The organism is Rhodococcus sp. AG1013 (assembly GCF_003350365.1).
In the GTDB taxonomy this organism is placed as follows: Bacteria; Actinomycetota; Actinomycetes; order Mycobacteriales; family Mycobacteriaceae; genus Prescottella.
Window position 1 is genome coordinate 56,143 of sequence record NZ_QQAT01000002.1, and the last position, 55,808, is coordinate 111,950.

Annotated in this window: 57 protein-coding genes (2 of these 57 only partly in view); 25 read left to right on the forward strand and 32 right to left on the reverse strand. The window is 68.4% G+C overall.

The window, feature by feature from the left end:
* From uca to DEU38_RS02895, 11 genes are all read right to left on the reverse strand, one after another.
* Positions 1-2,429, reverse strand: the 5' portion of a protein-coding gene (uca, locus tag DEU38_RS02845; protein WP_114718635.1) for an urea carboxylase. The gene continues 1,159 nt to the left of window position 1, outside the view; the window shows 2,429 of its 3,588 coding nt (coding positions 1-2,429); the start codon lies at positions 2,427-2,429; its stop codon lies off the left edge, out of view.
* Between the two features lie 48 nt (positions 2,430-2,477).
* Positions 2,478-3,170: an urea ABC transporter ATP-binding subunit UrtE gene (gene urtE / locus DEU38_RS02850; protein ID WP_114718636.1), complete on the reverse strand. Its 693-nt coding sequence runs from the start codon at positions 3,168-3,170 to the stop codon at positions 2,478-2,480.
* A gap of 2 nt (positions 3,171-3,172) precedes the next feature.
* Positions 3,173-4,000 carry an urea ABC transporter ATP-binding protein UrtD gene (urtD, locus tag DEU38_RS02855; protein ID WP_114718637.1) on the reverse strand — a complete coding sequence of 276 codons (828 nt, stop codon included), beginning with the start codon at positions 3,998-4,000 and terminating at the stop codon, positions 3,173-3,175.
* Positions 3,997-5,094: an urea ABC transporter permease subunit UrtC gene (gene urtC / locus DEU38_RS02860; protein ID WP_114718638.1), complete on the reverse strand. Its 1,098-nt coding sequence runs from the start codon at positions 5,092-5,094 to the stop codon at positions 3,997-3,999. The genes urtD and urtC overlap by 4 nt, the downstream gene beginning before the upstream one ends.
* A complete protein-coding gene (urtB, locus tag DEU38_RS02865) occupies positions 5,091-5,975 on the reverse strand; it encodes an urea ABC transporter permease subunit UrtB (RefSeq protein WP_114718639.1) in 885 nt (294 codons plus the stop codon). Before urtB ends, urtC begins: the two co-directional genes overlap by 4 nt.
* A gap of 39 nt (positions 5,976-6,014) precedes the next feature.
* On the reverse strand, positions 6,015-7,283 hold the full coding sequence (gene urtA / locus DEU38_RS02870; protein WP_114718640.1) for an urea ABC transporter substrate-binding protein: 1,269 nt from the start codon (positions 7,281-7,283) through the stop codon (positions 6,015-6,017).
* A 209-nt stretch (positions 7,284-7,492) separates the two neighbouring features.
* Positions 7,493-8,902, reverse strand: a complete 1,410-nt coding sequence (ramB, locus tag DEU38_RS02875; protein ID WP_114718641.1) for an acetate metabolism transcriptional regulator RamB — start codon at positions 8,900-8,902, stop codon at positions 7,493-7,495.
* Between the two features lie 44 nt (positions 8,903-8,946).
* Positions 8,947-10,209, reverse strand: a complete 1,263-nt coding sequence (locus DEU38_RS02880; RefSeq protein ID WP_114718642.1) for an RNA polymerase sigma factor — start codon at positions 10,207-10,209, stop codon at positions 8,947-8,949.
* 8 nt (positions 10,210-10,217) lie between these two features.
* Complete coding sequence (locus DEU38_RS02885; RefSeq protein ID WP_258557627.1) at positions 10,218-10,577, reverse strand: YciI family protein; 360 nt, start codon at positions 10,575-10,577, stop codon at positions 10,218-10,220.
* Positions 10,578-10,617: 40 nt separating this feature from the next.
* Positions 10,618-11,067 carry a hypothetical protein gene (locus DEU38_RS02890; protein ID WP_114718643.1) on the reverse strand — a complete coding sequence of 150 codons (450 nt, stop codon included), beginning with the start codon at positions 11,065-11,067 and terminating at the stop codon, positions 10,618-10,620.
* A 53-nt stretch (positions 11,068-11,120) separates the two neighbouring features.
* Positions 11,121-11,795, reverse strand: a complete 675-nt coding sequence (locus DEU38_RS02895) for a DUF998 domain-containing protein (protein WP_114718644.1) — start codon at positions 11,793-11,795, stop codon at positions 11,121-11,123.
* A 109-nt stretch (positions 11,796-11,904) separates the two neighbouring features.
* Between DEU38_RS02895 and DEU38_RS28810 the strand changes: the two genes are divergently transcribed.
* The 5 genes from DEU38_RS28810 to metE all read left to right on the forward strand — a co-directional run bounded on the left by DEU38_RS28810 (position 11,905) and on the right by metE (position 18,453).
* Positions 11,905-12,189, forward strand: coding sequence for a hypothetical protein (locus DEU38_RS28810; RefSeq protein WP_147283448.1), 285 nt, complete (start codon positions 11,905-11,907; stop codon positions 12,187-12,189).
* Positions 12,190-12,463: 274 nt separating this feature from the next.
* Positions 12,464-13,303, forward strand: a complete 840-nt coding sequence (locus DEU38_RS02900) for a hypothetical protein (protein ID WP_114718645.1) — start codon at positions 12,464-12,466, stop codon at positions 13,301-13,303.
* A 469-nt stretch (positions 13,304-13,772) separates the two neighbouring features.
* Positions 13,773-15,062, forward strand: a complete 1,290-nt coding sequence (gene aceA, locus DEU38_RS02910) for an isocitrate lyase (protein ID WP_114718956.1) — start codon at positions 13,773-13,775, stop codon at positions 15,060-15,062.
* 90 nt (positions 15,063-15,152) lie between these two features.
* Complete coding sequence (locus DEU38_RS02915; RefSeq protein WP_114718647.1) at positions 15,153-16,049, forward strand: 3-hydroxybutyryl-CoA dehydrogenase; 897 nt, start codon at positions 15,153-15,155, stop codon at positions 16,047-16,049.
* A gap of 115 nt (positions 16,050-16,164) precedes the next feature.
* Positions 16,165-18,453 (forward strand): 5-methyltetrahydropteroyltriglutamate--homocysteine S-methyltransferase, encoded by a 2,289-nt coding sequence (gene metE, locus DEU38_RS02920; protein WP_114718648.1) that lies wholly within the window; start codon positions 16,165-16,167, stop codon positions 18,451-18,453.
* 84 nt (positions 18,454-18,537) lie between these two features.
* Here the strand turns inward: metE and DEU38_RS02925 are convergent, their stop codons facing one another.
* Positions 18,538-20,070, reverse strand: a complete 1,533-nt coding sequence (locus DEU38_RS02925; protein ID WP_114718649.1) for a cellulase family glycosylhydrolase — start codon at positions 20,068-20,070, stop codon at positions 18,538-18,540.
* A gap of 197 nt (positions 20,071-20,267) precedes the next feature.
* Between DEU38_RS02925 and DEU38_RS02930 the strand changes: the two genes are divergently transcribed.
* Together DEU38_RS02930 and DEU38_RS02935 are read left to right on the forward strand one after the other, a co-directional pair.
* Positions 20,268-21,308: an NAD(P)-dependent alcohol dehydrogenase gene (locus tag DEU38_RS02930; RefSeq protein ID WP_114718650.1), complete on the forward strand. Its 1,041-nt coding sequence runs from the start codon at positions 20,268-20,270 to the stop codon at positions 21,306-21,308.
* A gap of 86 nt (positions 21,309-21,394) precedes the next feature.
* Positions 21,395-21,616 carry a hypothetical protein gene (locus DEU38_RS02935; protein WP_114718651.1) on the forward strand — a complete coding sequence of 74 codons (222 nt, stop codon included), beginning with the start codon at positions 21,395-21,397 and terminating at the stop codon, positions 21,614-21,616.
* 7 nt (positions 21,617-21,623) lie between these two features.
* On the opposite strand, the gene DEU38_RS02940 is transcribed toward DEU38_RS02935, so the two are convergent.
* The 10 genes from DEU38_RS02940 to DEU38_RS02985 form a co-directional block, all read right to left on the reverse strand.
* Positions 21,624-22,487 (reverse strand): polyphosphate kinase 2 family protein, encoded by an 864-nt coding sequence (locus tag DEU38_RS02940; RefSeq protein WP_114718957.1) that lies wholly within the window; start codon positions 22,485-22,487, stop codon positions 21,624-21,626.
* 35 nt (positions 22,488-22,522) lie between these two features.
* Positions 22,523-23,083, reverse strand: coding sequence for a histidine phosphatase family protein (locus DEU38_RS02945; RefSeq protein WP_114718652.1), 561 nt, complete (start codon positions 23,081-23,083; stop codon positions 22,523-22,525).
* Complete coding sequence (locus tag DEU38_RS02950) at positions 23,080-24,186, reverse strand: ABC transporter ATP-binding protein (RefSeq protein ID WP_114718653.1); 1,107 nt, start codon at positions 24,184-24,186, stop codon at positions 23,080-23,082. The genes DEU38_RS02945 and DEU38_RS02950 overlap by 4 nt, the downstream gene beginning before the upstream one ends.
* Before the next feature lie 32 nt (positions 24,187-24,218).
* Positions 24,219-25,883 carry an iron ABC transporter permease gene (locus DEU38_RS02955; RefSeq protein WP_114718654.1) on the reverse strand — a complete coding sequence of 555 codons (1,665 nt, stop codon included), beginning with the start codon at positions 25,881-25,883 and terminating at the stop codon, positions 24,219-24,221.
* A complete protein-coding gene (locus tag DEU38_RS02960; protein WP_114718655.1) occupies positions 25,867-26,895 on the reverse strand; it encodes an ABC transporter substrate-binding protein in 1,029 nt (342 codons plus the stop codon). Before DEU38_RS02960 ends, DEU38_RS02955 begins: the two co-directional genes overlap by 17 nt.
* Positions 26,892-28,439, reverse strand: a complete 1,548-nt coding sequence (locus DEU38_RS29650; protein ID WP_302675463.1) for a tyrosine-protein phosphatase — start codon at positions 28,437-28,439, stop codon at positions 26,892-26,894. Before DEU38_RS29650 ends, DEU38_RS02960 begins: the two co-directional genes overlap by 4 nt.
* A gap of 143 nt (positions 28,440-28,582) precedes the next feature.
* A complete protein-coding gene (locus DEU38_RS02970; RefSeq protein ID WP_217487154.1) occupies positions 28,583-29,443 on the reverse strand; it encodes a MurR/RpiR family transcriptional regulator in 861 nt (286 codons plus the stop codon).
* A 131-nt stretch (positions 29,444-29,574) separates the two neighbouring features.
* Positions 29,575-30,948, reverse strand: a complete 1,374-nt coding sequence (locus DEU38_RS02975; RefSeq protein WP_114718657.1) for an AarF/ABC1/UbiB kinase family protein — start codon at positions 30,946-30,948, stop codon at positions 29,575-29,577.
* A 77-nt stretch (positions 30,949-31,025) separates the two neighbouring features.
* The gene (locus tag DEU38_RS02980) at positions 31,026-31,379 is read right to left on the reverse strand and encodes a DUF4873 domain-containing protein (protein ID WP_114718658.1); all 354 of its coding nucleotides are present in this window, start codon (positions 31,377-31,379) and stop codon (positions 31,026-31,028) included.
* A 41-nt stretch (positions 31,380-31,420) separates the two neighbouring features.
* Positions 31,421-32,167 carry a TetR/AcrR family transcriptional regulator gene (locus tag DEU38_RS02985; protein WP_114718659.1) on the reverse strand — a complete coding sequence of 249 codons (747 nt, stop codon included), beginning with the start codon at positions 32,165-32,167 and terminating at the stop codon, positions 31,421-31,423.
* Between the two features lie 243 nt (positions 32,168-32,410).
* Here DEU38_RS02985 and DEU38_RS02990 point away from each other — a divergent pair, with 243 nt between their 5' ends.
* From DEU38_RS02990 to DEU38_RS03000, 3 genes are all read left to right on the forward strand, one after another.
* Complete coding sequence (locus DEU38_RS02990; RefSeq protein ID WP_174914948.1) at positions 32,411-33,622, forward strand: DUF445 domain-containing protein; 1,212 nt, start codon at positions 32,411-32,413, stop codon at positions 33,620-33,622.
* Between the two features lie 105 nt (positions 33,623-33,727).
* Positions 33,728-34,210: a helix-turn-helix domain-containing protein gene (locus tag DEU38_RS02995; RefSeq protein WP_254622631.1), complete on the forward strand. Its 483-nt coding sequence runs from the start codon at positions 33,728-33,730 to the stop codon at positions 34,208-34,210.
* Positions 34,203-35,081 carry a heparin-binding hemagglutinin gene (locus DEU38_RS03000; RefSeq protein WP_114718660.1) on the forward strand — a complete coding sequence of 293 codons (879 nt, stop codon included), beginning with the start codon at positions 34,203-34,205 and terminating at the stop codon, positions 35,079-35,081. The genes DEU38_RS02995 and DEU38_RS03000 overlap by 8 nt, the downstream gene beginning before the upstream one ends.
* A gap of 81 nt (positions 35,082-35,162) precedes the next feature.
* Here DEU38_RS03000 and DEU38_RS03005 read toward each other — a convergent pair whose 3' ends face one another.
* Positions 35,163-36,560, reverse strand: coding sequence for an NAD(P)/FAD-dependent oxidoreductase (locus DEU38_RS03005; protein WP_114718661.1), 1,398 nt, complete (start codon positions 36,558-36,560; stop codon positions 35,163-35,165).
* Between the two features lie 155 nt (positions 36,561-36,715).
* Between DEU38_RS03005 and DEU38_RS03010 the strand changes: the two genes are divergently transcribed.
* The 4 genes from DEU38_RS03010 (at position 36,716) to DEU38_RS03025 (ending at position 40,023) form a co-directional block, all read left to right on the forward strand.
* Entirely contained in the window at positions 36,716-37,009 is a 294-nt protein-coding gene (locus tag DEU38_RS03010; RefSeq protein ID WP_114718662.1) for a DUF2516 family protein, read from the forward strand.
* Positions 37,010-37,189: 180 nt separating this feature from the next.
* Positions 37,190-38,125 (forward strand): diiron oxygenase, encoded by a 936-nt coding sequence (locus DEU38_RS03015; protein WP_114718663.1) that lies wholly within the window; start codon positions 37,190-37,192, stop codon positions 38,123-38,125.
* A gap of 89 nt (positions 38,126-38,214) precedes the next feature.
* Positions 38,215-38,976, forward strand: a complete 762-nt coding sequence (locus tag DEU38_RS03020; RefSeq protein ID WP_114718960.1) for a MerR family transcriptional regulator — start codon at positions 38,215-38,217, stop codon at positions 38,974-38,976.
* 12 nt (positions 38,977-38,988) lie between these two features.
* Complete coding sequence (locus DEU38_RS03025; RefSeq protein WP_114718664.1) at positions 38,989-40,023, forward strand: alpha/beta fold hydrolase; 1,035 nt, start codon at positions 38,989-38,991, stop codon at positions 40,021-40,023.
* Between the two features lie 22 nt (positions 40,024-40,045).
* On the opposite strand, the gene purU is transcribed toward DEU38_RS03025, so the two are convergent.
* Together purU and DEU38_RS03035 are read right to left on the reverse strand one after the other, a co-directional pair.
* On the reverse strand, positions 40,046-40,933 hold the full coding sequence (gene purU, locus DEU38_RS03030) for a formyltetrahydrofolate deformylase (protein ID WP_114718665.1): 888 nt from the start codon (positions 40,931-40,933) through the stop codon (positions 40,046-40,048).
* A gap of 17 nt (positions 40,934-40,950) precedes the next feature.
* The gene (locus DEU38_RS03035; RefSeq protein WP_114718666.1) at positions 40,951-41,793 is read right to left on the reverse strand and encodes a class I SAM-dependent methyltransferase; all 843 of its coding nucleotides are present in this window, start codon (positions 41,791-41,793) and stop codon (positions 40,951-40,953) included.
* Between the two features lie 37 nt (positions 41,794-41,830).
* On the opposite strand from DEU38_RS03035, the gene deoC reads away from it, so the two are divergent.
* The gene (gene deoC, locus DEU38_RS03040; RefSeq protein ID WP_114718667.1) at positions 41,831-42,511 is read left to right on the forward strand and encodes a deoxyribose-phosphate aldolase; all 681 of its coding nucleotides are present in this window, start codon (positions 41,831-41,833) and stop codon (positions 42,509-42,511) included.
* A gap of 7 nt (positions 42,512-42,518) precedes the next feature.
* Here deoC and DEU38_RS03045 read toward each other — a convergent pair whose 3' ends face one another.
* A complete protein-coding gene (locus tag DEU38_RS03045; RefSeq protein ID WP_114718961.1) occupies positions 42,519-43,262 on the reverse strand; it encodes a DUF2993 domain-containing protein in 744 nt (247 codons plus the stop codon).
* Positions 43,263-43,402: 140 nt separating this feature from the next.
* Between DEU38_RS03045 and DEU38_RS03050 the strand changes: the two genes are divergently transcribed.
* Positions 43,403-44,014: a type IV toxin-antitoxin system AbiEi family antitoxin domain-containing protein gene (locus tag DEU38_RS03050; RefSeq protein ID WP_114718668.1), complete on the forward strand. Its 612-nt coding sequence runs from the start codon at positions 43,403-43,405 to the stop codon at positions 44,012-44,014.
* Positions 44,015-44,103: 89 nt separating this feature from the next.
* On the opposite strand, the gene DEU38_RS03055 is transcribed toward DEU38_RS03050, so the two are convergent.
* From DEU38_RS03055 to DEU38_RS03065, 3 genes are read right to left on the reverse strand one after another with little or no spacing between them, the layout of a single operon-like run.
* Complete coding sequence (locus DEU38_RS03055; protein WP_114718669.1) at positions 44,104-44,883, reverse strand: class I SAM-dependent methyltransferase; 780 nt, start codon at positions 44,881-44,883, stop codon at positions 44,104-44,106.
* A gap of 5 nt (positions 44,884-44,888) precedes the next feature.
* Positions 44,889-45,395, reverse strand: a complete 507-nt coding sequence (locus DEU38_RS03060) for a DUF2505 domain-containing protein (RefSeq protein ID WP_114718670.1) — start codon at positions 45,393-45,395, stop codon at positions 44,889-44,891.
* 45 nt (positions 45,396-45,440) lie between these two features.
* Positions 45,441-45,944, reverse strand: a complete 504-nt coding sequence (locus tag DEU38_RS03065) for a DUF2505 domain-containing protein (protein ID WP_114718671.1) — start codon at positions 45,942-45,944, stop codon at positions 45,441-45,443.
* A gap of 23 nt (positions 45,945-45,967) precedes the next feature.
* Between DEU38_RS03065 and DEU38_RS03070 the strand changes: the two genes are divergently transcribed.
* From DEU38_RS03070 to DEU38_RS03105, 8 genes are all read left to right on the forward strand, one after another.
* Positions 45,968-47,071: a UDP-N-acetylmuramate dehydrogenase gene (locus DEU38_RS03070; RefSeq protein ID WP_114718672.1), complete on the forward strand. Its 1,104-nt coding sequence runs from the start codon at positions 45,968-45,970 to the stop codon at positions 47,069-47,071.
* Positions 47,072-47,123: 52 nt separating this feature from the next.
* A complete protein-coding gene (locus tag DEU38_RS03075; RefSeq protein WP_114718673.1) occupies positions 47,124-48,308 on the forward strand; it encodes an Ig-like domain-containing protein in 1,185 nt (394 codons plus the stop codon).
* 102 nt (positions 48,309-48,410) lie between these two features.
* Positions 48,411-49,223, forward strand: coding sequence for an alpha/beta fold hydrolase (locus tag DEU38_RS03080; RefSeq protein WP_114718674.1), 813 nt, complete (start codon positions 48,411-48,413; stop codon positions 49,221-49,223).
* Positions 49,224-49,389: 166 nt separating this feature from the next.
* Complete coding sequence (locus tag DEU38_RS03085) at positions 49,390-50,181, forward strand: ESX secretion-associated protein EspG (RefSeq protein ID WP_114718675.1); 792 nt, start codon at positions 49,390-49,392, stop codon at positions 50,179-50,181.
* Between the two features lie 78 nt (positions 50,182-50,259).
* Positions 50,260-50,799: a YbaB/EbfC family nucleoid-associated protein gene (locus tag DEU38_RS03090; protein ID WP_114718676.1), complete on the forward strand. Its 540-nt coding sequence runs from the start codon at positions 50,260-50,262 to the stop codon at positions 50,797-50,799.
* Positions 50,792-51,106, forward strand: coding sequence for a WXG100 family type VII secretion target (locus tag DEU38_RS03095; protein ID WP_258557614.1), 315 nt, complete (start codon positions 50,792-50,794; stop codon positions 51,104-51,106). The genes DEU38_RS03090 and DEU38_RS03095 overlap by 8 nt, the downstream gene beginning before the upstream one ends.
* Positions 51,106-51,933, forward strand: a complete 828-nt coding sequence (locus DEU38_RS03100) for a hypothetical protein (protein WP_114718677.1) — start codon at positions 51,106-51,108, stop codon at positions 51,931-51,933. Before DEU38_RS03095 ends, DEU38_RS03100 begins: the two co-directional genes overlap by 1 nt.
* Positions 51,934-51,943: 10 nt before the next feature.
* The gene (locus DEU38_RS03105) at positions 51,944-52,150 is read left to right on the forward strand and encodes a hypothetical protein (protein ID WP_114718678.1); all 207 of its coding nucleotides are present in this window, start codon (positions 51,944-51,946) and stop codon (positions 52,148-52,150) included.
* 10 nt (positions 52,151-52,160) lie between these two features.
* Here the strand turns inward: DEU38_RS03105 and DEU38_RS03110 are convergent, their stop codons facing one another.
* Together DEU38_RS03110 and DEU38_RS03115 are read right to left on the reverse strand one after the other, a co-directional pair.
* Positions 52,161-53,180: a DUF2804 domain-containing protein gene (locus DEU38_RS03110; protein ID WP_114718679.1), complete on the reverse strand. Its 1,020-nt coding sequence runs from the start codon at positions 53,178-53,180 to the stop codon at positions 52,161-52,163.
* Positions 53,181-53,198: 18 nt separating this feature from the next.
* A complete protein-coding gene (locus DEU38_RS03115; protein WP_114718680.1) occupies positions 53,199-53,948 on the reverse strand; it encodes an SDR family NAD(P)-dependent oxidoreductase in 750 nt (249 codons plus the stop codon).
* A 322-nt stretch (positions 53,949-54,270) separates the two neighbouring features.
* Here DEU38_RS03115 and DEU38_RS03120 point away from each other — a divergent pair, with 322 nt between their 5' ends.
* On the forward strand, positions 54,271-55,575 hold the full coding sequence (locus DEU38_RS03120) for an ROK family protein (protein ID WP_114718681.1): 1,305 nt from the start codon (positions 54,271-54,273) through the stop codon (positions 55,573-55,575).
* 61 nt (positions 55,576-55,636) lie between these two features.
* On the opposite strand, the gene DEU38_RS03125 is transcribed toward DEU38_RS03120, so the two are convergent.
* Positions 55,637-55,808, reverse strand: the 3' end of a protein-coding gene (locus DEU38_RS03125) for a lipase family protein (protein WP_114718682.1). Its footprint extends 1,142 nt past the window's final position; only the last 172 of its 1,314 coding nucleotides appear in the window; the start codon falls outside the window, past its right edge; it ends in the stop codon at positions 55,637-55,639.

Genomic DNA, 55,808 nt, shown 5'->3' on the forward strand with positions numbered 1-55,808 from the left:
GGGCCGTACTCGACGAGGATGTTGTCGTCGCCGCCCCGCAGATACGCCACGGCAGGGCGATCCTCGCCCTCCGGCGCGCGACCGAGGACGCCGCCGTCGCCGCGCGAGATACGCACGGCGGGAACATCCTTCGACCGATCCGCATCCGACCGCCGCAGCGCATCGGCGGCCTCGTCGGGTACCGGCACGAAGCGCACCGCGTCGCCCGGCCGGATCTGGCCCATCTTCCAGCGGTGCGCGCTCACCACGGTGAGCGGGCACGCGAACCCGCCGAGACTGGGTCCGTCCGGGCCCAGCAGGATCGGGGTGTCGCCCGAGACGTTGAGGGCGCCGACGCTGTACGGGTTGTCGTGGAGGTTCGACGGGTGCAGCCCGGCCTCGCCGCCGTCGGGGCGCGACCACGTGGGCTTGGGGCCGTCGAGACGGATACCGGTGCGGTTCGCGTGACTCGCGACGGTCCAGGTGGTCCCGTAGAACTGGGTCATGTCCGCGTCGGTGAAGTACGACGGCGACGGCTGCGGCCCCTCGGTGACCGCGAGGTGCCACGTGTGGGCGAACTCGGGGCGGGAGTCGGACGGTACCGGTGCCGGGTCGGCGAGGACATCGGTGGCATCGAGGATGCCCAGCACGTCCCCGGTCGCGACGGCCTTGCCGGTGATGCCGCCGAACCCGCCGAGCGTGAACGTCGAGGCGCTGCCGTGGAACAGCGGGGCGTCCAGGCCACCGCGCACCGCGAGGTAGGTGCGCAGGCCGGTTTCCGCGGGCGAGCCGATGTCGAGCGTCGCGCCCGCCGTGATCGTCACGGGCTCCCACATCGGCACAGCAAGCCCGTCGACGGTCACCGGGACGTCGGCGCCGGTGACACACACCGTCACCGGAGCGGAGAACACCAGACGCGGACCCTGCAGCGTGCACTCGAGGCCCGGCGCGCCGACCGGATTGCCGACCGCGGTGTTGGCGAGCCGCAGCGACAGGTCGTCCATCGGACCTGACGGCGGAATACCGACCTCCCACAGGCTGATCCGGCCCGGCAGGTCCTGCACCGTGGTCATCGTCCCGGCGCGCAGCACGTCGATGCGCGGCCCGGTCGACGGCAGGTCCGCGAGGGATGCGGTGGTGTACTCGGTGACCGGCCCCGCACAGACGTGGCGCAGTTGCGGCAGATTGGTCTGCACGCCGTACAGATGGGTCTCGGTCAACGCGGCGTCCAGGTTCGCGAAGGCGTCCTCGCGGGTGGCTCCCCGGGTGACGATCTTCGCGATCATCGGGTCGTAGTGCGCGCTCACCTCGGTGCCGGTGTCGACCCACGTCTCGATCCGCGCGGCGGCGGGGAACCGGACGGCGGTGAGCGTGCCGGCGCTCGGGCGGTAGTCGTGACCGGGATCCTCGGCGTACACGCGGGCCTCGACGGCGTGCCCGGTGACTGCGGGGCCCGAGTCGGGCAGGCCGTCGAGCATCCGGGTGTCGCCGGCCGCCAGTCGCAGCATCCACTCCACCAGGTCGATGCCGGTGACCTCCTCGGTGACCGGGTGTTCCACCTGCAGACGGGTGTTCATCTCCAGGAACGATGCCTCGCCGCGGTCCACGTCGTACACGAACTCGACGGTCCCCGCGGACCGGTAGTGCACCGACGACGCGAGCTCGCGCGACGAGCGCAGCAGGTGGTCCACCACGTGATCGGGCAGGCCCGACGCCGGCGCCTCCTCGACCACCTTCTGGTGGCGTCGCTGCAGCGAGCAGTCGCGGGTGCCGAGGCTCAGCGTGCGGCCGCCGCCGTCGCCGAACACCTGGACCTCGACGTGCCGGGCACGGGCGACGAAGCGCTCCAGGAACACTCCCGACGACGAGAAGTTCGCCGCGGCCAGGCGCTGCACCGTCTCGTACGCCCCGCGGAGTGCGGCCGGGGTGAAACACGCCTGCATTCCGATGCCGCCGCCCCCGCCGACGGCCTTGAGCATCACCGGGTATCCGATGCGGTCGGCCTCGGCCAGTGCGTCGTCCATCGTCGCGAGCAGTCCACTGCCCGGCACCAGGGGGACGCCCACGGCCCGCGCCGCCTCCCGGGCGGTGTGTTTGTTGCCGAACACCCGCAACTGCTCCGGGGTGGGGCCGACGAATGCGATTCCGGCCTGTGCGGCGGCGGCCGCGAATTCGGCGTTCTCCGAGAGGAACCCGTAGCCGGGGTGGATGGCGCCGGCGCCGCTCGCGAGCGCGGCGTCGATCACCAGATCGGTGCGCAGGTAGGACTCCGCGGCGGGTGCCGGGCCGAGTCGGACGGCGGCGTCGGCCATCTCGACGTGCATCGCGGACGCATCGGCGTCGGAGTACACGGCCACGGTCTTGAGGCCGAGCGTGCGTGCGGATCGCATTATGCGGCACGCGATCTCGCCGCGGTTGGCGACGAGAAGGGTGTCGAAGCCGTGGGACACGGGAGGGCTCCTTCGATCGGTTCGGGAGAGTGGCTCCGGGTGGGCTCGTCAGATAGCCATGGCGGTGCGCACGACGGATTCGGCGCCGGCACCGCCGACGCCGGTGGAGGTGATGCGGCCGGACTCGAGGATGTAGTAGCGCTCGGCGGACTGCAGCGCGAACCCGATGTGCTGCTCCACCAGCAGGACTCCGAGGTTGCCCCGCCGGGTGAGTTCGACGATCGCGGACTCGATCTCGGCGACCACCGACGGCTGGATGCCCTCGGTCGGCTCGTCGAGCACCAGCACCCGCGGCTCGGTGATGAGGGACCGGGCGATCGCGAGCTGCTGTCGCTGGCCGCCGGACAGCAGCCCGGCCCGGCGGCCCAGGAGCGATTCGAGCGCCGGGAACAGCGCGAGCTGCTCGTCGATCAGGGCCTTGCCCCGTTTGCGGCCGTCCGCCACCACCTGCAGGTTCTCCGCGCACGTGAGCTGTCCGAACGACTGCTGCCCCTGCGGGACGTAGGCGAGCCCGCGCGCCACCCGGGCGCTCGGACGCAGCCTCGTGATGTCCTCGCCGTCCAGCAGGACCTTGCCCGACGCGATCTTCGCGAGCCCGACGGCGGCCCGCAGCAGCGTCGTCTTGCCGGCGCCGTTGTGCCCCATCACGGCGGCCACGCCGTCGGCGGGCACCGACACCGAGGCGCCGTGGATGATCTCGGTGCGGCCGTACCCGGTGTGGATGTCGATGAGCTCCAGCATGATCAGGCCTCCTCGAGGACACTCGCGGCAGCGGACGCGGTTTGGGCTGCGGCAGCGGTGGTACCCAGGTACACCTGCTGCACCATGGGATCGGCCTGGATCTCCTCGACGCTGCCGTCGGCGATCACCTTGCCTCGGGCCAGCACCGTTACCGATGTCGCGAACGCCCGCATGAAGTCCATGTCGTGCTCGACGACCACGACGGTCCGTTCACCGCCGATGCGGCGCAGCAGATTTCCGGTCTCCTCACGCTCGTCGTGGCTCATTCCGGCGACCGGTTCGTCGAGCAGCAGCACGTCGGCGTCCTGCACCAGCAGCATGCCGATCTCGAGCCACTGCTTCTGGCCGTGCGCGAGGATCCCGGCCTTGCGGTCACGCAGCTGGGTCAGGCCGATCGTCTCGAGAGCCTCCTCGATCTGCGGCAGGACGGACTTGCGGCGGCGCAGCAGCGTCAGCGCCGAACGTCCGGCCCCGGCGGCGATGTCGAGGTTCTGCAGCACCGTGAGTTCCTCGAACACCGATGCCGTCTGGAAGGTTCGGCCCACTCCCAGCCGTGCGATCTTGTGCACCTTCTGCCCGAGCAACTCGACGCCGGACTTGGTGACCGAACCGGAGGCCGGGACCAGCCCGGTGACGGCGTCGACCAGGGTGGTCTTGCCGGCACCGTTGGGGCCGATGAGGAAGCGCAGATCACCCTGCAGGAGGGTGAGATCCACGCCGTCGACGGCGGTGAACCCGTCGAACGTGACCCGCAGGTCGCGGATCTCGAGGTACTGGCTGGACATTCCGGCGTTGCCGCCGAGTGCCGGCTGGTGGCGGGTGAGGTTCATCGCGCGGCCTCCATCTCGCGGGCGGGTTCGGATTCGGGGTCCGGTGGCGGTGTGGTGACGAGGGTGCGGCGCCGCAGCAACGTCGCGATACCGGCGATCCCGGCGGGGAAGAAGCCGATCACGACGATGAACAGCAGGCCCTGCGCGTACGTCCATGCCGACGGGAAGTTCTCGGACAGCGTCGTCTGGGCCCACGCGACGCCGATCGCGCCGAGCACCGGGCCGAGCAGCGTGGTGCGACCGCCGATCGCGACGCCGATGAGGAACGCGATCGAGGGCACGATGCCGACATCAGCGGGGGAGATGATGCCGACGATCGGCACGAACAGCGCGCCCGCGATACCTGCGAAGAACGCGGCGACCGTGTACGCGACGACCTTGATGTTGGCGGGGTCGTAGCCGAGGAACCGGACCCGCTCCTCCTGGTCGCGGACGGCGACCAGCAGTTCGCCGTAGCGCGAGTTCATCAGCTGCCGGGTGAGGGCGACCACCACCAGGAGCACGGCGGCCGCGATGAAGAACAGCATCCGCTTGTTCGCCGGATCGGCCAGATTGAAGCCGAAGAACGTGCGGAAACGGTTGAGTCCGTTGGAACCGCCGATCGACTGCTGTCCGATCAGCAGGATCGCGAACGCCGCCGCGAGGGCCTGCGACAGGATCGCGAAGTACGCGCCCTTGACCCGGCGCTTGAACACCCCGATCCCCAGCAGGAACGCGACCAGGGCGGGGACGACGAGGATCGCGGCGATGGTGGTGAGCGGCGACGTGAACGGCAGCCAGTAGCCGGGCAGTTCGCGGATGCCCGCGATCTGCATGAAGTCCGGTACCGCATCGCCGCGCAGTTCGGCGTCGGCGATCTTGAGATGCATCGCCATGATGTACGCGCCGAGGCCGAAGAACACGCCCTGTCCCAGGGTGAGCATTCCTCCACGGCCCCAAGCCAATCCGATTCCGACCGCGACGATCGCGAAGCACAGGAACTTGGCCAGCAGGTTGAGCCTGAAGTCGGAGAGCAGGGCCGGCGCGACGGCGAACAGTGCCACCGCCGCGACGGCGAACCCTACCCAGGCCCGATAACGACTGAGCACGGTCATACGAGGCTCCTAGTCTTGGCCACGAACAGCCCCTGCGGGCGGACCTGCAGGAAGATGACGATGAGCACGAACACGATCACCTTCGCGATCGACGCGGTGGTGGAGTATTCGATGAACGAGTTGAGGATGCCCAGCACGAACGCCGCGACCACCGCGCCCGCGATCCGGCCGAGCCCGCCGATCACGACCACGAGGAACGCGTCGATCAGGTACGACTGGCCGATGGTCGGGCTCGTGGAGCCGATGAGCGTCAACGCCACACCGGCGACGCCGGCCAGGCCGGAGCCGATGAAGAAGGTCGTGACATCGGTTCGGCGTGAGGAGATTCCGCTGGTCTCCGCGAGGTCGCGGTTCTGAACCACCCCGCGGATCCGCCGCCCCATCGACGTCTTCGCCAACGCGAACGACAGGACCGCGACCGCGACGATCGCGAGGACCAGGATGAAGATGCGGGTCTTGGGTACCACCGCCCCGAGGATCTCGACGCCACCGGACAGCCACGACGGCGCCACCACATTGACGGCGGGGGCGCCGAAGATGTCCCGCGCCAGTTGCTGCAACACCAGCCCGACGCCGAACGTCACCAGCAGCGTGTCCAGTGGACGGTGGTACATCCGCCGGATCAGCGTGGCCTCGAGCAGGACACCCATCAGGCCGCCCACCACGAAGCCGACCGCCAGCGAGATCAGCAGTGAGGCTCCGGCGCTCGAAATGACCTGCTGCACCACGTAAGCGGTGTAAGAGCCGGCCATGATGAACTCGCCGTGGGCCATATTGATCACGCCCATCTGGCCGAACGTCAGCGACAGCCCCAGTGCCGCCAGTAGCAGGATCGACCCGATACTCAGGCCGGTGAACAGCTGCCCGATAACGACATCCATCGGTGCCCGCCCTCCCTCGTCGTCGTTGTACGTTGCGAGCTAGCTACCGGCGCCGGACAGGCTCTTCGCCCAGTCGTAGTTCGCGAGGTACGGGTCGGGCTGGATCGGGCCGTCGGACTCCCAGACGGTGTAGATCAGACCGTCGTCGCGGATCTCGCCGATGCGGGCGGTCTTGGTGATGTGATGGTTGTCGCCGTCGATGGTGACGAGACCCTCGGGCGCCTGGAAGGTGACGCCGTCAGCGGCGGCCTGGACGTCGGCCACACCGAACGAATTCGCCTTCTCCACGGTGTTCTTCCACAGGTACACCGACGTGTAGGCCGCCTCCATCGGATCGGACGTCGGCTTGTTCGCGCCGTACTTGGCCTTGTAGGCGTCGACGAACTTCTTGTTCTCCGGCGAGTCCACCGTCTGGTAGTAGTTCCACGCCGTCAGCTGGCCCTCGACGTTCGCGACGCCGATGCCGCCCACTTCCTCTTCGGCGATGGACACCGAGACCACCGGCATGTCAGCGGCTTTCAGGCCCACATTGGAGTACTCGCGGAAGAACGCGACGTTGGAGTCGCCGTTGAGGGTGTTGAACACTGCGTCGGCGTTCGCGGTGCGGACCTTGTTGACGATGGTGGAGAAGTCGGTGGAGCCGAGCGGGGTGTAGTCCTCGCCCTTGATCTCGATGCCGTTGGCCGCGGCGTAGGCCTTGATGATGCGATTCGCGGTCTGCGGGAACACGTAGTCGCTGCCCACGAGGTAGAGGGACTTGACGCCCTTCTCCTTCAGGTAGTCCAGCGCCGGCACGATCTGCTGGTTGGTGGTGGCGCCGGTGTAGAAGATGTTGGGGGAGTCCTCGAGGCCCTCGTACTGGACGGGGTAGTAGAGCAGCGCGTTGTTGTCCTCGAACACCGGCAGCATCGCCTTGCGGCTCGACGACGTCCAACCGCCGAAAACCGCTGCGACACAGTCGCTGCTGATGAGCTTCTCGGCCTTCTCGGCGAACACGGTCGGCTCCGACGCGCCGTCCTCGGCGACGATCTGGATCTTCTTGCCCAGTACGCCGCCGGCGTTGTTGATCTCCTCCACGGCGAGGGCGATCGAGTCGCGGACAGTGACCTCGCTGATCGCCATGGTGCCCGACAGTGAATTCAGCGACCCGACCTTGACCGTGTTGCCGGAGGTGTCCACGCAGGAGGCCGCGGAGGTGCTGCCGCCGGCGGAGGTGTCCGACGCCTTGCTGCCACAGCCGGTCAGAACCAGACCGAACGCCGCGAGTGCAGCGGGGGCGGCGAGGGTGCGCTTGGAGAACGTAGGCATGAACGAGCCTTTCCGTCGATGATGTGACGCCGAGCTGTCCCGAAGAAGTGCGAATACAACGCTGTATCCGTGATCGCACACGGTATGCGGAAGTTATTGCGCCGGAATGTCTGTCGGTGACGAGTTCGTGTCGGTTGTTACACCCGCATGAACAGCTGCTCACACGGCCTGACGGAAGCGGTCGTGCTGCCGGGAAGTGCGCTGGTAGATCAGCGAATCGTGTACGGCGACACCGAGCTACGGTGCTCGTTGATGTCGAGATCCTTGCCGAGCGGAGGGAACGCCCGCTGCGGGCAGTTCATCCGCTCGCACACGCGGCAGCCCGCGCCGATCGGTGTCGCGGTTTCGCCACCGAGGTCGAGGCCGTCCGCGTAGACGACGCGCGGCGCGTGCCGCAGTTCGCAGCCGAGGCCGATCGCGAACGTCTTGCCCGGCTGGCCGTAGCGCGACGCGCGACGCTCCACCGTGCGTGCCACCCACAGGTAGTTGCGGCCGTCGGGCATCTGGGCGATCTGCGTCATGATCTTGCCGGGATACGCGAAGGTCTCGTACACGTTCCACAGCGGGCACGTGCCGCCACTGGAGGAGAAGTGGAAACCGGTGGCGGACTGGCGCTTCGACATGTTTCCGGCGCGATCCACCCGGACGAACGACCAGGGCACCCCACGCTGCTTGGGTCGCTGCAGCGTCGACAGGCGGTGGCAGATCGTCTCGTAGCTGATCGCGTAGAACGCCGACAGCCGCTCGATGTCGTAGCGGAAGTCCTCCGCGATCTCGTGGAACTGGCCGTACGGCAGTACCGTCGCGGCCGCGAAGTAGTTCGCCAGGCCCAGCATCGCGAGCGAGCGGGCCTCGTCGGAGGTGAAGTTGCCCTCGTCCACCAGCTTGCGCAGCAGGTCGCCGCACTCGAGATACGCGAGTTCGGTCGCGAACTTGAACACCTGCTGCCCGCCCGACAGGGCGGGGGAGATCTCGAGCAGCCGGGTCTCGGGGTCGTACCGGTGCAGCACGTTCTCGCCGAGATCGATGCGGCGCACGATCTGGACGTCGTGGATGTTCTCGAGCCGGCGGGCGATGCCCTCGGCGATGTCGCCGCGGTGGAACCGCATCCGGGCGGTCAGCTCCTCGGCCGCGGTGTCGAGGTCGTGGATGTAGTTCTGCCGTTGGTAGAAGTAGTCGCGCACCTCCTCGTGCGGCATCGTGATCGAGCCGCTGCCGCTACCGTCGCTGTACCGGTCCTCGGTCGCCGCGGCCAGCTGCGCGGTGGTGTTGCGGTATCGGCGGTGCATGTTGACCATCGCCTTCGCCAGACCCGGGTGCGACGAGACCATCTCCGCGATCTCCTGCGCGTCCGCGTCGATGCCCATGTCGTCATCGAGCGCCACCTCCCGCAGCTCGGCGATCAGACGGGTGTCGTCCTGCGACGAGAAGAACGTGGTGTCGACCCCGAACACCTCACTGATCCGCAGCAGCACCGGCACCGTCAGCGGGCGGACGTCGTGCTCGATCTGGTTGAGGTAGCTGGCCGAGATGTCCAGGGTCTTCGCGAGCGCGGCTTGGCTGAGCCCGCGCTCGGTCCGGAGCTGTCGCAGACGGGCGCCGACGAAGGTCTTGGACATGACGCCAGGGTACGAGCGTGCTGCTAATCGTGCAAAGGTTCGTCTTAACACATGTCCGGATCGGGCGTTTCCGCCAGTCGAGCCGCACGTGCCCGCAGGTATTCCTGCTCGGGGATGCTGGTGGTCTTGCGGGCCGCGGACCGATAGTGGACCGCGGCCCCGACGGTGTCACCCAGACGTTCCAGCAGGTGGGCGCGGACCGCGTCGGGTCGGTGCGAACGCGCGAGGCGGGCGTCGTCGGCGAGGGTGTCGAGCACGCGCAGGCCCGCTTCGGGTCCACGGACCATCGCGGTGGCAACCGCCCGATTGAGGGTTGTCGCCGGGTTGTCCGTCATCGACTCGAGTAGCACGTACAGGCCGAGGATCTGCTTCCAGTCGGTGTCCTCCGCCGTGGGTGCCTCGTCGTGCAACGCGGCGATGGCGGCCTGCAGTTGGTAGGGACCGACAGCGGTCTGCGACATCGCGGTCGTGACGATCGAGACGCCCTCGTCCACGAGTTCGCGGTCCCACCGGGATCGGTCCTGTTCGGCCATCGGGATCAGGCGACCGTTGCCACCGGTGCGTGCTGCCCGGCGTGCGTCGGTGAGCAGCATCAGCGCGAGCAACCCGGACACCTCACCGTCATCGGGTAACACACGATGCACGACGCGCGTGAGCCGGATCGCCTCGCTCGACAGCTCGACTCGCTGCAGATTCGGGCCCGAGGTACTGGTGTAGCCCTCGTTGAAGATCAGATAGAGCACGTGCAGGACGGTGCCGAGACGCGTGGTTCGCTCGTGGTCCTCGGGCATCGCGAACGGCGTACCGGAGCGCTTGATCTGTGTCTTGGCCCGGCTGATCCGTTGGCCGACGGTGGATTCCGGAGTGAGGAGCGCCGCAGCGATCTCGGCAGTGGTCAGACCGCCCACCGCCCGCAGCGTGAGCGCGATCTGCGACATGGTGCTCAGCGCGGGGTGACAACACATGAACAGCACCGTCAGCGAGTCGTCCTCGCCGGCCGATGGGCCGACGTCGGCCGGTGGCGCGAGCACGTCCTGTGCCGTCGTCTGCAGTGCCGCGGTCTCCTCCCGTCGCCGACGTGCCTGGTCGCTGCGGAGCTGGTCGATCATCCGCCGCGAGGCGACCCGGATCAACCAGGGGCGGGGATCAGTGGGTATGCCCGCGCTCGGCCACTGCAGCGCTGCGGCGAGCAACGACTCCTGCACCGCGTCCTCCGCGACGTCGAAGCGGCCGTAGCGGCGTACCAGCGCGCCGAGCACCTGCGGTGCGAGGTCACGCAGCAGGTGCTCGATGCGCGGATCGGCCATCCGGGTTCTCAGATCTCGGCCGGGTCGCCCTCCATGACCGGTCGCAGTTCGACCGTGTCACCGATGGCGTCCACGATGTGGGTCGTGATGGCGAGTGCGCGGTCGTGCGACTCGCACTCGATGATCGAGAAGCTCGCCAGCACCTCCTTGGACTCGGCGTACGGTCCGTCGGAGGCGACCGGAGTCCCGTTCACCCTGCGCACCGTCTTGGTCAGCGAAGGGTCCGAAAGGCCCTGCGTCATAACCAGTTCGCCAGTCTCGGTGAGTTCCCTCTCGAGGTTCTCGTAGAACGCGCACATCTCTTGGAACTCGGTGCTCGTGACGTCCACGGATTCCCAGTCGGCCTGGTTGGTGTAGGCCAGAAGCATGTACTTCACAATCGGCTCCCCTCCGTCGAAGCGCATCGATTCACCGTGCGATCCGGGTCATGGTCGACGGATACCCGCCCCCTCCGGGGTAGATCCACCCGCCGTCGAGGACCGAATCGTCGGCGGAGAACGTCCCACGGAAGTACGCGGGCGAACCCTTCGCCCCGCCCCAGATCGTCAGCGTGTCACCGACAAGATCGTAGACATAGTCGAGCGTGTTGCCCTGGTTGTCGTAGAAGCGGGACACCACGTCCGTACTCCGCTCCTCGCCGAAGGGGCGCAGGTTGCCGATGAGTTCGGTGCCGGTGACTGCTTCGCCGAACTGCTCGAGATCGACGTTCTGCACGAGGAAGTAGCCGCCCTCCATCCATGAATACGTGACGGTTCCTTCGGCGCCGCCGGTGACGCGCCACGTGCCCACGAGCCTGTCGAGGGCGTTCAGTTCGGCAGACGGCTGGGGCACCTGCCGGGTCATGTCCTGCTCGGTCATCGTCGTGTCCTTTCGGGTTCGGTCGATACGGAAATCGGGTGACGGGTGACCGGTCATGCGCGACCGCGGTGGTGGCCGGCGGATCGCGCCAGGTGGAGGGCAATCTCAGAGACCCACGTCCAGCCCACGACCGCGGCGGCAGCGAGGGCGACGGTGAATCCGGTGCGGCCGATGAGGACGTCCGGTGCGAGCAGTGCGAGGGCGACGCCGACGCTGTACACGGCCCAGCCGCGGCGGCCCTGGCGAAAGAACCTGCGCGCGAACACGACACACGCGGCGATGAGCACGAGGAACGCGAGGACCGGTGCGACGCTGTGCAGGATCCCGTGCATGGTGGGCGCGGCCTCGACAGACGAATTCGTCGGGAATCCGTCGGACGGATCCGGGACGAACACTCCCGCCCACACCAGGGTCAGGGCGAAGAATCCGATCAGTCGTGGTCCCCACGTCCGGCCGACACCCCCGACCATGACTCGTCGCATTCCGAGGGCACCGGCGAAGAACAAGACACCCGCCACGACGAAGTTGGCGATCTGGATCCACCCGAACGTGCCCAGGCTCAGCAAGCTCAGTGGGTGTCGGGCCGAATCGAAGCCGTCGCGGGTGAGCAGTTGGGCGGCTGTCACGGTGAGGTACAGCGGCCCCGCCACCACGCCGCACATGAGCAGGCGCCGGCTCTGTCCGGCTGTCGGATGTGCGGCAGGTGCCGCGTGATCGATCGCGGTCATCGTTCTTTCCTCTCCTCGTATCTCGTCATTCGCTGCTACCTCGGAGCACGACGCCGCCTTTCGACATCACTCGACAACTTTTCTTCGCGGAGATTCGTAGGGTGGGCGCATGGGAGCTCCGGGGGTTGTAGGTGTGGTGGCGGCGGCAGGCGTCGTAGTCGTCGTCTGGCTCGTCTTCGCCGGGTTGACGTCGACGGGCGCGCACCGACGCGGACAACGACCGATTCCGGCGGCGGGGTCCGGATTGTTCTTCCCGGTGACGTGGGTGGTCTGGTACATCCGTGACGAGCGACCTTTCGGCGCCGTGACCGGGCCGTCCGCTCGGCGTGGGGACACCCCGCTCGCGGCGCAACCGAACAAACCGGACCGGGACTCCCGAACAGACCGATTATGACGTTTCAGGAACAAGTCTTGACATCTCGGTGATCCTGGAAAATGCTGGGCGACAGCCAAATGCACGTTTTCGTAAAGCATTGGTTGCGAGGCAGTTTGGGTCGCGCGGCGAGGGCCTGCACGTCCCGAGCGGAACGATGTGGACGCCTGCCGCACGACGGGCGTCGCCGGCTCACGTTCGCCCCCGTTGAACAGGGCGTGTGCTGCTCCCTGTCCGGAGGCCGAGGTTCCACAGATGCGGGACCGCCACTCGACCAGGTTCGTCTGAGGTCACGATGATCTTTACCTCGAAGCGCCGTTCGCCGAGCGGGCTCGCCCAGCCGACGCTCCTTGCCCCGCCGTTCTGCGAGGACGACATCACGCCGACAGACTCTGCGGCGGGAGCGGGCGACGAGGCGGGGGAGCTCATCGCGGCGTCGGTGACGGCCCGCTGGCTCGTTCTGACCACTGACATCAACCGGCGTTTCGCACGGGCGCTGCTGCCCGAGCCGTTGATCGTCCCGGAGCGGCCTCGGATCGCGGTGTGGATCGTCGATCCGCTGTCCACCGATTCGAACGACGTCGAGGACCCGTTCGGTCGTCTGTTCGCCGGGCTGTCGTGCAGCTGTCTCCACCCCGGGAGCCGGGAGGGGAGCGCCTACACGTCCGACATCCTCGCCGGCACGCCGATCGAGGATCAGGCGGGCCAGGACATCTTCCGGCTGCCGAGCATTCCGCAGGCCCAACTCGAGCTCGTCAACGGTGTCGGCGGGATGGGTTTCGCGATCGCTCCGGCTGACGGCGGCGGCCGAGGAATCGTCGGCACCGTCGATCTCGCCGACTGCGGATCGCAGAGGACGCAGTTGACGCCCGATTGGCTCGCCCACCAGAGCTGGAACGAACAGTTGATTCTGCGGAACGCCGCGGCCTCCGGCGCCGACACGGCGGATACCGGCGAACTCGTCCACACCCGGTGGAAGGTGACCCGCCTGTCGCCGATCGTGTCGGGGTCGGCCGTCATCGAATGTGCCGAGTTCGGACCCCACGCCTACGAGATGACGCCGTCGGCGAGGCCGCTCGACGCCCGCTACGGCTTCGCAAGAGTTGCGATCGTCGGCGGCGAACCGGGTCGCTAGGGCCTCGAGGGCTCCCCACTGGCCCCACCGACCCCACGGACCCCCTCGGAAAGTATCTGTAACCCTCGTTTTCGATCGTTCCGACGTACGGAACATCTTCGCAACCCTGTGATTGCCCTCACAGGATCCTTCGCAACCCGGCCGGGGACGTCCGTCTGTGTCGGTGCCCACGTGTCCGATTTCACGTTCCGCTTGCCGCCGGGAATCGCCGGCGAACCCCGAGGTAGATGCCTACTTGCGGGTAACTTTCGGTACCTACTCGGCGGTAACCCAAGCAACTGCTTGGCTCTGCAAAAATTAGCAAGCTTTGCAGATTGAAATGAAAAGCTAGCGAAGATTGGCATTAGCAACAGGTAGACGGCGGTTTTCGTCTGTGCCATTGTCGGTTTGTACATCCGAACGGCCTGGCAACGATGTGAAGCAGTACATCCGTACCGGGCAAAGCAGCAGAGAAGAAGTGGAGCTTTCGATGTCGACGACCGGTACTCCGAAGACCGCCGAGCAGATCCAGCAGGACTGGGACACCAACCCGCGCTGGAAGGGCGTCACCCGCAACTACACCGCGGAGCAGGTCGTCAAGCTCCAGGGCACCGTGGTCGAAGAGGCCACCCTCGCCCGCCGCGGCTCCGAGATCCTCTGGGATCTCGTGAACAACGAGGACTACATCAACTCGCTGGGCGCCCTCACCGGCAACCAGGCGGTCCAGCAGGTCCGTGCGGGCCTCAAGGCCATCTACCTCTCCGGGTGGCAGGTCGCCGGCGACGCGAACCTCTCCGGCCACACCTACCCGGACCAGAGCCTGTACCCGGCCAACTCCGTGCCGCAGGTCGTCCGCCGCATCAACAACGCGCTGCTGCGCGCCGACGAGATCGCCAAGGTCGAGGGTGACACCTCGGTCGACAACTGGCTCGCTCCGATCGTCGCGGACGGCGAGGCCGGCTTCGGTGGCGCGCTCAACGTCTACGAGCTGCAGAAGGCCATGATCGCGGCCGGTGTCGCCGGTTCGCACTGGGAGGACCAGCTCGCGTCGGAGAAGAAGTGCGGCCACCTCGGTGGCAAGGTGCTCATCCCCACCCAGCAGCACATCCGCACCCTGACCTCGGCTCGTCTCGCGGCCGACGTCGCCGACGTCCCGACGGTCGTCATCGCCCGCACCGACGCCGAGGCCGCCACGCTGCTGACCTCCGACGTCGACGAGCGTGACCGCGAGTTCCTCGACGGCACCCGCACGGCCGAGGGCTTCTACGGCGTCAAGAACGGCATCGAGCCCTGCATCGCTCGCGCCAAGGCCTACGCCCCGTACTCCGACCTCATCTGGATGGAGACCGGTGTGCCGGACCTCGAGGTCGCGAAGAAGTTCGCCGAGGCCGTCCGCAGCGAGTTCCCGGACCAGCTGCTCGCCTACAACTGCTCGCCGTCTTTCAACTGGAAGGCGCACCTGGACGACTCGACCATCGCGAAGTTCCAGAAGGAGCTCGGCGCGATGGGCTTCAAGTTCCAGTTCATCACGCTGGCCGGCTTCCACTCGCTCAACTACGGCATGTTCGACCTGGCTCACGGCTACGCCCGCGAGGGCATGACCGCCTTCGTCGACCTGCAGGAGCGCGAGTTCAAGGCTGCCGAGGAGCGCGGCTTCACCGCCATCAAGCACCAGCGTGAGGTCGGCGCCGGCTACTTCGACAGCATCGCCACCACGGTCGACCCGAACACCTCCACGGCTGCCCTGAAGGGCTCCACCGAAGAGGGCCAGTTCCACTAGGCCCTCGCCCCGAGGGAGGGATCGGCGGGGTGTCCTCCACGCTGATCCCTCCCGAGGGACCCGACCTCCACTATCCGAAAAGGAGCTGACGTGACCAGCGAAAAGATTCAGCGCGTCGGCGTGATCGGCGCCGGCATCATGGGTTCCGGAATCGCCGAGGTGTGCGCCCGTGCACACGTCGACGTGCTGGTGTTCGAGCAGACCCGCGAACTCGCGGCGGCAGGACGCTCGCGCATCCTGCGCTCGCTCGATCGCGGAGTGAGCAGTGGCAAGATCACCGAGCGGGAGCGGGAGCAGGCCGCCTGGCGGCTGCGCTTCACCTCCGATCTCGGCGACTTCGCCGACCGGCAGCTCGTAGTGGAGGCCGTCGTCGAGGACGAGAAGATCAAGAGTGAGATCTTCACCGAACTCGACTCGATCGTGACGGACCCGGACGCGGTGCTCGCGTCGAACACGTCGTCCATCCCGATCATGAAGCTGGGTATCGCCACCAAGGCGCCGGAGCGTGTGATCGGCATGCACTTCTTCAACCCGGTGCCCGTCCTTCCGCTCGTCGAGCTGGTCACCACGCTCAAGACCAGCCCCGCGGTGTCGGAGCGAGCGGAGGCGTTCGCGAGTGAGCTGCTCGGCAAGCAGGTCGTGCGTTCGGCGGACCGTTCCGGTTTCGTCGTCAACGCCCTGCTGGTGCCGTACCTGCTCTCCGCGATCCGCATGGTGGAGTCCGGCTTCGCCACCAAGGAAGACGTCGACAAGGCGATGGTGCTCGGATGTGCGCACCCGATGGGTCCGCTCGCGCTGACCGATCTGGTGGGACTTGACACCGTCAAGTCGATCGCCGACTCGATGTACGAGGAGTTCAAGGAGCCGCTGTACTCGGCCCCGCCACTGCTGCTGCGGATGGTCGAGGCAGGGCTCGTCGGCAAGAAGTCGGGTGCCGGCTTCTACGAATACGCCGACAACGGCCGTGTCACCAAAAAGGCAAGCTAGACAGCACTTTACGGCAACACCAGCCCGCTCCTCGGCGCCCGTGCGCCTTCTCCGCACTCTCGGCAGCGGAAAAGGCGTACGGGCGCAAGGTGCTTGAAGGGAAAGGTCGATCCGCATGTCCGCCGCAAACACCGCCGGGTACGGATCCAGCGTCCTCGGATACCCCCGCATCGGGCCCCGTCGCGAGCTCAAGCGGGCCCTCGAGGCCTACTGGCACGGGACCGGCACCAAGGCCGAACTCGTCTCCGTCGCACAGGAACTGCAGGAGCAGACGTGGAGCGAGCTGGCCGCCACCGGGCTGACGCAGGTTCCCGGCAACACGTTCTCGTACTACGACCACGTGCTCGACAACGCGCTGCTGTTCGGTGCGGTCCCGGAGCGTTTCGCCCCGCTGCAGGGTGAGCTCGACCCACTCGACTTCTACTTCACGATGGCTCGCGGCCGGCCCGACTTCCCGCCGCTCGAGCTGGTGCGCTTCTTCGGCACCAACTACCACTACCGTCAGCCCGAGCTGGACGAGCGCACCACCTTCGAACTGCATTCGGAGACGCTGTTCGACGAGTTCGAGCGGGCCAAGGCGCTCGGTATCGAGCTGCGACCGGTGGTTCTCGGGCCGATCTCGCTGCTGCTGCTGTCGAAGATCGCACCCGGATCCACCCAGGAGGGGTTCACGACCCTCGATCTGCTCGATCAGCTCCTGCCGCAGTACGAGAAGCTGTTCGCGCAGCTCGCCAAGGCCGGTGCCACGTGCATCCAGCTCGACGAGCCGTGCTTCACCGAGGACCGGTCCCCCGAGGAGTTGGCAGCGCTCGGCCGCACGTACGAGACGCTCGCACACGCCCCGCTGCGTCCGCGCATCCTCGTCACCGGACCGTACGGACACCTCGGCGACGCGCTGCCGATCCTGGCTGCCACCCCCGTCGAGGCGCTCGGCCTGGACCTGATCAACGGCCGCATCACCGCCGAGGAACTCGCGAAGATCCCCGGCATCAGGCGCAAGCGGATCTACGCCGGCATCGTCGACGGCCGCAACGTGTGGCGCGTCGACCGGTTCAACACCCTGACCTACCTCAACCAGATCAAGGACGTCGTCCCGGATCTGGTCGTGTCGACGTCGTGCTCGCTGCTGCACGTCCCGTACGACGTGCTCATGGAGTACGACATGCCCGGTGACGTCGCCGACCGCCTCGCCTTCGCGAAGCAGAAGGTCGGCGAGGTGGTCTCGCTCGCGAAGGCGCTCACCGAGGGTCCGTCGGACCGTTGGCGCAAGAAGCCGACGTCGGTGCACTTCAAGCAGAAGCACGACGTCCGGGCGCGGGTCAATGCGATCACGTCCGCGCACCGCGTCCGCGCACCATACGAGGAGCGTCGCGTCGCGCAGCAGGCCCGGCTGAACCTGCCGTCGGTGCCGGCGACCACACTGGGCTCGTTCCCGCAGACCGATGCGATCCGTCAGGCCCGCTACGACCTGGGCCAGGGGCGTCTCGGCTGGGACGAGTACTACAAGCGCATCCAGGACGAGATCGCCCGCACCATCGCGTTGCAGGAGGACATCGGCCTGGACGTGTTCGTGCACGGCGAGCACGAGCGCAACGACATGATCCAGTACTTCGCGGAGTTGCTCGACGGCTACGCGTTCACCCACAACGGCTGGGTGCAGGCGTACGGTTCGCGGTGCACGCGCCCGCCGGTGCTGTACGGCGACGTCCGGCGGCCCGAGCCGATGACGGTGGAGTGGATCTCGTACGCGCAGTCGCTCACCGACAAGCCGGTCAAGGGCATGCTCACCGGTCCGGTCACGATGCTGGCGCGCTCGTTCGTGCGCCAGGACCAGCCGCTGCACGAGACCGCGGACCAGTTGGCGCTCGCGATCCGGGACGAGATCGCCGACCTCGAGGCCGCGGGCATCGCGATCATCCAGGTCGACGAGCCGGCCATCCGGGAACTGTTGCCGCTGCGGGAAACCGGGCGCAAGGAGTACCTGGACTGGGCGGTCGACGCGTTCCGTCTCGCGACGGGCGGTGCCAAGCCGGAAACGCAGATCCACACGCACCTGACGTACTCGGGCCAGCGGTCGGTGGTCGACGCGATCGAGCGACTCGACGCCGACGTCACCGCGATCGTCGCGACGCGTTCGATCGGCTGGGTACTCGACGCGATCAAGGAGAAGGCGCTCACGCACGGCGTCGGACCCGGTGTGTACGAGAGCCGTTCGGCGCGGATCCCCGACATCGACGAACTCGACGCCCTGCTCACCGAGGCCGCCGAATCGGTGGACCTCGACCGGCTGTGGGCGAACCCCGACGGCGGGCTCAAGACCCGCCACTACTGGCAGCTCGAGCCGTCGCTGCGCAACCTGGTTGCGGCGGCCCGGCGCTTGCGGCGGCGTGCCGCGCAGGGGTAGGCGCGCCGATCGAGCAGTGCACCGGGACCGGACCGTCTGCGGGTCCGGTCCCGGTGCGCTGTCTTCTCTGCGGTGACGCTGCGGCTAGGACCCGGCGCTGCTGGATGACCCGGCGCTGCCGGATGACCCGGAACTACCGAGTGACCCGGTGCTGCCCGACGATCCCGTGCTGATCGGCCCGTCCGGCACCTCGGCCCCCGGCGACCCGGGCCGGTGGACCTTCACGGTCACCGGTCCACTGCCGTCGGCGGCGACGGTGACGATGCGGGCACCGGCCGCGGACGTCACGTGTCCGCCGTCCACCTGCACCTCGTAGCCGTCGGGGTAGTGCAGGTCGGAGACGTAGATCTCGGTGGGCCGCGTCGCCACCCGCGGCGTGTACCGGTAGGCGAAGTCGCCGTTGTCGGCGTCGAAGATCATCCGACCGGGATCGCCCGCCGTGGCCTGCGGGTAGGTCCGAACGAGCTGCCGGCCGACGTCGCCGAGGAACGGGTCGGTGACGTTGTTCGACCCGAAATGCCAGTACTGCCAGCCGATGAAGCGTTCGTCGGCGCGCGCGAGGGTGTTCCGGAGGACGGTCGCGTCGCCGTCGCCGAACTCGGTGACCACGGTCGGGATGTCGGCGCGCGCAGTGATCGCGTCGATGTGGGACCACGTGAGGTCCTGTTGTGGGACGCAGAGGCTGCGCAGGGCCTCGGGCAGCCCGAGATAGATGGCAAGTTGGCTGGGGATGCAGTAGTCGTGCGGCGCGAAGACGATGTCCGGATCACTCAGGGCCGGGGTCCTGGGTGGGTTGGCGAGATTGGACGGCATCATCTGGTTCCACGTGACGTTCGGCTCCCAGTACACGGGGATCGTCGGATTCTCGGCGCGGACGGCATCCGTCAGCTTCTGCATCGCGCCCTGGTACTTGCGGTCGAAGTCGGGGCACCCGTTGGGGAAGCAGGTCAGGAACGGCGAGCCGGGCCAGGGTTCGTTCATGAGTTCTATGCCCATCACGCCCGGTTTGCCCTCCACTCGCGCGGCCAGTGCGCCGAGCGCGGTGCCGAGATAGTCGAGCGCGCCGTGCGTGTTGTTCCAGACCTCGTCCCAGCCGGCATTCATGCTCGGCATCACGTAGTACAGCGGGAAGCCGGGATTCGGTTCCCATGCCTCCGGCCGCGACTCGATCGCCCACGCGGGGAATCCGTTGCCGCCCCACGGCTTCGAGAGCCCGTCCTGATGATTGTCGAGCAGAACGTGGATGCCGCGCGCGGTGAGTGCGTCGACCACTCCGGTGATCCGGTCGAGGTAGGCCTCGTCGATCTGCCCCCGGGCGGGCATGAGCGCGTCGAATGAGGTCCCGAGCCTTACCGTGTTGAAGCCGTGCTCGACGAGCATGTCCACGTCTCGGGACGTGAGGTTCTCACCCGGCGGCAGGTACGGGGCGTCCTTGTCGACGTTGTTGACACCGTGCAGCAGCACCGTCCGGCCGTAGCCGTCGACGAGTTGCGTCCCCTCGGCGTGCAATGCGGTCGCGGGCGTGGACGGTGGTTGCGCGGCGGCCGTGCCGCCCGTGGTGAGGAAGAGCGCGGACGCCGCGATGACCGCTGCGAACGCTGAGCCAGGTTTACACATTCGATCCCTCGGTTCACGTTGGGTGAGAAACTCTCGGGCAAGATGTGGACAACTGTTCAGTTGTGGCGATGCTAGAGCGGCGGAAGTCGCGTGCGGGGCGTTTCGGTGGAATTGGTCCCGGGGTATCGGCGCAGGTCAGTGGATTTCCGGCGGCGCCCGTTGTGTGTCACTCCCCGATGACGGGTAGGCATGTACGCATGCTTACCGTCTCCGCCTACGCCGCGAACTCTGCCGACGCGCCCCTCGAGAAGACCACCATCGAACGTCGTGACGTCGGTCCGCGCGACGTCCTCATCGAGATCAAGTACGCGGGTATCTGTCACTCGGACATCCACACCGCGCGCAACGAGTGGGGTGCGACCAGCTATCCCGTCGTGCCGGGCCACGAGATCGCCGGCATCGTCACCGAGGTCGGATCCGAGGTGACCCGGCACGCCGTCGGTGACCGCGTCGGCGTCGGCTGCTTCGTCGACTCGTGCCGCGCCTGCGCCAGCTGTGAGGCCGGTGAGGAGCAGTACTGCGAGAACGGCGTCGTCGACACCTACAACACCGTCGGTCGTGACGGAAAGCGCACGGCCGGTGGATATTCCACGCACGTCGTCGTGAACGAAGAGTTCGTTCTGTCGATCCCCGACGGCCTCGCGCTCGATGTCGCGGCACCGCTGCTGTGCGCCGGCATCACGCTGTACTCGCCGCTCGCCCACTGGGGTGCCGGCCCGGGTAAGAAGGTCGCGATCGTCGGCCTGGGCGGTCTCGGCCACATCGGCGTCAAGATCGCGCACGCGATGGGCGCCGAGGTGACCGTGCTCAGTCAGTCGCTGAGCAAGAAGGACGACGGCGTGCGCTTCGGCGCCGACCACTACTACGCGACCGCGGAGAAGGAGACCTTCAAGACGCTGCGCGGCCGGTTCGACCTGATCCTCAACACCGTGTCGGTGAACCTCGACATGGACCGGTACCTGTCGATGCTCGCGGTCGACGGCACCCTCGTCGAGCTGGGGCTGCCCGAGAATCCGATCAGCGTCCGCGGATTCTCGCTGCTCAAGAACCGGCGCAGCCTCGCGGGCTCGCTCGTCGGCGGCATCCCGCAGACGCAGGAGATGCTCGACTTCTGCGCCGCGCACGGCATCGGTGCGGAGATCGAGGTGATCCCGGCCGAGAAGATCAACGAGGCCTACGACCGCGTCGTCGCCAGCGATGTGCGATACCGGTTCGTGATCGACGCGGCCACTTTCTGATATTTGCCGTACCTGTTGCCCCTCCTCGATGCGGCGTAGTTTCGTGTCACAGGCCTCGAAGCCCGACATCGAGGAGGGAGCATCAGATGACTCTGAACGACTTCGCAGGGTGGGCCGGATACGCACTGGCCCTGGTCGGCATCGCCACGCTCGGACTGTTCCTCGTTGCCGCAGGCGGCGGATTCGCGGGATGGGCCCTGATCGCCGGGCTGGTCAGCTTCCTGTGCCTGGCCGGATCGGCATTGATCTTCGGCGGGGTCACCCACCACGACCACAAGGTGCACCACAGCACGCCGCACATGCTGTAGACGGTCGTCAGGAGCGCGCCAGGCGCTCCTTCTCGACGTCGATGTCGAACTCGGCCTCGGGCCAGTCCAGGTCGAGCCGGGACAGTGCGTCGATCAACAGTTCCGTCACCGCAATTCTGCTGTACCACTTGCGATCACACGGCACGACGTACCACGGTGCGTACTCGGTGGACGTCTTGTCCAGCATCGCCTGATATGCCTGCTGGTACTGCGGCCACAGCGCACGCTCGGTGACGTCGCCCGGGTTGTACTTCCAGTACTTGTCGCGACGCTCCAGGCGCTCGGCGAGTCGCGCCTTCTGCTCGTCGAGCGAGACGAACATCGCGACCTTCACCAACGTCGTGCCGCTGTAGACCAGTTCGCGCTCGAACAGGTTGATCTCGTCGTAGCGTCCGCGCCACACCTCCGGTGGCACGAGGTCGTGGACACGAACCACCAGGACGTCCTCGTAGTGGGACCGGTCGAACACCCCCAACTGGCCGCCGCGGGGGAGGGCCTTGTTGATCCGCCACAGGTAGTGGTGGCGCTTCTCCTCCGGCGTCGGCACCCCGAACGCGGCATGGTCGACGCCCTGCGGATCGACATGGCCGATGACGTGCCGGACCATGCCGCCCTTGCCCGCGGTGTCCATGCCCTGCAGGATCAGCAGCACCGAACGCTTGTCTCCTAAGCGGCCGTTGGCGTACAGCTTCTCCTGCAGCGCCGACAGCGCCGCGCCGCGTTCCTCGAGCATCCGCTCGCCGTCGGCCTTGTTGCCGGTGAAGCCCGGGGTGGTCTTGGCGTCGATCTTCGCGACCTTCGTGTGCGGTCCGGCGCGAAGCGCCTCGGCCGCCGGTGTGGTCCACAGTGCGCTCTGCGAGTCCGCTCCCATGAATCCGAACTGTGCCACAGGCAGGGGTGTACGGCTCACGCTTCGACGAGGTTGATCTCGCGCACGGCCCATCGGCCCTCGGTGTGGGCCAGGGTGGTCACCGAACCGTTGAGGATCCGCGGTGCCGGGGCCGGCATCAGGGCGGTGAGCGTCGCACGGATGAGCGCGCCGTGCGCAACGACGATCACCGGCTCGCCCCGCTGCGTGCGCGCGATCGCGTCGAGCGCGGACAGGCCTCGGGCGGTGAGCGACTCCGTCGACTCCTGGCCGGGGAACACGCCGTCCGGCCACGCTCTCAGCGCCTGCTCCCGGGTGAGGCCCTCGGCGAGACCGTAGGTTCGCTCGACGAGGAGTTCGCTCGTTTCGGCCCGTCCCAGCCCGAGTTCGAGCCCGATGATCGCGGCGGTGTCGGCCGCCCGGCGCAGGGGCGACGCGAGTATCGCGCCCCAACCGTCGGCGCCGAGCACGCGCGCGGCGGAGCGTGCCTGCTGCCGGCCGACATCGTCGAGTGGGACATCGCTCGACCCCTGCAGTCTGTCGGTGCGGTTCCAGTCCGTGCGGCCGTGCCGCACCAGCGCGACGGCGGTGCCGCTCATCCCGAGACCTTCAGAGCGTCGGCGCACGACATGTCGGTGGGGCGCTCGCCGTCGACCTCCGACGGTGCCGGGTAGAACAACGCGCGTCGTACCGCGAGCGACACCCGATCGCCCACCGCCGGCCGGATACCCCGGACCGAGCAACGGAAGTCCTTGCCGTGCTGGGTGACGATGACATCGGAGCTGTCCCGCCCGAACAGTGAGGACATCACGATGCCCGCGCCGTCCGTGGTCGCGGGGGTGAGATCGATGTCGCCGGGTAGGACGGCAAGGGTGCCGCGCCCGGGAGTTGTGGGCCCGAGTCTGGTGAGATCCACCCGGAACGGGAACTCGTCGGCGTCGAAGCATCCGTCGCCGACCCGTCCGTCGACGAGGTTGGCGTCGGACAGGAAACGCGCGACGAACGTCGAGGCCGGCTGCGAGACCAACTCCTCAGGTGTCCCGACCTGCGCGATGGCGCCACCGTCGAGGACGACGACTCGATCGGCGAGCGCCAGGGCCTCGGCGCGGTCGTGGGTCACGTGCACGACCGTGAGCGAGGCCGCCCGGGTCAGGGTCCGCAGCTCCAGTCGGAGGCGGTCCCGCAGCGGCTCGTCCAGCGCCGACAGTGCCTCGTCGAGCAGCAGGGCGTGAGGCGCGGACGCCAGCGCCCGCGCGAGTGCCACCCGCTGCCGCTGTCCACCGGAAAGTGTTGCCGGATTACGATTCTCGTATCCGGAGAGTCCCACCATGTCCAGCACGTCCGCCACCTTCCGGGACCGGTCGGACCGCGGCACGCCGGCCATCTCGAGAGGGTAGGAGACGTTGCGGCCGACGCTGCGGTGCGGCCAGATCGCGTGCTGCTGGAAGACCATGCCCAGCCCGCGTCCTTCCGGGGGCACCGAACGACCGGCGCCGGCGACGACCTGCGAACCCAATCGGACCGTGCCTGCAGTGGGACGGAGGAATCCGGCGATCGTCCGCAACAGCGTGGTCTTTCCGGAGCCGGACGGCCCGACCAGCGCGACGAACTCGCCGTCCTCGACGTCGAGGTCGACGCCGCGCAGTCCTACGGTGCCGTTCGGGTACTCCAGTTCGACGCCCTTCAGTGAGATCGCGGACATGGTTGTGGGTCCTCCGTTTTCGTCGGTCGGGGTCAGTGGGAATGGCGGGTGGACGCCGCGATACCGAGGGCCGCGGTACCGACGGCCACCACGATCAGGGACAGCGCGGACGCGGCGTTGTAGTCGCCGGCCTGCTGCAGGTTGAAGATCGACACTCCGAGTGTCTGGGTTCCTGGCGCGACGAGCAGGACCGACATGGTGAGTTCACGGACCGCGGTCAACGCCACCAGGACGCCACCGGTCATCGCGGCCGGCACCGCCATCTTCCACGGCACGTCGTGCAGCGCCCGCACCTGGGATGCCCCCGAGATCCGGGCGGCCTCCTCCAGCGCGGTGGGGGTCGACGTCAACGGCCCCCGGACCGCCTGGACCACGATCGCGACGAACGCTGTCACGTAGGCGCACAGGATCACCCAGACGGTGTCGAAGAGGCCGGTGTAGCGGCCGATGATCAGCCAGCCGACCGCGATGACGAGTCCCGGCATCGCCTGCGGCAGCATCACGACGAGGTCGAGGCCGACGTTGCTCCGGTTGCGGGTCCGCGTCGTGAGCACTCCGACGGCCAGTCCGGCGACCGCGCACACGACACCCGCTCCCACTGCCAGCATCACCGAGTTCTGCACCCCTACCAACGTTCCCGGCGCGGTGACGGCGTTGACGAGGTTGTCGATCGTGAGGTTGTCCCAGGTCAGTGGGACTCCCGGTGCGGGCAGGAGGGCCTGGGTCGCGAGCGCCGCGATCGGCAGCAGTGTCAGGGCGAGGCCCGCCACCCACACGGCGACGGTGGTCGGGATCCGGGCGGCGCCCAACGGCAGCAACTGTCCCTCGGTCACGGGGCCGTCGAGCTGTTGCGCGCGCCGCGAGAGCAGGCGGTCGATGCAGACGGCAGCGGCGGCGAGCACGAGCAGCGCGATCCCGATGGTCGACACCACCTCGAGGGGACTGTCGACGGTGCCGGACTGGATGTAGCGGTACACCATCGTCGAGAGGGTGACATAGCGCTCGGGCAGGCCGACGAGGGCCGGGATGCCGAAATCGGCCAGGTTCGACACGGCGGTGAGGGTGAACGCCGCGAGAAGCGCGGGGCGGAGCAACGGCAGCGTCACCGTGAGCGCTGCCCGCCACGGCGAGGCGCCGGCGATGCGGGCGGCCTGCTCGAGGTCGCCCGGCACCTTGCGCAGCGCCGCGGAAATGATCAGGTAGGCCATGGGATACGAGTGCACGGTCAGCAGGAACACCACCCCGTCGCCGCCGTAGATGTTCCACAGCGGACCACCGAACGCACCGGTCCACAACTTGTTGATCGTGCCACTGGGCCCGAACAGGCCGGTCCACGCGATCGCACCCACGAAGGGAGGAATGAGCAACGGGCTCAACAGGATCAGGCGCAGCACCCGGCGGCCGGGCAGGTCCGTGCGATCCAGCGACAGTGCCATCGCCGTCGCGACCAGCACGGCGAGCACCGCAGAGAGGCCGGCGGAAACGACACTGTTGCGGGCCGCGGTGACGATGCCGCCGTCGACGAGTTCACCGACGTGGTTGCCGCCGAGACCGAGAGCGACGACAGCGACGAGCGGCGCAACGATGAGGGCGCCCGCGAACAGCCACAGGACTATCCGCGGCACCGTCGTCGAATCGAACCGTTGCCCGGGACGGGTCCGGGCAACGGCATTGGTCGAACTACTTGACGAGGGCATTGAACTTCTTGACGGCGTCGGCCTGGATCTCGGTGATCTGCTGCAGGTTCGGGGTCAGCAGCGTGAGGCTGTCCAGGCTCGGAGCGTTCGCGGGCGTGCCGACGTCACCGCGGACCGGCAGGTACTGCTGGGAGACGGCGAGTTCCTGGCCCTTCTTGCCGACCAGGAAGTCCACGAACTTTTTCGCCGCGGCCGCGTTGTCGGAGTCCTTGAAGATGCCGGCCGGCTGCGTGATGTACGGGACACCGTCGGTGGGGTAGGACACAGCGATGGGGGAGCCCTTCGCCGCGAGTTCACGCACCAGGTAGTCGACGACGACACCGATCGGTTGGGTGCCGGCCGCGACGGCCTGAGCCACCGGGCCGTTGCTCTCGGCCACCACCGGATCGTTGGCGGTGAGGCCCTCGATCCAGGCCTCGCCGAGGGAGTCGGTGCTCATCCAGACCGCGGTGTTGAACGCCGCGGCTCCCGAGACGTCCGGATTGGGGAGAGTGATCTTGCCGGCGTACTGCGGATCGGCCAGCTCCTTCCACGAGGTGGGTGGGGCGGACACCGCACCGGTGTTGTACGCGATCACCGTCGGAATGATGCGGGTACCCACGTAGAAGCCGTCGGGATCGACGACGTTCGGGTCGAGCGACGACGCGTCCGCCGGTGTGTACTGCAGCAGAAGGTCGTCCTTCTTGAACCCCTCGAAGGTGGGGGCGTCGGCGGCGAGGAGCACGTCCGCGCCGATCTTGCCGGTGGCGCGTTCGGACGAGATCCGGGCGTTCAGGTCGCCCGTCCCGGCGCGGTAGATCTGGACGTCGATGCCCGGGTTCTCCTCTTCGAACGCCGCGGCGATCGCGTCGATCTTGGCCTGAGGCTCGGAAGTGTAGACAGTGAGCGATCCACTGCCCGAACCGGACTCGGACGGCGCGGCGGCGGGCGCCTCGGGCTCCGAGCAGGCGGCGACGGAGGCGACGGTCGCACCGAGGGCGACGCCGGCGAGAACTTTACGAAGACGGGTCATTTCGAACTCCTGATCGGCTGTTTCTGGAACGGTGGGTCGTAGGGCAGTGCAGCGGGAACGGGGCGACGGCGACGCTCGGGGACGACGGTCGTTCCGGGTGCGGCCCGGAACAGCACGTCCGGGTCGGTCAGGGGAATCGGCACGCAACTCGAACCCTGGTCGTCGAGACGCAGAACCGAGAACGACGGCGAGTCCAGGCCGACCACCGTGCCTGCGCTGGCGCCGGTGTCCTGCAGGTAGGCCAGGGAACCTCCCACCCAGACCGGGATGTCGCCGAGGGCCCCGCTCATCGGGTGGTGGAAGTGCCCGGCGAGGATCACCCGGACGTCGGTGCCGCGCAGGGCGCATGCGAGTCGCTCGGGTGCGGCGAGTTCGCGGCCCACGAGCGCGGCCGCGGCGGCCCGGATCGGGGGATGGTGCATCGCGAGGACCGTCCCCGCGGCAGTGGGTTCAGCGAGAGTGGCGACGAGCCAGTCGATCTCGCTGTCCGGAAGCGACCCGGTGCTGGTGTCGAGACCCACGATTCGATATCCGCGGGCCTCGACGACGCGGTCGGCGCCGAACGTGGCTGCGAACAGATCGGGGTGATCGTGGTTTCCGGGTACCGGCAGGACCGGGCAGCCGAGTCGTGCGCGCATGTCCTCGACGGCCTCGGCCAGTCGTGGATAGGCGTCGAATTCTCCTGACTGACAGAGATCTCCGGTGATCACGACCGCGTCGGGCCGAAGAGCCGAGCCCAGGACGGTGTCCGTCACCTGCCGGAGACGGTCGGTGCCGTCGACGCGCCGGTACAGCGCACCGCTCGCGGTCGCGTGTACGTCGGAGACGTGGAGCACGGTCAGCCGTTGCCCGCCGCACAGGCGATCCCGCAGCGCCGCGAGATCGGTGTCCGTGAAGCCGTGGGCGCGCAGGTAGTCGTCCACCGAGCCGTACACGTCGCGGAGTTCGGCCAGCGCGCGTTCGAGTGCGGGGGCAGGTGACTCGAGATGCAGTTCCAGGCTCTGCTGCCGTTCGTGCTCGTCGAGTTCCCGCTGCGCCAGCAACTGCCGCGCGGCCTTCTCGCGGTGCGGACGAACCTGGTTGCCGGACAACGCGTAATCGGCGAGGACGTCCGCCTCGGGTGAGCCGACCGCGGTGAGAGCGACGGCCACCACCAGACCGGTGCGATCCTTGCCGGCCGTGCAGTGGACCAGAACTGGCCCGGGTGACTGGGCGATCGCCCGCAGCGCGTCGACGATCCGGTGACCGCGGTCGTGGAGAAGTCCGCGATACACCGAATCGATGTCCCCGTGCGACGGGGCGCCGAACGCCGGGTCGTACAACGGGATCCCGACGACGTTCCAGGACCGTGCGGTCGAGCTCGGGTTCTTCTCGGATTCGTCACGCAGATCCACGACGGTGCGGATGCCCGTCGACAGCAGGGCGTCCACGCCGGCCGGCTCGAGTCGGTCGAGCGCTGCGGAGCGGAAAAGCCTGCCGGATCCCACCGGGCCGCAAGCGGCGTCGCGCACGTTGTACGTGCCCGGCGCATCGATCGGAATCAATGTCCACCCTTCCTCTTCCATCGCTCCAACAGGTTTGGAACGACGTTTCACGGAAGGTGATGTTGGTCGGCGGGGCTGAACGCTCGACGCGCGTCGTGCGACGAGACGGAGTCGGCTCGATTAACAATGGGCCGCGGCCCCCGTCACGCCGACGGCAGATCTTCGCTCAGTGCGTCGGCGACCACCTCACGCGCCGCGGAGTCCAGTGGCCTCGACTCGGGGTGGCACAGGATCGCGCGGTGCAGCGCGTACAGGATGACGGACTGGCTGATCCGGCTGGCGAACGAATCGGCGTCGTTCTCGCGCAGACCGGCTCCGGCCCATAGGACGGGGTCGGCGAGACGTGTCAAGGGGGAATGCGCGTAGCTGGTCACCGCGATCACCGTCGCGCCGCGGTCGGCTGCCGCCGTGCAGGCCCGCAGCGTGTGCGTGTTCGCGCCGGAGTAGCTCACCGCGAGGCAGGTGTCACCGGCCGCGAGGAGTCGAGCCGAGAACTGTTGGGCCAGAATGTCGACGGGTGCCTCGACACTGCGACCCGCGGTGACGAAGCGCAGTGCCGCGTCCTGGATGGGAGGGGAGGAGAACCCGTTTCCGAGCATGAGAACCCGGTCGGCGCGAATCAGCGACGTGACGGCCCGGTCGAAGGCGTCGCCGTCGACGTTCGCGCGAGTTGCCACCAGAGCGTCGCTCGCCGCCGAGAAGGCCTCGTCCAACGGTGTCGACGGAGTCCCCGACTCGCTGGACGACACCCGCGCCAGTTCGAGGCGCAGGTGCTGGAATCCGCGGAACCCCAGACGCTGACACCCGCGGATCACCGTCGCCGGCGACGTCCCCGACAGCGCGGCCAACTCGGCTGTCGACATGTCCACCACGGCCTGCGGTCGGGACAGGATCGCCCGGGCCACGAGTTGCTCGCGCGGGCCGAGGGTCGTCAGACCTGCCCGGATCCGTGCGAGGGTGGGACTCTGCGGCGTCTCCACGCCACCCGACATGTGTTGCAGCATTGGGCCTCCCGTGTGTCCGGCTGCGAGCGACTGGTCACGCTAGTGGACGCCGTGGGGCCGCGGAGCAGCGGTGGACGGACTTCACCGGAAGGCAATCTTCCGTTCGTGCTACGTTCGTCCGCCGGGACGCGTCAGAGGGTGAGTCTCCACTGCTCCTCGGCCGCACCGAGTTCGGTGGCCGCCGGATCGTCGTACACCCACTCCCGGCCGATGCGGTGCCAGTTGGCGCTCGCGTCGAGTTGGCCCAGAACCCCGAACGTGAGGAAATCGGCCCGCCTCGAGAACAGATGCTCGGGAGGCAGGCTCTGGGTCTTCATGCCCGAGAACTCCGACGCGCGCGGGTCGATCGCCAGCAGGAAGCCCGTGCTCGCCATTTCCGGGGTGATCGCGATGTCGGCGTCCACCAGGTTCCATTCCGCAGCGGCGTAGACGTAGTCGAGGCACTCGTCCGGCGTCACCTCCGCCGCAGGAGAGATGACACCGCGCTGCACCATCAGCGCGTGCAGGTCGTCCTTGCGGCCCTCGGTCGCCGCGCGCAGGCAGCTCTTCTCGAACTCGACGTGCTCGGCGTCCATGCTGTTGAACAGTCCGAAGTCCACGAACCCCACACGGCCGTCGTCCCCGAGCAGCACGTTTCCGGGATGCGGGTCTCCGCAGAACTCGTGATAGCGGTACAGCGAACCGATGTAGAAGCGAAAGATGATCTCGCCGATCCGGTTTCGCTCCCGCTGGGGGAGTTCGCGGATGCCGGCGAAACCGGTGCCGCCGAAGAACTCGCTCACCAGCACGCGGTGGGTGCTCAGCTCCGGAACGCTGTCCGGGACCGCGATGAAGGGGTGGTTCGCGTACAACTGCGCGATCTTGCGCTGGGTGAGTGCCTCGCGCTCGTAGTCCAGCTCGCCCTCGAAATTGAGGCGCAACTCGTTCAGCAGCGCGGGCGTCGACAACGTCGGAACCGTCGACTTCCAGATCTTGAGGAACATCGTGAGGTTCTTCATGTCGGCGCGGATCGCGGCGTCGATGCCCGGGTACTGCACCTTGACCGCGACGTCGCGGCCGTCGTGCAGCCGGGCCCGGTAGACCTGACCGATCGACGCGGCGGCCACGGCCTCGGGGTCGAACTCCGCGAAGACGTCGCCGAGGGGGCGTCCGTAGTCGGCCTCGATCACATCGCGCATCGTCTCGAACGACGTCGTCGGCGCCTGATCCCGCAGTGCCGCGAGCTTGCGCTGGAACTCCTCCCGGTGCTCCTCGGGAACGAGGTCGAGATCGAGGATCGACAGCATCTGGCCCAGCTTCATCGCCACGCCCTTCATGCTCCCGAGGACCGTGACGAGCTGGTCGGCGGCGGCGATCGCGGACTTCTCCGCCAGGCGCGCGCGGACCTCCTCGGACCGGCCGACCATCGACACCCGGGTGCCGGCGCTACGGATGGCGCGACCGGCGGCGACCTGGCCTAACTTCGAGCCCCGCACGAGGCGGGACGTGGGAACCTTGTCGGCCAACGAAGACCTCCGGATGCGAGAAGCGACGGCGGAAGGGGTGCCTCGGCGGGTGCTGTGCCTGCGTGCAACAGGTCACACTAGAGCAGCCCCTCGGTGTCCTCCATGACGGGGAAAGGGGGCCGGGTCAGCCCGTCGACCATGTGGCTGCCCCACAGGTCCAGGTCGCTGACCGCGGCCACGCCGGTGCCCTCCGCGGTGCCGATCGTCAATTCCGTCCCGGCGGGCACGGCGACGTCGCCACCGAGCGCGGCCGTCAGTTCGCGGACGCGCCCGCGCCACACGAACCGACCGCTGATGGGCTCGAAGTTGCCCGAGAGTTCGACGTCGACGATGACGGGACGATGCCCGCCGACGGTGACCTGGGCGGGGCCCCGGTAGCCGGCCGGTTCGTCGTCGTGGTGCTCGTCGCGCGGGTCGGTGAAGTCGGTCACACCGCCAGAATACTTGTTACCGGCGGTAACACAAGATCTGATCAGTCGGTCTGGTCCGGCTTCTCGCGTAGCGGATGCGGCACCGACTTGAACCGCGCCGGCGACCCGTTGGACGCCGCGATGCCCGCGATGCCGCCCCACGTCATCATCACCAGGTAGTCGATGAGGTCGTCCGTCGACATCGACTTGTTCGAGATCCACCAGTGCGTCGCCAGCTGGACCGCACCCACCACGCCGTACGCCCACGGCACGGATCCGCCGGAGTCCATGTCCATGCTCCGCAGCCGCTCGCCGAGCACCGTCGCGAGCAGCTCCGCGATCATCCGCTCGGAGTCGGCGACCACATCGCGATTGGGCCCCGAGCTGTTGGCCATCACGTACAGATAGACGTCCGGGTCCGCCGCGACCGTCTCGACGTAGGCCGAGATCGCGACACGAGTGAGGTCGTACTCGTCGAGATCCTCGCCGATCGCCTCGTACATGCGCGGCGCGAGAATCGTCTCGACGTATCGCATCATGGTCGCGCTGGTGAGGTCGTTCTTGTCGGTGAAGTAGCGGTACAGCACCGTCTTGGAGACGCCGATCTCCGACGCGATGTCGTCCATGCCGATGTCGCGGCCCCGGGAGCGGATGGCCGCGATCGTGCCGTCCACGAGTTCCTCGCGGCGCGCGATCTTGTGTTCGCGCCAACGACGCTTGCGCCCGTCGGGCTTCTCGCTCTTGCCGGTCGTCTCGGACTCGGTTGTCTGTAGATCTGCGGTTTGCTTCGGCACTGGGTTTCGCCACATCCGTTCGGGGTTGATCCAGAAGGTCAGCTTAATGTGCCGACAGGTAGGAGTGACGTCTATCTCCGCGGTGTGATCACGGATTTCGGCACAATGACGAGTGTGCAGCCCATGCAGCCCGTGCAGCCCGTGCAGTCGCCCCCGGCCCCGCTTCCGTCCGAGAAGCGGCCGCGGCCGGTGCCGTCATCCGCGTCCACGTTCGCCGGCGTCTTCGACGACGACGCCAAACGTCGCGACCTCCGGAAGATGAAGGCGATCGCGACCGGATTCCTGGTGTTCGCGACCGTCGTCTACCTCTTCTGCCGATGGCAGGAGTCCCGCGGTGCGGGCGCGTGGGTCGGGTACGTCAGGGCGGCGTCCGAGGCCGGTATGGTCGGCGCGCTCGCCGACTGGTTCGCGGTGACCGCGCTGTTCCGGCATCCGCTGGGGCTGAAGATCCCGCACACCGCGATCATCAAACGGAAGAAGGATCAGCTGGGGGAGAGCCTCAGCAACTTCGTCGGCGACAACTTCCTGGCCCCCGAGGTGGTGTCGGCGAAGGTCGAGAACGCGCAGATCCCACTGCGGGTCGGCACGTGGATGGCCGAGCCCGCGCACGCACAGCGCGTCGCGGCCGAAACCGCGACCCTGCTGCGCGGCGTGGTCGAGGTCCTCAACGACGACGACGTCACCGCGATCATCGACAACACCATCGTCCGACGGATCGCCGAGCCCGACTGGGGGCCGCCGATCGGCAAGGTCCTCGCCGAGCTGCTGCGCGAGAACCGGCAGATGCCGCTGCTGGACCTGCTGGCCGAGCGCGCGCACCAGTGGGCGTTGAACAGCCAGGAGACGATCGACCGCATCATCAGCCGGGATTCGCCGTCGTGGTCGCCCAAGTTCGTCGACGCGATGCTCGGCGAGAAGATCTACCGCGAGCTCGTCGAGTTCACGTGGAAGGTCCGGTCCAACCCCGAACACGAGGTGCGGCTGGCGGCCAACCGCTTCCTGATCGACTTCGCGGACGACCTCCAGAACGACCCGGCCACGATCGCGAAGGCCGAGTCGATCAAGGCCGAGATCATGGGCCGCGAGGAGATCACCGGACTCGCCGCCGCGACATGGCGGGTCACCAAGCGGCTCATCATGGAATCCGTCGACGACCCCGACAGCACGCTGCGCCGCAAGGTCGCCGAGAACGTCGCGAGCCTGGGTGAGCGCCTCCGGGACGACGCCACGCTGCGCGCCAAGGTCGACGGCTGGTTGCTCTCCGGCACCCGGTACGTCGCCGAGAACTACACCGACGAGATCACCGCGATCATCACCGAGACCGTGCAGCGGTGGGATGCCGAGGAGGCGAGCCGCAAGATCGAGCTGCAGGTCGGTCGGGATCTGCAGTTCATCCGCATCAACGGCACCGTGGTCGGTGCCCTCGCGGGCCTGGCGATCTACACGATCTCGCAGCTCATGTTCGGCTGATCGGGGCCGCTCTCCGGCACACCTCGAGGCAAGTGCTAGCAAAGTGCTTGCAATTGTTAGCACCCTGTTCTACCGTGGGGTTTGCGCACAGAACAGGGAGTACTGATGGCCGACGAGCCCGACGACATGAGTGGTGCCGCGCGAGTCGTGAGCAACGCTGCTCAGGACATCGGCAGCTTCATCCGTTCACAGCGGGAAGCGGCGCAGGTGTCCTTACGTCAGCTCGCACAACTCGCCGGCGTCAGCAATCCCTATCTGAGTCAGATCGAACGCGGACTGCGAAAGCCGTCCGCCGACGTCCTCGCTCAGATCGCGAAGGGTTTGCGGGTGTCGTCCGAGGTCCTGTACATGCAGGCCGGATTCCTCGAACAACGCCCACACAGCCCGGTCCGGGACGCGCTACTGGCCGACGGTGCCATCACCGAGCGGCAGAAGCAGGTGCTCCTCGAGATCTACGAGTCGTTCTGTCGCGAGAACGACCCGAAACAGTCCGAATCCGCCGATCAGGCTCCGGGGGGTGTGGCCGACTCGGACGACGAAGAGCACGAGATCGCAGATCCACTCGACAGGAGATCCGAGAATGACTGATCCGAAGATCATCGAAAACGTGAAGACCCCGTTCTACGCCGCCGTCGGTACCGGTGACCTCGTGGTCCAGGCCGTCGCCGACGTCGTGTCCCAGGTGCGCTCGCGCGCCGAGAACACCAACACCGACATGTCCGAGCGCATCGAGGAGGCCCGCGAGCGCTGGGCCAACCTGCCCGGCGAGGTGTCCGAGGGCGTCGAGCAGCTGCGCGAGCGGCTCGCCGCGCTGCCGTCCGAGCTGCCCGAGGAGCTCGCCGAGCTGCGCGAGCGCTTCACCGCCGACGAGCTGCGCAAGGTCGCCGAGGCGTACCTGAAGGTGGCGTCCGACCTGTACGTCTCCCTGGCCGAGCGCGGCGAGGAGACTGTCGACCGCATCCGCAAGCAGCCGGCCGTCGAGGAGCAGCTGGGGCGCGCCGAGGCCGTCTTCGGCGACGCCGTCGAACTGACCGAGGAAGCACTCGGCACCGTGGCTCGTCAGACCCGCGAACTCGGAGAGCAGGCCGCCAAGCTCGCCGGTCGCGCGGCCGGCCGCATCAGCGACGCCGCCGACGAGGCTGCCGTGGTGCTGTCGGAGACCAGCGACAGCGTCGCGGAACGCCTGTCCGAGACCGGCGACTCGGTCGCCAGCCGCGTCGTGGGCGCCGGTGAGCGTGCGGAGGCCACGTCGGAGGCTGCCGCCGGGCGGGTCGAGGCCGCAGCACCGAAGGCCACCCCGGCCCCCGCGAAGAAGGCCACGCCCGCACCCGCGGCGAAGAAGGCTGCGCCGGCCAAGGCTGCGGCTCCCAAGCCTGCCCCTGCCAAGACCACCCCGGCTGCCGCCGCGAAGAAGGCCCCGGCCGCCAAGAAGGCTCCGACGAAGAAGACCACGGACTGATATTTCTCCGGGGGTCGTCGCGCCCTCCGGACTCTCGCAACGAACCCGGGGCGCCTCTGTCGAGGCGCCCCGGGTTCGTCGTCAACGCAGGCCGAGGAGCGGGCGGGTGAGACGTTCGACCAGCGTCGGGTTCTTCTTCCGGGACCGGGCTTCCTTCAGCGCGCGCCGATAGCGCCAGAAATCGACCTGCATCGTGTGGCGCTCGGACCGGACGTATCGGTGCGCGAGCGCGGCCTGATCGGTAGCGATCCAGTCCCGCATCTCGGCGTCGGACGGGAGCTGCGAGGCTCCCGTGATCAGATCGCCCACCCAGTCCGACTGGAGCTCTACCAGCGAAATGTTCGATCCCACCGTCTGGATGAAGCCGATGAAGAACAGGCCGGGCCGATCCGGCGTCAGCACCCGTTGATACAGCGGCATCGAGTTTCCGGCGGGGTCGTACACGTCCGGGGCGAGGAACGGCAACGACACCCGGTAACCGGTCGCGTACACGACGACGTCGACGTGCTCGCGACTGCCGTCGACGAAACGAACGCTGTCGCGGTCGAGACGGTCGACGTCGGGCTTGATCGTGATGTCGCCGTGCCCGACCCGGTCGTACAGCTCCGAGGACACCGTGGGGTGCGCGCTCAGTAGCCGGTGGTCCGGCTTCGGGAGCCCGCGGTCCTGCGGCCGGCCGGTGCTGAGCCGGATGAGCATCTCGTAGAGCTTGCGTTCCACGGGAAAGGGGATGTACGCGAAGAGCGGGGACGTGAACTGGTCGATGGGCCGACCGAAGGCGTACTTCGGGATCACATGAACCCCGTGCCGCGTCGACAGGTACACGTTGCGGGCCACCCGCGACGCCTCGCACGAGATGTCCATCCCTGAGTTGCCGACGCCGACGACGAGGACGTCCCTGCCCTCGAACATCGACGGTTCCACGTACTCGTGCGCGTGCAGGGACCGGCCCGAGAACGAGCCGGCGAACTGCGGTTGCTTGGGCACACCGTGGTGTCCGGTCGCCACCAACACGGAGCGGTAGGTGCGGGTCCGACCGCCGTCGGTCGTGACCGCCCACCCCTGACGGCCAGGGAGTCCGTCACCGGGAAGCGGTTCGATCCGCGTCACCGGCGATCGGAACGTGATGCGCTCCACGAGTCCGTTGTCCTCGGCGAACTTCTGGAAGTACTGCGCCATCAGGGTGTGGTGCGGGAAGTCGGGCCAGTGCTCGGGCATCGGGTACGACGGGTACTGGGTCAGCGGCCGCGAACTGTTGAGGTGCAGGGTCTCGTACGCCGCCGAGCCGTCGTTGTCGTTGTCGATGCGCCACAGGCCGCCGACCATCGACCCCTTCTCGAACCAGTCGAATGTGATGCCTCGGTCGGCCATCGCCTTGCCTGCGGCCAGGCCCGCGGGACCCGCCCCGACGACGCAGGCGTCCGCGTCGAAGGTCTCTGCGGAGTTGTCGGTGGCCGCGCTGCGTGGAGTGGGTGCCATGACGCCTGCCGATCCTGTTGGTCGCGCCGGTACCCATCAGTGTGTCATGTGCCACAGCATCCGGCGGGCGCCTTCGTCATCGGCCGGCCGTCTCCCGCGATTTCGTACCTCACGGTGCGGGGGACGGCGCGGCGACGGCTCCGTAGAATGGAATCGTGACTATCGCTGGCGGTCTCATCGGTCTGATCCTGTTCGCGCTGAAGCTGGTTGCCTTGGCCGGGGCTGCCTTCGCGATTTTTCATGCGGCGCGGCAGCGCAAGGACGCGTTCACTGCGGTGGACAAGTTGAGCAAGCCGATCTGGCTCGGCATCCTGGTGGCCGCCCTGCTCGTGGTGTTCCTGTTCGGCCCGGTCAACATGCTCGGACTCATCGGAGTGGTCGCCATCTGCGTGTACCTCGTCGACGTCCGCCCGCGGGTCGACGACATCCAGCGTGGACCTCGCTGGTAGCCGTCCGCTCCCGCTCCAACCATCTGTTGACGATAAGTTACAGATAAACCTTGACAATGCTCATTGTGACAGTGTTATCGTCGATTCGTGCCCGGATGCGGGCGTGTCCCGCCTCTTTTCCCAGCGTATGACCTGCGTGAACGCGACGAGTGCGAACGCCGGCCCGAGCAGGAGTTGACGATGTCGATCACTCATCACCGGGAGTCCACCGAAGCCCGGCAGTCTCGTCACATGCGGGTGGGGGATCGGCAGGACACCGCGGCGCGACTGCTCGCGTCGGCCGCGCGCAAGTCGTACGAACCGCTCGTCGAGGTCGACTGGCAAGCGCCCGTCCCCGAGGATCTCTACGGCATGACCCCCGAGTGGTGCAGCCTGTACGGCACCGAATTGTGGGAGCGGATGACCGAGGAGCAGCGGATCACCCTCACCCAGCACGAGGCGGCGAGCGTCGCCGGCACCGGGATCTGGTTCGAGATGATCCTCATGCAGATGCTGCTGCGTGACATCTACTCGCACGATCCGTCCACCCCGCACGTGCAGTTCGCGCTCAACGAGATCGCCGACGAGTGCCGCCACTCCACGATGTTCGCGCGCTCGGCGCAGCGTTTCGGTATCCCGTCGTACCGGCCGAAGCGGTGGATCCTCAACTCCGCCCGGCTGTTCAAGTCGACGGCCTCGGGATCACTCGCCTACGGCGGCACGCTGTTCGCCGAGGAGATCCTCGACATGATGCAGCGCGACTTCATGAAGGACGAGCGGGTGCAGCCGATCACGCGGACCGTGAGCAAGATTCATGTGCTCGAGGAGGCCCGGCACATCAAGTTCGCGCGCGAGGAGACCGTCCGACGAGTCAGGACGTTGTCGCGTCCCAAGCGCGCCTATCAGCGTCTGGTGCTGGGTGTCACCGCGTACTTCATCGTCACGTGCCTCGTGAACGAGCAGGTCTACGCGGCGGCCGGACTCGACGTCGACGAAGCCGAGCTGGCGGCGAGGAACAACGCGCACTACCACGAGATGATCCGCGAGGGTTCCCGCAAGACCGTCGAGTTCCTCGACGAGTGCGGGCTGATCGGCGGACCGTCGAAGGCGCTGCTGCGCCGGGCGCACGTCATCTAGTGCCCACGCTCACCGCGATAGAATTTCCCACACCGTCGACCGCGCCGGAACCGCTGACGCCGTCGCGGTCCCAGTGGGGAAGGCGGAACATGAAGGAATACCGCATCGACGACCTCGCTCGCGAGGCCGGTGTCAGCGTGCGGAATGTGCGGGTCTACCAGGATCGTGGTCTGCTGCCGCCGCCGCGCAAGGAGGGGCGCGCCGGTTGGTACAACGAGTCGCACCTGGCGCGGCTCAATCTCATCAGCCGGATGCTCGACCGTGGATACACGTTCGCCACCATCAGTGAACTGCTCACCGCCGCCCAGTACGGACTGCAGGTCCGCGACGTTCTCGAGACCGACGACCCGGGCGGACGGTGGAAGAAGTACCGTCGAGCCGCGAAACTGACGATGTCGGAACTGCGCCGGATGTTCGGCGAGCAGACCACCGAGGCCAACATCGCGCTCGGCACCCAGTTGGGTGTCCTCGCGAAGGCCGGCAAGGACTACTCCGTCGCCAACCCGCGGCTCATGGAGGCCGCCCAGGTCCTCGTCGACGCCGGGGTCCCACTCGCCGACATTCTCGAGCAGACCGAGGCGGTCCGCCGCGATCTCGGTGATGTCGCGGCCCGGTTCGTCGAACTGGTCTCCGACCGGTACCTCGCCCCCGAGGGCGGCACGCTCGACCTCGACCCGGCAACGGTCTCGGAGGTTGCGGCCCTGGTGAACCAGGTGCGCCCGCTCGCGCACGACGCGGTGCACGCGCTGTTCGCCGAGGCGATGGAGGAACAGATCTCGAAGGCGCTCGCGAAAGCCGCGAGTCAGCTCGAACAGGTTGCGCCCGAGTCGGACTCGACGCGCGCCGGCTAGAGGAACAGGGGAGTGGAAGTGGCTGCACGGAAGTCGCACAAGGCGCTGTGGACGTCGATCGGTGCCGTGGGAGCGGTAGCACTCGCGGGTGGTGCCGTGGTTGCGGCGCGGGCGCGGAACGCGTCGGCGACAGCAGATCCCGGAGACGAGGCAGCGCTGTTCGCCACTCCGGGGATCGAACCGGAGATCATCCCGGTCACCAGCGCCGACGGCACCGAGCTGCACGTGCGGGCCTACGGATCGCCCGACGCCGATCCGATCGTGCTCAGCCACGGCTGGACGTGTTCGTCCGACTTCTGGAATCCGCAGATCAACGCGCTCGCCGAGAAGTACCGCGTCATCGCCTACGACCAGCGCGGTCACGGCCGCAGTGACATCGGTCGGATTCCGCTGAGCCCCGACGTCCTCGCCGACGACCTGGCCGCCGTCCTCGCCGCCACGGTGCGCGACGGACGCAAGGCCGAGATCGTCGGGCACAGCATGGGTGGCATGAGCATTGTCGCATGGGCCGGCAAGTACCCCGAGCAGGTGGATCGGTACGCCAGTTCCGTGCTGCTGGCCAGCACCGGCACCGACAGCCTGGTCGCCGAGACCACGGTCATCCCACTGCCGCAACGCTTTCCGCGGATGCCGGTGCCCGTGGGTCGGGCGGTCCTCGGATCGGCCATGCCGATGCCGGCGTCCCCGATGACCACGCGCGCGATCAAGTACGTCGCGATGGCGCCCGGCGCGACACCCGCCGAGGTGGCGTTCTGCGAACGCATCGTCACCGGGTGTCATCCCCGCACCCGCGGTGGATGGGGCGCGGCGCTGAGCACCCTCGACATCAAGGACGGCCTGAAGAACCTGACGGTGCCGACCACGGTCATGGTCGGCACCGCGGACCGGCTCACACCGCCGTCACACGCCCGCCGCCTGGCGCAGGCCCTCGACGACGCCGAGCACCTCGACCGGCTGATCGTGCTCGAGGGCATCGGTCACATGACGTCGGTCGAGGCCGTCGCCGACTTCAACGCCGAGGTCGAGCGCCTGCGCAGCTCGAACTGACTGCGGCGTCAACCGACGTCCGTCAGCTGAAGACGACGGTCTTGCGGCCGTGCACCTGGACGCGGTCCTCCAGGTGCCACCGCAGGCCGCGGGCGAGGACCAGCTTCTCGATGTCGCGGCCCTGACGCACCATGTCCGCCACCTCGTCGGTGTGATCGACGCGGATGACGTCCTGCTCGATGATCGGGCCGGCGTCGAGCTCTGCCGTCACGTAGTGGCACGTGGCGCCGATCAGCTTGACGCCGCGCGTGAACGCCTGGTGGTACGGGCGGGCGCCGACGAACGACGGCAGGAAGCTGTGATGGATGTTGATCGCGCGGCCGGCCCAGTGCTCGCACAGTTCCGCGGGCAGCACCTGCATGAATCGGGCCAACACCACCGCGTGCGGGTCGTGCTCGTCGACCAGCTTGCGCACCTGCTCGAACGCGGGACCGCGCTCGGCCGGATCCTTCGGGAACGACACGTAGTGGAAGTCGACGCCGTGGCGCTTGGTGACCCGCTCGAGGTCCGGGTGGTTGCCGATCACAGCAGCGATCTCGCACTGCAGCTCACCGGCGGCGACGCGGCCGAGGATGTCGTGCAGGCAGTGGCCCTCCTTGCTGACCAGCAGCACGACGCGCTTGCGCTCGCCGGTGTCGGTGAGCGTCCACTCGGTCTCGGGACCCAGCTCGGCGGCCACCGCCGCGAACTTCTCGCGCATCTCCTCGAGGCTCAGGCTGATCGACGACGCACGCACCGCCTGCCGGGTGAAGAACCAACCGGTATCGGCGTCCGCGTGGTATGCGGCCTCGACGATCCAGCCGCCGATCTCGGCGAGGAACGCGGAGATGCGGGCCACGATGCCGGTGCGGTCGGGGCAACCCAGAGACAAGACGTAACGACGGTCGTCGGTCGAGGCAGCTGAACTCATGGGCCCAGTCTCTCAGGTCAGGGAAACCCGACGACCTTCGCCGTACCGACCAGCGTCGTGGCGTCCACGGTGTGCAGTTCGCGGTCGGTGATCAGGTTCATGAACTCGCGTCGCACCCGGTCGACCACGTCGGGCGCCAGGCCGGTGAGCGTTGCGCGTAACCCGCTGCCCAGCACGAAGTTCCAACAGAACTCCTCGGTCGCCGGGATCAGGTTCGACAGTGCGCGCACCTCGACCGCCTCGGTTCCGGCGTCGGTGAGCCACGCGCCCAGCTTGTCGGTGCTGTCGATCCGCTGCGCCGGCTCCATCTCGGTGGTGCGGTCGGGGAGCGGCTCGGGCAGGTGCCGTCCGAGCGCGTCGAGGAACGTCGTCGCGTACTCGCGCAGCGCGGTGTCCTGCCAGGCCGTGACGCCGACGGTGCCCCCGGGACGCACCAGACCGCACAGCCGTGCGAACGCCTGATCCATCTCGGGCAGGAAGAACACCGCGTACGAGCTGAGCAGGGCATCGTAGCCGACGTCGGGGACGGTGCTCGGCGGCTCCCACGTGGTGGCGTCGGCGCACACGAACTCGATGTTGAGCAGCGCCCGGTCCGACGCCTTCACCCGGCCGCGCTCGAGCATCTCGTCGGAGAGGTCGACCGCGTGGACCAGCCCGGTGGGGCCGACGGCGAGGGCCGCGGGCAGCGCGGAGGCACCGGTGCCGCTACCGACGTCGAGGACCGTGTCACCCGGACTCAGTCGGGCCTGGAACACCAGCGCCTGCCCCGCCGGACCCCACACATCGGGGGCCACCAGGTCGAAGTCGGCGGCGGCCGCGTCGAAAGTCGCGGCTATCTCCTCGGCGTGCGTGCCTGCCATACGACCGATGCTAACGAGCTGTGCCAAGCTTCGAGGCATGTCCGACATCGCGCTCAGCCGGTCCCGAGTTGCCGCCATGGTCGACCACACGCTGCTCAAACCGGAGGCGTCCGACGCCGATGTCCGGGCGCTGGTCGCGGAAGCCCGCGAACTGGGCGCGTACGCGGTGTGTGTGTCGCCGTCGATGCTGCCGCTGCGGACCGAGGGCGCGGGTGGACCGGCGGTCGCGACCGTCGTCGGATTCCCTTCCGGTAAGCATCATTCGCTGGTCAAGGGCGCCGAGGCGCGCCTCGCGGTCGAACAGGGCGCAGCGGAGGTCGACATGGTGATCGACATCGGGGCCGCCGTCGCCGGCGAGTACAACGCGGTCCTCGCGGACATCCTCACCGTTCGTGAGGCCATCGGCCCGGGACCCGTGCTGAAGGTGATCATCGAGTCGGCCGCCCTGTCGGACGAGGCGATCGTCGAAAGCTGCCGGGCCGCCCAGTTGGCGGGCGCCGACTTCGTAAAGACGTCCACCGGATTCCACCCCGCGGGCGGTGCGAGCGTCGAGGCGGTGCGCCTGATGGCCGAGACGGTCGGAGGTCGGCTCGGCGTAAAGGCCAGCGGCGGCATCCGCACCGCCGAGGCGGCGCTGGCCATGATCGAGGCCGGCGCCACCCGGCTGGGACTGTCCGGTACCCGCGCCGTGCTCGACGGGCTGCCGGACCAGTCCTGACCGGACGTCAGAGCAGGCTGCAGCCGCTCTGCACGTTGGGGTCCTGCGGCGGCATCACGTACTGACCGCCCTCGAGGTTCAGGTCGACGGAGTTGTCCGTGACGGTCAGCGACGTGGGGGCCATGCCCAGCGGGTACTGCTGCAGGCTGTCCGTCAGGGTCTGCACGATCCCGTCGACGAGCGCCGTGGGCAGGCCGAGTCCGAGGATCTCCGCGCCTACCGTCTCGACGACGACCTCGCCGTTCTGCACCGACGGGCGCACCGTCAGGTCTGCCAGTCCCGCCGGACCGACGGCGAACTTCAGCGTCCCCGCTGTGGGATCGGAGGTCACCGAGCTGACCAGGTTGCCCAGCGATTGCGACTGCACGGTTGCCAGGATCCCAGCCGTCGACCACGTGACGTCGGCGCTGGAACTGCCGATGGTGCCGCTGCTGTCGGGGGAGTCCGTGATCTTGATGTCGTTGGCGCGGGCGTGCACCGCCATCCCCTGAGCGGGGCCGAACGACGAGCCGGAGCTGTCGATCTTCACGTACGGAACGTCCTTGCCCACCATCTGCCACAGCACCGGCTTCCAGCTGAGGCTGACGTTCACGTCGGAGCCCAGCTGGCTCTGGAACTGCGACTCCATGCAACTGGTCGCGCGCTGCCTCAGGAACAGCTCACCGCCGACGAGTGCGACGACCAGCGCTGCGACCACGATCAGCGAGATCATGACCGCCTTGCGCCGCTTGGGCTTCGGGGGCGTGGGCATCTGGGGTGCGTTCACTGGTGCCGACATGAGAAGGATTCTCCCCGAAGACTCTGAACGGTTTCTGTGAATGGGGGATCGGTATGGACACCGGCTCCGCCAAAACTGTGATCCGCTGCATATCCGCGCAGTACTGTTGCTGCATGGCGGGCTGGACAGATCCGCGGCGAGAACCCACCCCTGAGGCGGGTGAGGATCTGCGTCGTCTTGCGCTCCGGCAAGCGGGGTATTTCACGACCGGGCAGGCGCTGCGTCTTGGTTGCACTGCCGAGGATATCGGCGGCCGCCTGGCCGAGGGGTCCTGGTTGCGGATCGAACGGGATCTGTTCCGGCTCGCCTCATTCCCGCGCACCGACCTCGAGGAGTACGCCAAGTGGTGTGCGTGGTTCGAGGGCGCCGCGGTGGTCTCGCATCAGAGCGCCGCAGAACTGCACGGCCTCGGCCATCTGCACCCCAGCTTCGTGCACCTGTCGACGACGGGCTCGGCACCCGCACCCACCCGCCGGCTTGCGCTGCACCGCCGGGAACTGCGACCCGAGGACACTGAACAGACCGGGACGTTCGGCATCACCACCCCGCTGTGCACCGCACTCGACCTCGCGACCGGCGGGATTGCGCAGGACCTGTTCGACGAGGTCGTCAGCGACGGCGTCGCGATCGGCCGCATCGACCCCGAACGCCTGCGCGCCGAATGCGACGGCCGGCCCGAACAGGTCGCCGAGCGGATCGAGCACGCGCTGGGGTCGTGCCAGTAGCGTCGCGGCATCGTGATCGGCGAGTTCCGTTGCGAGTCTGCGTAGCTCGCGATCGGTGATGCCGGCGATCGGCGGGTGAACCGTACGCGCTACCGCCCGGGCCGGACGTAGCTCCACGGCACGGTGAGGACGCAGTCCCGCAGGCGGCGGCGCTGGGGTGCGACGGGGACGCCGAGGTCGGCGAGCAGATGCAGTGTCTCCCGCCACCGCACCCGTGGGCCGAACGGCGCCAGCCCGGCGGCGGTCGCCCAGGCGCGGTCGGCGGTGACGAGCAGGTCGTGGATGCGTTCGCCCGGGACGTTGCGGTGGATCAACGCCTTGGGCAGGCGCTCGGCGATGTCGCTGGGCCGGTCCACGCCGAACGGATCCCAGGCGAGCGTCAGCGAGCGCGGGCCGTCGCGGTCGAGCAGCACCCACGCGCAGCGGCGCCCGAGTTCGTCGCACGTGCCGTCCACGATCAGACCGCCGGGCGCGAGACCGGCGCGCAACCGGCCCCACGCCTCGTCGACGGCGTCCTCGGGGTACTGGCGCAGCACGTTGAACGCGCGGATCAGGGTGGGTCGAAGGCCGGCGAGTTCGAAGCCGCCGCGCGCGAAGCTCACGCCGTCGCGGCCCTCGACCACCCGGTCCGGGTCGATCTCGAGCCCCACGACGCGGACGTCGGGGCGCACCGTCCGCAGGCGGGACGCCATCTCGTACGTGGTGACCGGCATCGCGCCGTAGCCGAGGTCGACGATCAGCGGGTCGGGGGCGTCACGCAGCATCCTCGTGACGGCGGGGCTGTGCACGAGCCAGCGGTCGCTTCGGCGCAGCCGATTGATACCTGTGGTGCCGCGGGTGATGACGCCGACGGGTTTACCTTCACGCACGCCGGTTACTGCCGGGCGAGCCAGGTGGCCGTGACTTCGGCTTCCGTGCGGAACAGGTCGACCAGGTTCACCAGCATCAGCTGCTCGAGCTTGCCGCCGACGAACGGGATGAACACCTTCGCCTCCGAAGACGTGCGCAGCGTGGACCCGGTGTCGGTGCCGAACAGTTCGATCGTGCCGGTGAGGCTGCCCGGTCCGCCCGGAATGGAGGCCTCGTAGGTGCCGGTCACGGGGTCACCGAACGGGGTGTACCGCTCCTTGCGGGTGATGATCAGGTCCTTCTTCAGCACGGTCTGCGCGATCTCCGGCAGGTCCTTGCGGGGCAGCACGTGGTGCAGCACCAGGTCGATGCCGCCGTCGTGGACCTCGTGTGAGACGAGGTTCCCTGCGTTGTCGGCGTACTTGCGCATCTCTTCCATCCGCGCTTCCCAGTAGTCCGGGTTGCCCAGCGCGGCGTACACCAGCTCGGCAGGGTGGTCGAACCTGGCGGAGTAGTCGATACGACGGGCCATGACCGGCAGATTACCGGCTGGTGCCCGGTCCGTTGGAGAAAGCGGCTACCCGGCCGAGGATGTCCACTGGCCGGTGAAGTCCTCCTCGGCGTCGAGGAGTTCGAGGACCTGACCGGCGATGACCGACTCGATCTTGCCGCCGATCAGCGGCATCTTGACCTCGACCTCACCCTCCATGACCAGCAGCGATCCACTGCCGTCCGCGGTGAGCGTCATGGTGCCGCGCAGCTGCCCGGGAGCGCCCTCGACCTCGGCGGAGAAGGTGCCCACGGCCCGGTCGCCCTGTAGTGCACCCCACGATTCGGTACGCGTGATGATCAGGTCACCGGGACGGATCTTGGTGACGACGGACGGCAGATGTTGGGCGGGGACGGCCTGCGTCATCGCCACGTCGATGGTGCCGTCACCGACGGTGACCTTGTCGAGCTTCGCGCCGGGCCCGCCCACCTGCTGCAGACGGGCATGCCAGTAGCCCTCGTCGGTGAGTGCGGCGTGCACCGTCGCGACGGGTTGGGGGTATTGCGCGGAATGCTCGATGTGTCGGGCCATGGACGGCACGCTACCGTTTCCACGTGTTGGATCCACTCATCCGGGGGCGCCTCGTCGACGCCGGCGCCCAGCTGTCCGAGCAGGTGCCGCTGTCGACCCTGACCACCCTGCGGCTCGGCGGCCCCGCCGCGGTACTGGCCGAATGCCCGTCCACCCGGACCCTCGTCGACGTCGTCCGCGCCCTCGACGACGCGCAGGTGCCGACGCTGATCCTCGGCGGCGGATCCAACCTGGTGATCGCCGACGACGGGTTCGCCGGCGTCGTGGTCCGTGTCGCCGACGCCGGGGTGGAGCTCGGTGACGAGACCGTGCTCGCGCAGGCCGGCGCCGCGTGGGACGACGTCGTCGCCAAGACCGTCGCCGCGGGCCTCGGCGGGCTCGAGTGCCTGTCCGGGATCCCCGGCTCGACCGGGGCGACCCCGGTGCAGAACGTCGGCGCGTACGGCGTCGAGGTGGGCTCGCTGCTGCGACGCGTGCAGCTGCTGGATCGCACCACCGGCGACGTGCACTGGGCGGAGCCGTCCGAGCTGGGCCTCGGGTACCGCACCAGCGTCCTCAAGCACCGCGACGACGCGCTGGTCCTGGCCGTCGAGATGACCGTCCGGCCCGACGGCTCGAGCGCACCGCTCGCGTACCGCGAACTGGCGTCGTCTCTCGGCGCCGAGGAGGGCGAGCGGCGGCCCACCGCCGAGGTGCGCGACGTGGTCCTCGGCCTGCGCCGCGGCAAGGGCATGGTGCTCGACGCCGACGACCACGACACGTGGAGCGCCGGGTCGTTCTTCACCAATCCGGTGGTCCCGGACGTGAGCCTGCCCACGATTCTCGACGCGATCCGGGCGAAGGTCGGTGCGGACGTGCGGATCCCGCAGTTCCCCGGGGAGGCCGGCACCAAGCTGACCAAGCTGTCCGCGGGTTGGCTCATCGAGCGTGCCGGGTTCGGCAAGGGCTACCCGGGTGCCGAGTCGCGGGTTCGCCTGTCCACCAAGCACACCCTGGCCCTGACGAACCGCGGGCAGGCCGTCACGGGTGACCTCGTGGACCTGGCCCGAACTGTCCGGGACGGTGTCGAGTCCGCGTTCGGGGTGCGCCTCGAACCGGAGCCCGTCACGGTGGGCGTCGTCATCTGATCGATGTCTGAGTGACGAAAGCCACTACCGTGCGGCGAGTACCGTTGAATCCGTGCATGATCAGGGGATTCGGTCAATTCGGACGCGTTTGCTGGCGGTGGTCGCCGTCCTGCTGGGTGTGACGCTGCTCGCGGGCTGCACCATCGCTACGGGTGGCGCCACGGACAGCAAGGCCGAGGCCGCCCCCGTTGCGGAGGTGGTCCAGACGCCGGCCGCCGGCGCGAAGGGCGTCAACCCCGTCGAACCGGTCTCGATCCGTGTCGACGGCGGCACGCTGCAGGGCGTCGCGCTCACCAATGCCACCGGCAAGGTGGTGCAGGGTGCGCTGAGCCCCGACGGTCAGTCGTTCACCGTGACCGAACCCCTCGGCTACGGCAGCACCTACACGTGGACTGGCACCGCAGTCGGTTCGGACGGTAAATCCGTGCCGGTCGCCGGCTCGTTCACGACCGTGGACCCGGTCACGACGACGTCGGTGCGCACCAACATCGCCGACGGTCAGGTCGTCGGCATCGGGGCCCCGATCATCCTCCAGTTCGACGGACCCATTGCGGACAAGGCCGCCGTCGAGAAGGCACTGAAGGTAACCACGAACCCGCCGACCCCCGGCGCGTGGGCGTGGCTGCCCGACGACCGTGGCGCGCGGGCGCACTGGCGGCCGGCGAACTACTGGGTACCCGGCACGACCGTCAACGTCGATGCCAATCTGTACGGCGTCGACTTCGGTGGGGGCGCCTACGGCGCGGGCGACGTGAGCCTGAACTTCTCCATCGGCCGCAGCCAGATCGTCAAGGCGAACGCCCCGAGCCATCGCATGCAGGTGGTCCGCGACGGTGTCACGATCATGGACATTCCCGTCAGTTACGGCGAGGGCAACGAGGACCGCAACGTCACCCGCAGCGGCGTCCACGTCGTCACCGAGAAGCACGAGGACTTCCTGATGTCCAACCCGCCGTACTACGAGAACGTCCGTGAGCGCTGGGCGGTGCGGATCTCCAACAACGGCGAGTTCATCCACGCGAATCCGGCCACGGTCGGGGTCCAGGGCGCATCGAACGTGACGAACGGGTGCATCAACCTGTCGCTGTCGGACGCCGAGGAGTACTTCGGCACAGCGATGTACGGCGATCCGGTGGAGGTCACCGGCACCCGCATCGACCTCTCGGCCGCGGACGGCGACGTCTACGACTGGGCGATCGACTGGCCGACGTGGCTGTCGATGTCGGCGCTCGCGTGAGTCTCGGGTGAGGCACGGCTGAGTCTCGGCTGGGCCGAACCGTCCTGACCTGTGTTGGCGGCGTGGGAAAGTCGACGGACTTCCGACGCGAGGAGATCCGCCGTGAGAATGCGCAGGATTCGGACGTTGACGGCGATGTGCGTGCTGGCACTCGCAGCGGTTCTGGCGGTGGGAGTGTCGCCGGCGACCGCCAAGCCCGTGCCGACCGTCGTGCTGGTGCACGGCGCGTTCGCGGACACCACGAGCTGGGATCCCGTCGCCGCCGAACTGCGAGGGCGCGGGTACAACGTCGTGGTGCCGTCGAATCCGCTGCGCGGACCGGCCTACGATTCGGCCGCGATCGAGAAGGCCCTCGCGGACATCCCGGGCCCGGTGCTGTTGGTCGGGCACTCGTACGGCGGTGCCGTCATCACCAACACCCATTCGCCCAACGTGGCCGGAATGGTCTACGTGGCCGGATTCATTCCGGCGCAGGGAGAACCGGCGATGGCAGCGCTCAACCCGCTCACGTTCCCCGGTAGCCAACTGGTGCCGCCGGTGCTGCAGGTGAAGGTGGTCGACGACACGACCAATCCCATCGGCAAGAACATCGACGGCTACATCGACCCGAGCCGCTTCCACGAGGCCTTCTGCCAGGATGTCTCCGACGCCACCGCAGCCGACATGATTGCCCACCAGCGGTCCATCGCACTGTCTGCGAACCTCGAGCCGACACAGGACCCGTCATGGCAGACCCTGCCGACCTGGGCGGTGATCCCCGGCCAGGACCGCGTGATCCCACCCGCGTCCGAGCGATTCATGGCCGAACGCGCGGGTGCACAGATCGCCGACATCCCCGGCGCCTCACACGCGGTGCTGGTGTCGCAGCCGGGACAGGTGTCGGACGCGATCGAGCGGGCCGCGGCGACGCTGTGAGCCTGAGCGCCCATTCCTCGGCCGATCCTGCGGATTCCCGCCCGGAACGAGAAGGAGTGGGCGCTCGTGCCGATCGCGTGGAACCGTCTCGGGTGCCGGCGCGTCTATTGTCGGTGGGCGACGTCTTCCGTGGGCGACGCTTGTGCACTCGGGGAGGGGTGACGGGGTGGGATTCGGCGAATCTGCCGGTGGTCGGACAGGGAGTGACTCGAGCTGGCGGTTCACCGGCCTCGAGTTCGAGGTCCTGTGGAGACAGTTGGGGCGGGACCGGCTGCCGTACCCGCTGCGGTTCCGGCCGACCGCGGACGACCGGGACGACCTGGATCGGCAGCGCCGCGCGGCCGCACAGTACTGGGCGCCGCGAGTCACCGAGACCCTTCACCACCACCTGACGGTGCTCGCCGAGCCCGACATCCGGCTCGAAGTGGCCGGTTTCGCCGGTGCCGGACTCGCGGCCCGGATACGCATGCACGCCGGAATTCGCGGCACCGGAGCAACACTGGCGATCCAGCTGCCGGGTGCCGACGCCGACACCGGCGGCGACGTGTTGATCCACGGGGTTCCGCCGATGCAGATCCCCCATGCCGTCGCGGCCGCCCTTCCCGCGGTCCCGGCCGGATCCCGCAGCGCACTGCGCTTCCGTCGCAGCGACCTCGATTCCGCCGGTGGTCCTCTACTCGTATCGGCCGGCGCCACCCGCCTTCGTGACGAGGCGCTGGGGCTGCTGCGGCGCCCCCGCACCGGCATCGGTGAGATCACCGCGTTTGCGGGCGTCGCATACGACGGTCGGCCCACGGCCGACGGAATCGGGCTGCACTGGCTCGACTTCGATGGCGACGGGCGCTACACGATGCGCGAAACCGGTGCCGTCGTCGTCGCACCGGCAGCCACCGTGGATCTGGCGGGAGAGATACAGCGCCTGGTGGAGGCGATCCGCACCCGCGTGCCCGTGCGCTGACGACTTCTCGGCCCGATGGAACCGATTCCCTCACGCCCGCGTCTATAGACAGCGAAGGGGAAGATCGGGAGGGACGCAATGACCGACAACGGTATTCGGGCCGACGCTCGAGACGCCGCGCGCGAGCAGTCGAGGGGTCGCAACGCCGCGCTGCAGGAGCAGATCGATGCTCTGCTCGCTGGGCTGCACGAGCAGACGGAGGCACTCGCGGTAGCGCAGGGGGCTGTCGCGAACACCACTGCCCAGGCGGAATCGCCGGACGGGCTGGTCCGGGTGACAGTCGACTCGTCCGGCGCGGTGGTGGCGGTGGACTTCGATCCGTCGACATTCACGCGAACGACGCCCGCACGGCTCGCCGATGTCGTTGCCGGCACGGCCCGGGCCGCGGTGGCCGAGGTACGCGCACGCATCGCGGAACTGATGGCGCCGGTCGCTGCACTGACCGCGAACCTCCCGGACCTGCCCGACCTGGTGGACGGGGCGCCGAGTATCCGGAACCTGGTCCCGACGGTGGCGACCGAGTTCGGCCCCGGCACCGAGCATCCGAGTACTCCGGCCCAGGACGACGACCTCCACGACTGGCGGGCACCGATCATGAGAGAGGCGCACCGTGGCTGACGAGATGCGGGTGGACCCGCAGCAGTTGCGAGGTGCCGCGCCGCACTTCGACGTCCTCGCCGACCGGCTCACCGATGCGCTGAGCGAGCTCGCCTCGACTCTCGACACGGAGGGCGCGAGCTGGGGAACGGATGCTCCCGGAACGGCATTCGCGTCCACGTACGTTCCGGGCGCCGACGGTGCCCGATCCGCGCTGCGGCACGTCGCGGAGGTGTTCGCGGGCGTCGCGGGCGGATTGCGGGACACCGCAGAGGTGTTCGAGCAGACCGATAGCGGACTCGCCGGCACGCTGGGGGGCGGTCACTGATGGGCATCGAGATCCCCGGTTCGCTGCGAACCGTCGCCTCGGTCGCGGTCGGGCAGGACTGGCCGGAGGCCGACGAGACGTCGCTGCGTCGACTGTCCGACGCGTGGGAGCTCGCCGCCGTCCGCCTCGATCGGGCCGGCGCCGACGGTGCTCGGTCCATCCAGCCGGCGTTGGACGCCCTGACCGGAGACGTGAACGACGCCGTCGCCGGTAGATGGCGCGAGGTCGGGGCCTCGGTCGAGGAACTCGCCGCCGCGTGCCGTCAACTCGCCGACTCGTGCGAGAGCACCGCCGCCGACGTCGAACACGCGAAGCTCTCGATCATCGCCGCATTGGGCCTGCTCGCGGTGGAGATCGCGTCGCTCCTCGCGGCCGCGGCCGGAACGTTCGGTGCGAGCGCGGCGGCCATCCCCGCAGCCGAGATAGCCACCCAGGTAACCGTGCGGATGATCCTGCAGGAACTCATCGGCAAACTCGGCCGCGAGATCGCGGTGGCCGTGCTCCGCGACGGGGGCCTGTCCGCCGGTATCCAGTTGATGCAGATGGCCGAGGGCAACCGGGACCGATTCGACATGGCCGCGCTCGGGAAGGACGTGTACGGAACCGTCGTGTCGACGGCGGTGTCCAGTCCGCTCGGAAGTTCGCAGGTCAACGATCTGCTCGTGGACGGGATCGCGAATGTCGCCGAGCGCAAGCTGGTCTCAGCGGGGCAGGACATGGCGGCCGGCATGATCGGTGCGCATGCCGGGGAGGATGCCAAGGCCGCACTCGGGCAGCAGCCTCCGGCCGAACCGCCCAGCGCCGCAAGCTCGTTGAATATGAACTAGGAGGTCTCGGGTGCAGACGACGCCGACGGTGGGCGTGGCTCCGGAACTGGTGATCGCGGTGTGCGTCGTCGCCGTGGTCTTCGTGGTGCTCCTCGTCCGAGAGATCCGCAGCTACACCGCGATGCAACGAAAGCATCAACGTCGGCTGTACGGCAAGGACGACGACGGCGGCCCGCAGGAGGAAGCGCCGGCCACACCGTCCTATCGGGAGTGGTGAGCGCGACCGTTCACCAGCGGTTGCGGACCTCCTCGGCGAATCCGAGGAGGTCGGTGACCTCGACCCGGCTGCCGTCGTCGAGCACGACATGCCCGGTGAACCGGCCGAACACCTGGTGCTGAATGGAGCGCAGCACCTTCAGGTCCGTCGACGCCGCCCGGTCGATGATCGGCTCGAACGTCATCTCGAAGCGCCCGTCGTTGCTGCTGAACTTCCAGGGGGCGCCGTCGAAGGTGCCCTCGGGCAGGTGGAACGTCACCCGGTCCAGCTTGTGCGCGACACCGTTCACGAACACCATGTTCTCGCTCGCCGCGGACGTGTCGCCGAACCCGTATCCGATGTTGAAGCCGAACGTGCGGTCGTCGACGACACCCGATGCGGACCCCCAGTACCAGACGTTGTCGTAGGTCCACACCCCACGACCCCAGTCGAACACACCGAAGGTGGTCTCCGGATCGAAGTCGAAAGTCTCTGTACCGACAGTGATCTCGCCACTCGCGGGCATGCAATTGATCTTCTGGTTGTAGTAGAACGCCTTGTAGTCCTTCGGGAACGGCGTCGCGATCACCATGCGGTCCATCGGCGGCTGCGTCAGATGCAGCTCGCCCCGCAGGCCGCGACCACCGTCGAAACCGGGATGGTCGATGCTGAGCACCCGTCCGCCGTCGACGTGACGGAACGCGATCCGCATCTTCCGGCGGTCCACCACGACATCGCCGTCGTCGGCGCTCGCCGGCAGGCCCATCCGGCCCATCGGGAACGGCAGCATGACGTTCTCCGTGCACTCGCATCGGCCGCGGAAGTCGAGCCACGACACGCCCAACAGGCCCATGTAGCTGTTGTCGGCGACCGTCAGCGCCAGCCCGTAATCGGGGGTGAGGACGCAGTAGTAGTCCCACTCCTTGATCCGCCACGACGGCGCCGCGACGGCATCGCGGTCGTAGCGACGGGCCTCGGCGCTCGCCCACCCCGCCTCGGCGAGGCGCCCGCGCGCGTCGAGAAGCGGACCCGGCCGCAATCGGTGCTGCATGCCGCGAGGCTACCGGGACTAGCCGGTGGTGCGGTGGAAACGACCGGGTTCGGCCTGATCGCGCGGCTTGACGATGATCTGGTCCAGGTTCACGTGCGGCGGACGGGACGCGACGAATCCGATGATCTCGGCGATGTCCTCCGCCACCAGCGGGGTGATGCCCTCGTACACCTTCGCCGCGCGCTCGGCGTCGCCGTCGAATCGCACCAGCGAGAACTCGGTCTCCACCGCGCCCGGCGCGATCTCCGTCAGCCGCACCGGCTTGCCCAGCAACTCACCGCGCAGGGTGCGGTGCAGGACCGCCTGCGCGTGCTTGGCCGAGGTGTAGCCCGAACCGTTGTCGTAGGCGGAGAACGCGGCCACCGACGTGATCGTGACGATCAGGCCGTCGCCCGAGTCGATCAGCTTGGGCAGCAGCGCTTTCGTGACGCGCAGCGTCCCGAGGACGTTGGTCTCCCACATCCAGCGCCAGTCGTCGAGGTCCGCCTCGAGGACCGGCGCGAGGCCCTTCGCGCCGCCGGCGTTGTTGACGAGCAGGTCGACACGGGGGAGCACCGCGCAGAATGCGTCCACCGAGTCCTCGTCGGTGACGTCCAACTCGAGTGCGGTGCCGCCGATCTCGGCGGCGATGGCCTCGAGCCGGTCCAGCCGGCGGGCGCCGAGGACGACGTGAAATCCCTGCTCGGCGAGGGTGCGGGCGGTGGCTTCCCCGATGCCGGAGCTCGCTCCGGTGACGACGGCGACGCGGGTGTCCGGTGACAGGCTCATGGCTCGATCGTAGTGCCGACACGAACCCGGGGTGGGGGACGGGCTGGGGGTATGCGCGCGCAGATGCTAGCTTGATCGTCATGTCGTCCGGTATCTCCTCCGCACCGCGGGTCACCTACGTGACCGCCGCGCTGGGGTCCCGGCTGCCGCTGGCTCGGGAACTCTGTTGTCCCTGCCGCGCTTCCCTCAGCTGACTCCGCGCTGCCGGCACCCCCGTTCGTGCTGATCGTCCGCCCCACCGGTCGGACCTGATCTCCGTCGCAGCGCGTCACCCGACCGCGTCGACAGCCGTCCCCTCCCGGGGCGGGGCAAGGACAGACTCATGCTCACTGCAGCGCCTCACGCCACCCGAACGAGACCCGTGACCGCTCGCACCACCACGTCGAGAACCCCACGTTCCGGGGCGGCCCGCCCCGCCACTCGACCTCGAATCGTGGCTCCCACCCTCGGGATCGCCGACAGCCCGGCCGCCGCGGTGTTCCGTGTCGCCGCCGGCGGCGGACCCCTGTCACGCGACGAGGCAACGCGCGCAACGGGTTCGAGCATCGCGACCGTCAACCGGCACGTGTCGGCGATGCTGGCGGTGGGACTCCTGCGCGAGCGGCCCGACCTCGCCCCGGCGGGCACCGTCGGCCGCCCCCGCATCCCGTTCGAGGTGGACCACGAGTCCTACCTCACCGTCGGCATCCACATCGGCGCCGTCGTCACCAGCGTGATCGCGTCGGACCTGCGGGGCAGGATTCTCGGCGCAGTCGAGATCCCGACGCCACGTGGGGCGTCGGGGTCGGCGCTGGCCACCATCACCGGCAGCGCACGCAGTTTCGCGGCCCGCTGGCACCGGCGGCGCCCCCTGTGGGTGGGGGTGGCACTCGGCGGTCGTGTGGACCCGGAGACCGGTGTGGTCGATCATCCCCGCCTCGGCTGGACCGACGCGCGCGTCGGTGACGTGGTCGGGGCCGGGTTCGGACTGCCCGTATCGGTCGCCGCCCACGTCGAGGCGATGGCCGCGTCCGAGTTGCTGCTGACGCCGCAGCGCGCCGACAACACCGAGGTGAGAGGTAGCGGGCTGTACTTCTATGCACGCGAAACTGTCGGTCTGGCACTGACTCTCGATGGGAAGGTGCACACCCCGAGCGCGGGACCCGGGTCGATCGCGCACCTGCCCACCGGCTCGGATGCGCAGTGCGACTGCGGGGCCACCGGGTGCCTCGAGGCCGCCGTCAGTGATCGCGGCGTGCTGCTCGCGGCCCGCCGCGCCGGTGTCCTGCCCGGCGGCGACCCGCTGCCGCCGATCGCCGCGCTGTACCGCGCGGCGCGGGCGGGTTCGGCTCCGGCGCAGGAGATCCTGACCGATCGGGCGCGGACTCTCGGCCGGGCGGTCGCGATGCTGCGTGACCTGTTCAATCCGGACCGGGTGATCCTCGGCGGGCAGGCGTTCACCGACTATCCCGAGGCCGTACCGCAGGTGGCGCAGGCTCTGTCGAGCGCCTCCCGGGTGGGCGGGTCCGACGTGCGGATCACCGGATTCGGCAATCGGGTCCAGGAGCACGCGGCCGGCGTCGTCTCGCTCAGTTCGCTGTACTCGAGTCCTCTGACAGCCATGCGGAAGGCGACCGTGCAGATCTGATCCGGACGGCCCCGACCGGTCAGTAGTACTGCGCCTGCGTGGTTCGCGCCAATCGGCTTCCTCATCGCCGCGCCTCCTCGAACCTGCCGACGAACCAGTCGACGTTCTGCATGCCCAGCAGCTCGGTGCCCACCCGCCACGGGTCTGTCAGCACGTCCGACATTCCGCAGACGCTCGGGTCGACCGTGACCTCGGTGCCGCCGGCGCGGTACGCCGCGACGAGCTGCTCGACG

Excerpts from the sequence above, each read along its gene's own strand:
- urtE (WP_114718636.1), bottom strand. The coding sequence starts at position 3,170 with ATGCTGGAGCTCATCGACATCCACACCGGGTACGGCCGCACCGAGATC.
- urtD (WP_114718637.1), bottom strand. The coding sequence starts at position 4,000 with ATGAACCTCACCCGCCACCAGCCGGCACTCGGCGGCAACGCCGGAATG.
- urtC (WP_114718638.1), bottom strand. The coding sequence starts at position 5,094 with ATGACCGTGCTCAGTCGTTATCGGGCCTGGGTAGGGTTCGCCGTCGCG.
- urtB (WP_114718639.1), bottom strand. The coding sequence starts at position 5,975 with ATGGATGTCGTTATCGGGCAGCTGTTCACCGGCCTGAGTATCGGGTCG.
- urtA (WP_114718640.1), bottom strand. The coding sequence starts at position 7,283 with ATGCCTACGTTCTCCAAGCGCACCCTCGCCGCCCCCGCTGCACTCGCG.
- ramB (WP_114718641.1), bottom strand. The coding sequence starts at position 8,902 with ATGTCCAAGACCTTCGTCGGCGCCCGTCTGCGACAGCTCCGGACCGAG.
- DEU38_RS02880 (WP_114718642.1), bottom strand. The coding sequence starts at position 10,209 with ATGGCCGATCCGCGCATCGAGCACCTGCTGCGTGACCTCGCACCGCAG.
- DEU38_RS02885 (WP_258557627.1), bottom strand. The coding sequence starts at position 10,577 with ATGCTTCTGGCCTACACCAACCAGGCCGACTGGGAATCCGTGGACGTC.
- DEU38_RS02890 (WP_114718643.1), bottom strand. The coding sequence starts at position 11,067 with ATGACCGAGCAGGACATGACCCGGCAGGTGCCCCAGCCGTCTGCCGAA.
- DEU38_RS02895 (WP_114718644.1), bottom strand. The coding sequence starts at position 11,795 with ATGACCGCGATCGATCACGCGGCACCTGCCGCACATCCGACAGCCGGA.
- DEU38_RS28810 (WP_147283448.1), top strand. The coding sequence starts at position 11,905 with ATGGGAGCTCCGGGGGTTGTAGGTGTGGTGGCGGCGGCAGGCGTCGTA.
- DEU38_RS02900 (WP_114718645.1), top strand. The coding sequence starts at position 12,464 with ATGATCTTTACCTCGAAGCGCCGTTCGCCGAGCGGGCTCGCCCAGCCG.
- aceA (WP_114718956.1), top strand. The coding sequence starts at position 13,773 with ATGTCGACGACCGGTACTCCGAAGACCGCCGAGCAGATCCAGCAGGAC.
- metE (WP_114718648.1), top strand. The coding sequence starts at position 16,165 with ATGTCCGCCGCAAACACCGCCGGGTACGGATCCAGCGTCCTCGGATAC.
- DEU38_RS02925 (WP_114718649.1), bottom strand. The coding sequence starts at position 20,070 with ATGTGTAAACCTGGCTCAGCGTTCGCAGCGGTCATCGCGGCGTCCGCG.
- DEU38_RS02930 (WP_114718650.1), top strand. The coding sequence starts at position 20,268 with ATGCTTACCGTCTCCGCCTACGCCGCGAACTCTGCCGACGCGCCCCTC.
- DEU38_RS02935 (WP_114718651.1), top strand. The coding sequence starts at position 21,395 with ATGACTCTGAACGACTTCGCAGGGTGGGCCGGATACGCACTGGCCCTG.
- DEU38_RS02940 (WP_114718957.1), bottom strand. The coding sequence starts at position 22,487 with ATGGGAGCGGACTCGCAGAGCGCACTGTGGACCACACCGGCGGCCGAG.
- DEU38_RS02945 (WP_114718652.1), bottom strand. The coding sequence starts at position 23,083 with ATGAGCGGCACCGCCGTCGCGCTGGTGCGGCACGGCCGCACGGACTGG.
- DEU38_RS02950 (WP_114718653.1), bottom strand. The coding sequence starts at position 24,186 with ATGTCCGCGATCTCACTGAAGGGCGTCGAACTGGAGTACCCGAACGGC.
- DEU38_RS02955 (WP_114718654.1), bottom strand. The coding sequence starts at position 25,883 with ATGCCCTCGTCAAGTAGTTCGACCAATGCCGTTGCCCGGACCCGTCCC.
- DEU38_RS02960 (WP_114718655.1), bottom strand. The coding sequence starts at position 26,895 with ATGACCCGTCTTCGTAAAGTTCTCGCCGGCGTCGCCCTCGGTGCGACC.
- DEU38_RS02970 (WP_217487154.1), bottom strand. The coding sequence starts at position 29,443 with ATGCTGCAACACATGTCGGGTGGCGTGGAGACGCCGCAGAGTCCCACC.
- DEU38_RS02985 (WP_114718659.1), bottom strand. The coding sequence starts at position 32,167 with ATGTGGCGAAACCCAGTGCCGAAGCAAACCGCAGATCTACAGACAACC.
- DEU38_RS02990 (WP_174914948.1), top strand. The coding sequence starts at position 32,411 with ATGAAGGCGATCGCGACCGGATTCCTGGTGTTCGCGACCGTCGTCTAC.
- DEU38_RS02995 (WP_254622631.1), top strand. The coding sequence starts at position 33,728 with ATGGCCGACGAGCCCGACGACATGAGTGGTGCCGCGCGAGTCGTGAGC.
- DEU38_RS03000 (WP_114718660.1), top strand. The coding sequence starts at position 34,203 with ATGACTGATCCGAAGATCATCGAAAACGTGAAGACCCCGTTCTACGCC.
- DEU38_RS03005 (WP_114718661.1), bottom strand. The coding sequence starts at position 36,560 with ATGGCACCCACTCCACGCAGCGCGGCCACCGACAACTCCGCAGAGACC.
- DEU38_RS03015 (WP_114718663.1), top strand. The coding sequence starts at position 37,190 with ATGTCGATCACTCATCACCGGGAGTCCACCGAAGCCCGGCAGTCTCGT.
- DEU38_RS03020 (WP_114718960.1), top strand. The coding sequence starts at position 38,215 with ATGAAGGAATACCGCATCGACGACCTCGCTCGCGAGGCCGGTGTCAGC.
- purU (WP_114718665.1), bottom strand. The coding sequence starts at position 40,933 with ATGAGTTCAGCTGCCTCGACCGACGACCGTCGTTACGTCTTGTCTCTG.
- DEU38_RS03035 (WP_114718666.1), bottom strand. The coding sequence starts at position 41,793 with ATGGCAGGCACGCACGCCGAGGAGATAGCCGCGACTTTCGACGCGGCC.
- deoC (WP_114718667.1), top strand. The coding sequence starts at position 41,831 with ATGTCCGACATCGCGCTCAGCCGGTCCCGAGTTGCCGCCATGGTCGAC.
- DEU38_RS03045 (WP_114718961.1), bottom strand. The coding sequence starts at position 43,262 with ATGCCCACGCCCCCGAAGCCCAAGCGGCGCAAGGCGGTCATGATCTCG.
- DEU38_RS03050 (WP_114718668.1), top strand. The coding sequence starts at position 43,403 with ATGGCGGGCTGGACAGATCCGCGGCGAGAACCCACCCCTGAGGCGGGT.
- DEU38_RS03060 (WP_114718670.1), bottom strand. The coding sequence starts at position 45,395 with ATGGCCCGTCGTATCGACTACTCCGCCAGGTTCGACCACCCTGCCGAG.
- DEU38_RS03065 (WP_114718671.1), bottom strand. The coding sequence starts at position 45,944 with ATGGCCCGACACATCGAGCATTCCGCGCAATACCCCCAACCCGTCGCG.
- DEU38_RS03090 (WP_114718676.1), top strand. The coding sequence starts at position 50,260 with ATGACCGACAACGGTATTCGGGCCGACGCTCGAGACGCCGCGCGCGAG.
- DEU38_RS03100 (WP_114718677.1), top strand. The coding sequence starts at position 51,106 with ATGGGCATCGAGATCCCCGGTTCGCTGCGAACCGTCGCCTCGGTCGCG.
- DEU38_RS03110 (WP_114718679.1), bottom strand. The coding sequence starts at position 53,180 with ATGCAGCACCGATTGCGGCCGGGTCCGCTTCTCGACGCGCGCGGGCGC.
- DEU38_RS03115 (WP_114718680.1), bottom strand. The coding sequence starts at position 53,948 with ATGAGCCTGTCACCGGACACCCGCGTCGCCGTCGTCACCGGAGCGAGC.
- DEU38_RS03120 (WP_114718681.1), top strand. The coding sequence starts at position 54,271 with ATGCTCACTGCAGCGCCTCACGCCACCCGAACGAGACCCGTGACCGCT.